Here is a 43323-nt window from a genome sequence, read left to right on the forward strand (position 1 = left end):
TCCCGCCCGCCGCGGTCGCGTGGGCACTGCTCGAACGGAGCCGCTGGAGCACGGTCATCATGGGGATCGGAGCGCTCGCGGTGGCGGTCATGGTGTGGCGCATGCAGGCGATCTGGACGATCCAGGTCGCCTGAGCCAGCACGTAAGCTTGACCCGCCATGTCGCCCTCAGCCCGCCCCCGCATGTCCGGAATCGGACGCGTCCTGGTGATCGTCTACGCGATCATGGCGCTCGCCGCGACCGGCCGCTCGTTCGTCCAGATCGCTCAGCGCTTCGAGGAGGCCCCGCTGGCCTACAGCCTCTCCGCTGCGTCCGCGGTCGTGTACATCATCGCCACGCTCGCCCTCGTGTTCGCCGGCTCCCGGGGCTGGTACCTCACGGCGTGGGTGGCGATCTGCTTCGAGCTGGCCGGAGTTCTCGTGATCGGAACGCTGAGCCTGCTGCTGCCGGACCTGTTCGCCCACCCGACCGTGTGGTCGTGGTTCGGGATGGGGTACCTGTTCGTGCCGCTCGTGCTGCCGTTCTTCGGGATCTGGTGGCTCGTCACGCATCGGCCGCGCAGTGCGTCGCCGACGGATGCCGATCCCGCGGCGGTCCGCGCGTGATCGTGTTCCACGACCCTGCCGAGGTCCCCGACGGCTTCGGCCCCTCGGTCGTGGCGATCGGCAAGTTCGACGGCGTCCACTCCGGTCACCGCGCCGTGATCGATCGGGCGCGGGTCGACGCCGCCACCACGGATGCCCGCGTGGTCGCGGTCACTTTCGACCGGAACCCGCTCGCGCTGCTGCGACCCGATCTGTGCCCGGACGATCTGATCGGCGTGCACCAGAAGGTGCAGCTGCTCGCCGAGACGGGCGTCGACGCGGTGCTCGTCCTGCGCTTCGACAGGGAGCTCGCCGACCTCTCGCCGCGCGATTTCGTCGAGCGCGTGCTCGTGACCGCGCTCGGCGCCTGCACCGTGCTCGTCGGCGGGGACTTCCGCTTCGGGCGCGGGGGAGCGGGCGACCCGGAGATGCTACGCACGCTCGGTCGCGAGTTCGGTTTCGACGTCGACGTGGTCGACGACGTGCGGGCGGTCGGAGCGGGTCGTCGGGTGTCCTCGACGTGGATCCGCGAAGTGCTCGCCGAGGGGGACGTCGAGTCGGCGGCGAAGCTGCTCGGCCGGCCGGCATCCGTGTGGGGCGAAGTGGTCCACGGACTCAAGCGCGGTCGCGAGCTCGGTTTCCCGACGGCGAACCTCTCGCCGGACTCCGAGGGCTTCATCCCCGCGGACGGCGTCTACGCCGGTTGGCTCATCGACGAGGGATCCGCGAACGGACTGCGTTCGGGAGTGCGGTACCCCGCCGCGATCTCGATCGGCGTCAACCCGCACTTCGACGACGTCGAGCGACGCCAGGTCGAGGCCTATGTGCTGGATGAATCGGACCTCGATCTGTACGGTCACCGCGTCGAAGTCCAGTTCGTCCGGCGCATCCGCGGGATGGCGGCGTTCGAGGGGCTCGAGGCGCTGGTCGCGCAGATGAACGACGACGTCGGGCGCGTGCGGGCCGCGCTGTCCTAGCCGGCGCCAGGGCGGTGGCCCGTAGACCGGGAGTGCCGCGGGTCCTACGATCGGAGCCGTGGACGCCGTGAGTCTGTTGAGCGCCGTGGCCGCGCCGGCGAACACCGTCAACCTCTGGGGGGCGCTGGGTTGCGCGGTGGCGTACTCCGCCGCGCTCCTCGCGACGCTCGACGGATTCGCCGACCTGATCCTCGCGAGAGACGACGCACCGGCGGGGCGGCTCACACCCGGGGTAGGCTTGAAGTTCGGATCGAAGCTCGCCGCCGCGGCGATCGCCGTCATCTCCGCAGGGATCGTCCTGGCATTGGACGAGAACTGGTTCGCCTTCACATGCTTGACGATCGCCTTCGTGGTCGTCGTGGCGATCGGCGTCGTGGTGATGCTGCGGCACACGCGGGCCACGACCGGCAGCGGACCGCGCGCGAGCGGGTGAGAAGAGCTCGCCCTCGCCGTCCGAGATCCCGGGGAATCCCGCGAAGCGTGAAGAGGAACGAGAGACCGATGAGCAGAACAGACCTGCAGACGCTGCCCGAGCGCGCCGTGGCGCTCCTGGGTGGCGAGCCCGACGACACCACCCTCCGGCGCTATCTGCACGGTCTTCCCGGCGTCGATGCGGTCGGGCTGGAGCAGCGCGCCGCCGCGCTCGGCACGCGGTCGATCAAGACGACCTCGAAGGCATGGGCGCTCGACAAGATCATCGAGCTCATCGATCTGACGACCCTCGAGGGTGCCGACACCCCCGGCAAGGTGCGCTCGCTCGTCGCGAAGGCGCTGACCCCGGACGCGTCCGACCCGACGTGTCCGCGCGTCGCTGCGGTGTGCGTGTACGGCGACATGGTGCCCTACGCCGTGCAGGCGCTCGGCGCCGCCCACGGCGATCCGGACGACGGACTCGTCTCGGTCGCGGCCGTCGCCACCGCCTTCCCGAGCGGCAGGGCGTCGCTCGAGATCAAGCTCGCCGACACAGCGGATGCCGTCGCGGCGGGCGCCGACGAGATCGACATGGTGATCGACCGTGGGGCGTTCCTCGCCGGGCGCTACGGGCAGGTCTTCGACCAGATCGTCCGGGTGAAGCAGGCATGCCGTCGGGCGGACGGCACGTACGCCTCGCTCAAAGTGATCCTCGAGACCGGCGAGCTCACCACATACGACAACATCAAGCGCGCCTCCTGGCTCGCGATCCTCGCCGGCGGGGACTTCATCAAGACCTCGACGGGAAAGGTGCAGCCGGCGGCCACGCTGCCGACGACGCTGCTCATGCTCGAAGTGGTGCGCGACTGGCACCGCGCGACCGGCGAGAAGATCGGCGTGAAGCCGGCGGGCGGCATCCGCACCTCGAAGGACGCGATCAAGTACCTTGTCACGGTCGCCGAGACCGTCGGCGAGGAGTGGCTGCAGCCGCACCTGTTCCGCTACGGCGCGTCGAGCCTGCTGAACGACGTGCTGCTGCAGCGGCAGAAGCTGCGCACCGGGGCGTACTCCGCCGCCGACTACGTGACGATCGATTGAGGACCCCATGAGCTTCCTGGAATACGCCCCCGCGCCCGAGTCGCGCAGCATCCTCCGCCTGCGCGACAGCTACGGACTGTTCATCGACGGCGAGTTCGTCGACGGCACCGGCGAGTCGTTCGCGACGATCTCGCCGGCCGACGAGTCCCACATCGCGACGGTGTCCGCCGCGTCCGAAGCGGACGTCGACCTCGCCGTCCGTGCCGCGCGCCGCGCCTACGACAAGACCTGGTCGAAGATGAGTGGCCGCGACCGCGGCAAGTACCTCTTCCGGATCGCGCGGCTCGTGCAGGAGCGGGCCCGTGAGCTCGCCGTCGCGGAGAGCCTGGACAACGGCAAGCCGATCAAGGAGAGCCGCGACGTGGACGTGCCCCTCGTCGCCGCATGGTTCTTCCACTACGCGGGCTGGGCCGACAAGCTCGACTACGCCGGGCTCGGCGCCGGGCCGCGCGCGCTGGGAGTCGCGGGGCAGGTCATCCCATGGAACTTCCCGCTCCTCATGCTCGCGTGGAAGATCGCCCCGGCGCTCGCGGCGGGCAACACCGTCGTGATCAAGCCCGCTGAGACCACGCCGCTGTCGGCCCTGATCTTCGCTGAGATCCTGCAGCAGGCGGAGCTGCCCGCGGGTGTGGTCAACATCGTCACCGGCGCGGGTGCGACCGGCGCCGCGCTGGTCTCGCACCCCGGCATCGACAAGGTCGCCTTCACCGGATCCACGGGAGTCGGCCGCGCGATCGCGAAGGAGATCGCCGGATCGGGCAAGAAGCTCACCCTCGAGCTCGGTGGCAAGGCGGCCAACATCGTCTTCGACGACGCGCCGATCGATCAGGCCATCGAAGGGATCGTCAACGGCATCTTCTTCAATCAGGGCCACGTGTGCTGCGCCGGCAGCCGCCTTCTCGTCCAGGAGAACATTCACGACGAGGTCGTGGACCGGCTCAAGGAACGACTGTCGACGCTGCGCATGGGCGATCCGCTGGACAAGAACACCGACATCGGGGCCATCAACTCGCGTGCCCAGCTGGAGCGCGTCCGGGCGCTGTCGCAGGTCGGCGAGGAGGAGGGCGCGGAGCGCTGGAGCGCGGACTGCGTCATCCCCGAGAACGGCTTCTGGTTCGCGCCCACGATCTTCACGAACGTCCAGGCGAGCCACCGGATCGCCCGCGAGGAGATCTTCGGTCCGGTGCTGTCCGTCCTGACCTTCCGCACGCCCGCCGAGGCGATCGCGAAGGCGAACAACACCCCGTACGGCCTGTCGGCGGGGATCTGGAGCGACAAGGGATCCCGCATCCTCGCCGTCGCCGACAAGCTGCGCGCCGGCGTGGTCTGGGCGAACACGTTCAACCGATTCGACCCCGCCTCCCCGTTCGGCGGCTACAAGGAGTCCGGCTACGGCCGGGAGGGCGGCCGGCACGGCCTCGCCGCCTACCTCGCTCCGGCATCCGCACGCCCCACGACCGCCCGCCTCGCCGCGCCTCGCAAGGAGAAGAAGGCATGACCCGCCTCGCCGTCCCGAAGACCTACAAGCTCTACATCGGGGGCAAGTTCCCGCGCAGCGAGTCCGGGCGCACGTACGAGGTTCGCAGCGCCAAGGGTGACTTCCTCGCCAACGCCTCGCTCGCCTCGCGCAAGGACGCCCGCGACGCGGTCGTCGCGGCGCGCTCGGCGCTGTCGGGCTGGGCGGGAGCAACCGCCTACAACCGCGGTCAGGTGCTGTACCGCATCGCCGAGCTGCTCGAGGGTCGTCGCGCCCAGTTCGTCGAGGAGATCGTCCTGCTCGAAGGCGTCAGTGCCGCCGCCGCGCAGGCGCAGGTCGACGAGGCGATCGACCGCTGGGTCTGGTACGCGGGGTGGACGGACAAGCACGCGCAGGTCGCCGGCAACGCCAACCCCGTCGCAGGCCCGTACTTCAACATCTCCGTCCCCGAGCCGACGGGCGTCGTCGCGGTGATCGCTCCGCAGGACTCGTCGCTGCTCGGCTTCGTCTCCGCGGTCGCACCGCCGCTCGTGGCCGGCAACACGGTCGTGGTGGTCGCCAGTGAGAAGCTGCCGCTCTCGGCGATCTCGCTCGCGGAAGTGCTGGCGACCTCGGACGTCCCCGGGGGTGTGGTCAACGTCCTCACCGGCTCGCCCGCCGAGATCGCCCCGTGGCTCGCGGCACACGCCGACGTGAACGCGCTGGATCTCGTCGGCGCGGGCGCCCTCGACTGGATCGACCTCGAGATCGTCGCCGCCGACACCCTCACGCGCGTTCTGCCGCCGGAAGAGGGGCCCGGCGCTGCGGCGCCGACGCTGGATCGCATCACGGCGTTCACCGAGACCAAGACCGTCTGGCACACCAAGAGCACGATCTGAAACCTCCTGCCGAAGAGGTAACGAAACGGTAACGGGGCATGTAGGGTGGGGGCACACGTCGACGGCGACGTGCGTCACCTCCAAGGACATGCCCGATGCCCGAAGAAGCACCGACGGACGACCGGATCCGGCCGCTCGCGATCGTGTGCGTGCTTGCCACGCTGAGCCTGATCATCGCGTTCCTGGGGGCGACCCCCGCACGGGTGAGCGCGACCGAGATGCTCGGTCAGGCCCGCGCGGCGGGTGACTCGGCGTTCATCGCGAGTCACCGCGGCGGCGGTGCGACCGCTCCCGAGAACACGCTGCCCGCGATCTCCGCCGCGCTCGCCGGCGGGTTCGACTACGTGGAGATCGACGTCGCCCTCACCGCCGATCGCGTCCCCGTGCTCATGCACGATGCCACGGTGGACCGCACGACCGACGGGCACGGGCCGCTGTCCGCGCTCACGCTCGCAGAGGTCAAGACGCTGGATGCCGGGTCGTGGTTCGCGCCCGAATACGCCGGCACGAGCGTACCCACCTTCACCGAAGTGCTCGACCTCCTCGACGAATCCGGGCACCGCGCGATCGTCGAATTGAAGGGCGAGTGGGATGCCGATGCCGTGGCGGGCGCCGTCGACGAGATCACCGCGCGCGGACTCGAGCGTCGTGTCGCCGTCTCGAGCTTCGACGCGCGCACCCTCGCGATGACGGGTGCCGCGTCCGGCGTCGTGGCGCGCCTGTTCATCCTGCGGCACCTTCCCGATGACGTCGTGGCCGCGGCGCAGGAGGCGGGGGTGCGAGGTCTCGTCGTGGCCCGCCGCGCCGTCATCGATCGGCCGGAGATCGTCGAGGAGCTCCACGCCGCCGGCATCCGTGTCGTGGTCTACACCCTGAACGACGACACGCAGTGGGATGAGGTCACCGCGCTGGGGGTGGACGGTATCGTGACCGACGATCCCGCCACGCTGTCGCTGTGGCAGCAGGGCGTCGCGGGTCAGAGATAACCCGCGGTCGCACGGGCGGGACAGTGCACCCCGGAGGTCCCATGTCGTCCGCTCGTTCCCGCCGCGCCACCGCCGTGGTGATCGCCGCGCTCGCGCTCGGCCTCTCGCTCGCCGGCTGCAAGCCCGAGCCCGCCACGACATCCGCGCCCGCGCCGAGCGCATCCGCGTCGCCGTCCGCCTCGGCGAATCCGACGGGGTCGCCGTCGCCCACGGCCCAGGCGGATGCCGGCATCGAACTGCCCGCCTCGTGCGAGCAGCTGTATTCGCCCGAGATGCTCGCGGCCCTGCAGGGTCGCGGTCCGCTGAACGATCCGGGCGTCACCATGACCTCGACTCAGAACGTCGCCGCGCTCGAGCTGCTCTCGTCCGGTGTCGCGACGATCCGCTGCTCGTGGGGCGTGCCCAGTGACTCCGGCATGGCCACGAACGTCACGATCCTGAGTGCCGAGCAGTCCTCGGCGCTGACCGCCGCGCTCGCCGAGGCCGGTTTCGGCTGCGGCGACGAACTCGGCGGGACCGTGTGCCGCTCCGCGCAGAGCATGATCAGTCAGGACGACCAGATCGCCGAGCTCACCGAGACCCACGTCTTCCGCGGCGACGTGTGGATCAGCAGCTACACGATCAACTTCGACGTGCCCGGCTACACCGAGGACGTCGTGGCGACGCTGTGGGGCTGATTCCCGCGGCATTCCGCTAGAGTGGATGCCGAGGATCTCGTCACCGACATGGTCGCAGCTCGCAGAAGCGAGTGCCCGTGACCCGGAGGGGTCGACATCCCGTCCCGTGTTCGTGACGGCTCGCGCCGCCCGCGGGAGCACGCCGACCTCACCGGTCCCGACCGGTCAACGCCGGACCTTTCCGGCACTCACGCTCAGGAGGAGCATGCCGACCACGGCATCTGCCGCTCAGAAGACGACGGGCTCGAGCTCGTCGCAGCGGCGCAGGAAGCCTTCATCGTCGCGCCGTGACGATGAAGCACCCATCATCCCGATCCTCGCCCGCAAAGTGCGCGAGATCGAGGCGAAGGCGCAGCGCGGAAAGCTCGGGCCGACCAATCGCGTCAAATTCCAGGTGATCGCCTTCCTCGTGCGCGAGGAGCGCGCGCGGGTCAAGGCCGACACCACGCTGGCCGACGCGGCTCGCGCCGAGCTGCTCAAGAGGCTCGACGGTGTCGCGACGATCCTCGCCAAGACCGCCGCCCGCGACACCTCGCTCATCCAGCTGCTCGAGGTCGACCAGGCCGCGAGCCCGGTCGCGCGACGGATGCGACGCGACTGGCTGCTGGAATCCGGCGCCGAGCTCGCCCCCGACGAGCTCATCATCACCGACACTGCCCCGGCCACGGCGCCCGTCGTCTCGCCCGCCCTCGCGCAGCGTCAGGTGGTGCCGCCGGCGATCGAGTCCCGCCAGATGGCGAACCCTTTCCTCGCGCCCGATCTCACCGCCCGGGCGCCGCGCGCCACGCCGCGCCGTCGTCTGGACGGCTGGGAGCTCATGGGCCCGCTGTACAAGGCGTTCGAGACGGGCGCCGGCGGAGGCCAGGCGTCCATGGAACTCCCGCCGGTACCGGAGTTCGACCGGCTCTCGCCCAAGGGCCTGGAGATCATGGTCCACCAGTCCCGCTTCCTCGAGGCCGTCCGCGAAGGGCACCGCACGTTCCTCCTCGCCGATGAGCCGGGTCTCGGCAAGACGGCGGAGTCCGTGCTCGCGGCATCCGTCGCCGATGCGTACCCGCTGCTGGTCGTCGTCCCCAACGTCGTGAAGATGAACTGGGCGCGCGAAGTGCACCGGTGGACGCCGCAGCGGCGGGCGACCGTGATCTCGGGTGACGGGGAGAGCATCGACGCATTCGCCGACGTGTTCATCGTCAACTACGAGATCCTCGACCGGCACTTGTCCTGGCTCAGCTCGATCGGCCTGAAGGGCCTCGTCGTGGATGAGGCGCACTTCATCAAGAACCTGACCTCCCAGCGCTCGCAGAACGTCCTCGCGCTCGCGGCCCGCATCCGCGAGAGCGTGCGCAACCCGCTGCTGCTGGCCCTCACCGGAACCCCGCTGATCAACGACGTCGAGGACTTCGACGCCATCTGGCGCTTCCTCGGGTGGACCGACGGTGAGAAGCCGGGCCCGGCGCTGATGGAGAAGCTCGACGAGAGCGGCCTGACCCCGGCCGACAAGGCGTTCTACCCCGAGGCGCGCGACGCGGTCATCTCGATGGGCATCGTCCGTCGCAAGAAGAAGGACGTCGCTGCCGACCTGCCCGACAAGCTGATCGCCGATCTGCCGGTCGAGCTGGACGACGAGTACGGGCGTTCGATCCGTCAGGCCGAGCGCGAGCTCGGTACACGTCTGGCCGACCGCTACCGTCGCATCATCGATGCGCGCGGCGACCGCGGGCTCGCTCCCGGCGACGTCGACGCGGACATCATCCGACTGGTCGCGCAGAACGAGCTCGACGAGTCCAAGGCCGCCGGCACCGGCTCGGAGAACGTCTTCACGATGGTCCGGCGCATCGGTCAGGCCAAGGCCCTCCTCGCGGCGGACTACGCCGTACAGCTACAGCGCTCGGTGGGCAAGGTCGTCTTCTTCGCCAAGCACATCGACGTGATGGACGCCGCGGAGGCGCATTTCGCCGCGGCGGGACTGCGCACGGTGTCGCTGCGTGGAGACCAGTCCAGCACCGCGCGCCAGCAGGCGATCGACGACTTCAACAACGACCCCGACGTGGGCATCGCGGTCTGCTCGCTCACTGCGGCCGGCGTCGGCGTCAACATGCAGGCCGCCTCGAACGTCGTGCTCGCCGAGCTGTCGTGGACCGCCGCCGAGCAGACGCAGGCGATCGACCGGGTGCACCGCATCGGTCAGGACGAGCCGGTCACGGCGTGGCGGATCATCGCCGCGCACACGATCGACACGAAGATCGCCGAGCTGATCGACTCGAAGCAAGGACTCGCGCAGCGCGCGCTCGACGGCGACGCCGTCGACCCGCAGTCCAGCGACTCCGTGCAGCTGTCCGCGCTCATGCACCTGACCAGGCAGGCGCTCGGCGCGGAGTGAGGCGAACGGATGCCGGACCCCGCCGTGTGGCAGGGTCCGGCATCCGCCGCTAATGTCGGGTGAGGCAGCGTCGCCGATTCGTCCCACGACAGCCCGTAGCACCCGAAGCAAGGACCCCCCCATGAAGATCGGCATCCTGACCAGCGGCGGAGACTGCCCCGGACTGAACGCGGTCATCCGCGGCGTGGTCCTGAAGGGCACCACCGCCTACGATCTCGAATTCGTCGGCATCCGTGACGGCTGGCGCGGCGTGGTGGACGGCGACTTCTTCCCCCTGACCCGCCACGAGGTGAAGGGCCTGTCGAAAGTCGGCGGCACGATCCTCGGGACGAGTCGAACGAACCCCTACGAGGGCACCCGTGGAGGCGCGGAGAACATCGCGAAGACTTTGTACGGGCACCGCCTCGACGGCATCATCGCGATCGGCGGCGAGGGAACCCTGGCGGCGGCCGACCGGCTGTCCAAGGACGGCATCAACGTGATCGGCGTGCCGAAGACGATCGACAACGACCTGCGGGCCACCGACTACTCGTTCGGATTCGACACGGCCGTCAACATCGCCTCCGAGGCGATGGACCGTCTGCGCACGACCGGAGATTCGCACCAGCGCTGCATGGTCGCCGAGGTCATGGGCCGCCATGTCGGCTGGATCGCGCTGCACGCCGGCATCGCCGCGGGCGCGCACGCGATCCTCATCCCCGAGGTGCCCCTCACGATCGACGACGTCTGCGAGCTCGTCACGAAGGCGCACGACCGTGGTCGTGCCCCACTCGTGGTGGTCTCGGAGGGCTTCAAGCTCGCCGGAATGGATGAGGCCTTCAGCGACAAGGGGCTGGACGCGTTCAACCGACCTCGACTGGGCGGCATCAGCGAGGTGCTGGCGCCCGAGATCGAGCGGATCACGGGTATCGAGACCCGCGCGACCGTCCTCGGCCACATCCAGCGCGGCGGTTCGCCGTCCGGCTTCGACCGGGTGCTGGCCACACGCCTCGGGCTCGCCGCCGCGGACGCGGTGGTCGCCGGTGCGTGGGGGCAGATGGTCTCGCTCAAGGGCACGGACATCGTGCGCGTGCCCTTCGCCGACGCCCTCGGCGAGCTCAACACCGTGCCGCTGTACCGCTACGAAGAGGCTGCCGCGCTGTTCGGCTGAGCCGACCCGGGCGCCGACCGCGCGGCATCCGCTTCTCGAAAACAGGTGTTTCGGCGGAGCCAGGTGGATCGGGGACTGGTTCTACCTGTCCTGGTCGCTTCACCTGTTCTGAAGCCCCCGCTGGCGGTGAAGACCCTGCGCCACAGCCATGAGCACCGTGTCCCGTACCGCGCTCCACTGGAAGAGGATCTGGTGGTAGTCGAAGCGCAGCACGACGTAGCCGCGGGCCACGAGTCGGGCGTCCGCCTCGATGTCGCGTCGGCGGTCTGCCGGCGAACTGTGGTGGGCGAACCCGTCGATCTGGAGGACGAGCGACTCGCCGATCAGTCCGTCGACCGGGTGACCGTCGATCCACACCTGCTGGACCATCGACACGCCGGCGGCAGCGAGGCCATGCAGGGCGATGGTCTCCAGCCCTGAGTCGGAGAGCGATGACGCCACCGCGGCCAGTTCCGAAGCGTCTTGACGGCGCCACGCGACGCGCCGAAGGAGTGCGGCGTCGGTGACCTTCTTGCGAATCGCAGACTCCCATACGGCGATCGCGTCGCGCCGGGGGAGGCACTGAGCCACATGGAAGAGCACATTCAGGATGCCGTCCTCGTTCGCATTGCGGCCCACCGGTGCCGGGCCCGCTCCCCAGTGCAGGTGCAGCCCGTGGGGGCTGAGGCGCGACGCCGTGCCGTGCACCGCGACGTGTGTCGGGGTCTCCGGGGTTCTCGACGAATCAGGAACCCACAGGCCGCGCAACGCCGCAGCGCTCACGCACGTCAGCCGACCGCCGACGGACGCGGCATCCACCCGCCGACGATCGCAGTCCTTCGTCACGATCCAGGACCTGCGGATCCGCCGTGCCTCCCCACTCGCCACGGCCTGCGCGATCACGGCCGCTCGCCAGCCGGATGCCTTCAGATCCGATGAGTGCGCGACGCCGTCGCGTTGCCGCAGCCACGTGAGCATCCGTTCGAGGTCCGCGGAAACGTGGGGGGTCGGCATCCGCTCATCATGCCGACCAGGACGAGGGCCGACACGGCGGCGAAAGGATCTGTGGGGGACTCGCAGCGCAGGCCCGCTGGGGAGGAGCGGACGGGTCGCGCGGTCGCGGGGCGGCTCGCGCGGTCGCGGGGGGGGGTGCCCCTATGTCTTTCGTCAAGTGACGGAGCATCGCCCGGGGCTTCCGTCACGCGCGCCGGTCTGCGCGCTTCGCTGTCTCCAGGCCGTAGTTCTCGTTCCAAACCTGTGGGTGAGTTGACCGATCGACCCATCGCAGAGAGTAGATGTTGTCGCGGATTTGGAATGAACCGGCCAGAAGCGCGTCGAACGCGGAGGGGTCTCCGATTTCGATGCCATCTTCGTAGGGAGCATCGCCTGCGCTGATGCGCCTGTCCTCGACTTCGGGATCAAAGATCATCAACCAGTCGACGCACCAGACTGGGTTGGTCCATCTGGGCCGCCACCACGGGCCCGAGATCGTGAAGTACGGCTCGAGTTTGACGGAGAGGAAGCCCGCCCGCTCGTCCGCGAGGAAGGCCTCGGCCACTGCCTCGCGGAAAGGTTCGAAGCGGGGATCCAACGGCGGGATCGGGTCCTTTGCAGGTCGGAACAGCATCACAGGATCAGTTTGCCCTGCGTCGTGGTGTCGAACCGCGTACGAATTCAGCGCCACGGATCGGCGCCTTCTTTGACCCAACTGATGAAGCTCAGGCAGCCGGTTGGTAGAGGGTGCCGTCGCGGAGCATGGCGTAGAGGACGTCGGAGCGTCTCCGGGCGAGGGCGAGGAGTGCTTGATTGTGACGTTTGCCTTGGGTGATCTTGCGGTCGTAGTAGGCGCGGGATTTGGGATCGCGGAGTGCAGCGAATGCGGAGAGGAACATCGCGTTCTTGAGGATCTTGTTCCCGCGCCGTGATGAGTACTCGCCGCGGATGGATGACCCGGATCGTCGGGTGACCGGTGCGAGGCCGGCGTAGGCGGCGAGGTGCCCCGGGGTCGGGAAGTGTTTGCCTGCGACTTCGGTGAGGAGTCTGGCTGCGGTCCTGACGCCGACTCCGGGCATGCTCGTCAGGACGGGTTGAAGAGGGTGCGCATCGACCAGCTTCTCGACCTCCGCCGCGACCTCGTCGCGCTGCTTCCGCAGGGTCGCGAGCTGTGCGGCGAGCCGTGGGACCACGAGCGCGGCCGCGTTCGTGCCGGTGACGACGACTGTCTGTTCGCCGAGCGCCACGACGATCTCGTGCGCCCATTCCCGACCCTTTCGGGGCGCGAGTTTCAGCATCCGCGCCGCGATCCGCTTCTCCCCGGCCGAGCGCAAATCGTGCGGCGACGGCCAGCGTTGCAGCAGATCGAGAATGGCGGGGTGATCGAGCCGTGGCCCGATGGCGCGTTCCAGCGCGGGGTGGATCTGGGTCAGGAGTCCTCGGACGCGGTTGCCGACTTGGGTGATCTGGGCGGCGAGGTCGTCGTCGAATCCGCAGAGCATGGCGAGCTCGGCGACCTGCTCGTCGGTGACATGGATCGACCGCAAGGTGTGCGGCATGGTCCGCGCGGTCTCCGCGATGATCGCCGCGTCTCGCGCGTCGGTCTTCGCTTCGCCTGGGTGGAGGTCGGCGATGCGCCGCATCGCGAGCCCCGGGAGATATCCGACTAGCGCTCCGGCCGCCTGCGCGACCGCGATCGGCAATGCACCGATCGTCGCGGGTTGATCCACGATCAACAGCACGACGCCGTGCTTCTGCAGGTCGGCGAGCACCGCGCGGAGACGCTGCTCGTCGTTAGGTAGCGCACGGTCGTAGAGCTTCCTTCCGGTGCGGTTGAGGGCGACTGCGTGGTGCTCGCCTTTGCCGACGTCGAGTCCGACGAACACGTCGACCTGGTCGTAGTTCTCGATCTGTGTGACCACCGCTCCTCCGCTCGTTCGGGTTGACAGCTGCGACGGTGCGTCTCGGCATCCACGTTACGAACGACCTCGAGCGTGCTCGGGCCTGGCCCCTATCAGCGATCACCCACCGCCAACCAGGCCCGGTGACAACACCCCCCGGATCATCGAGGACAGGGGGGACCAATCATGCCGAGCCCGGCAGGCTGTCACCGTCCAGCATGCTCACCGAACGGCTACGAAGAAGGTAACGGGGGGGCTCGCACGCTCGCGGGGTCGGCTCGCACGGTCCCAGAACAGGCGTTTCGGCGAACGCATGCTGATCAGCGGAGCAACATCCTGCGTAGGCCGAAACACCTGATCTGGGTGTGGGCGCGCACGGGCGAAACCGTGGGTGGATGCCGCGGGTCAGGCGTCGGCGGCGCCCACGACGTCCAGCAGCCACGCGAGCTCGAACGCGCGCTCGCGCCACGCGTTGTAGCGCCCGCTGACGCCGCCGTGTCCGGCGACCATCTCGCACTTCAGCAGCGCATCCGCGCCGACCTCCCGGAGCCGGGCGACCCACTTCGCAGGCTCGACGTACATCACGCGGGTGTCGTTGAGGGAGGTGACCGCGAGGATGCGGGGATAGGTGACGTCGCGGACGTTCTCGTAGGGCGTGTACGACTTCATGTACGCGTAGACGTCGGCGTTGTGCAGGGGGTCGCCCCACTCGTCCCACTCGATCACCGTGAGCGGCAGCGAGGGGTCGAGGATCGTCGTGAGGGCGTCCACGAACGGCACATCGGCCAGGATGCCGGCGAACAGGTCGGGGGCGAGATTCGCGATCGCGCCCATGAGGAGCCCACCCGCCGATCCGCCCTCGGCGACCAGCTGCTCGGGAGTGGTGTAGCCCTCGGCCACCAAGTGACGCGCGCAGTCGACGAAGTCGGTGAACGTGTTGCGCTTGTGCAGGAGTTTGCCGTCCTCGTACCACTGGCGGCCCATCTCGCCGCCGCCGCGGACGTGCGCGACCGCGAAGATGACACCGCGGTCGAGCTCGGAGAGTCGGGGGACGGAGAAGCCCGGCTCGATCGAGTGCTCGTACGACCCGTACCCGTACAGGTGCACCGGACGCGCGGCCGTGCCGGCCTCGCCGAATGAGCGCTTCCACACGAGGGAGACCGGGATCTGCGTGCCGTCCTGCGCGGTCGCCCACACGCGCGCCTGTGCATAGTCGGCACTGTCGTAGCCGCCGAGCACCGGCTGACGCTTGCGCAGGAGCAGCTCGCCGGTCGCGACGTCGTAGTCGAACACCGTCCCCGGCGTGATGAACGAGCCGTATCCGATGCGGATGAGCGGCGGAGCCCACTCCGGGTTGCCTCCCGAGCCCACCGAGTACAGCGGCTCGTCGAATTCCAGCTCGGAGATCGAGCCGTCGCGGTAGGACAGCATCCCGAGGCGTGCCAGACCCTCGCGGCGATAGCCGAGCACGGCCCAGTCCCGGAACGTGGACACACCGAGCAGTCGGTGGCCCGGCTGATGGGGCACGACGACGTCGCGCGGGCCGGTGGGGTCGGATGCCGACACCTTCACGAGTTCGAAATCGAGGGCGCCGTCGTTGTGCAGGATGAAGAGCACGTCTTCGCCGTCGATGACGGCGTGCGACGAGTCGTATTCGACCCCCTCCGTGCGCGGCCACACCAGGCGTGGCGCGGAGCGCAGGTCGTCGGCATCCACGAGCCATTCCTCGGAGGTGATCGATGACCCCATGCCGATCACGAGGTAGCGGTCGCTGCGGGTGAACCCGGCGCCGAGCCAGAACCGTTCGTCCGGTTCGTGGAAGAGCTTCACATCGTCTTCGACGGGCGTGCCGAGCTCGTGCAGCCACACGGTGTCGGGGCGCCACGCGTCATCGACGGTGGTGTACACGATGAACCGGCCGTCGGGGGAGAAGGTCGCACCGGCGAACGTGTCCGGAATCACGTCGGGCAGCTGCTCGCCGGTCACGAGATCGCGTACCCGCACGGTGTAGCGCTCATCCCCGGCGACGTCGACCCCGTACAGCATCCGGTCGCCGGCGGTGGTCACCTCGAAGCTCCCGAGCGAGAAGAACTCCTCGCCCTCGGCTTCGACGTTGCCGTCGAGGAGGACCTGCTCGCCCGGAACCGGGGTATCGGGGGAGAGGACGGGCGGGGTCCAGTCGTCGGGCGAGGTCAGCGGTGCCCGGCACTGGATGCCGTACTGGCTGCCCTCGACCGTGCGGCCGTAGTACCACCAGTCGCCGCGGCGCGTCGGCACCGAGAGGTCGGTCTCGAGCGTGCGTCCCTTGATCTCGCCGAAGATGCGCTCCTGGAGCGGGGCGAGGTGCGCCGTGCGGTCCCGCGTGTACGCGTTCTCCGCTTCCAGATGCGCGATGACCTCCGGGTCCTCCTTCGCGCGGAGCCATTCGTATGCGTCTTCCACGTCGTCGCCGTGGTGCCGGCGGACGATGGGCTTGCGGGGGGCGACGGGCGGAAGGGCGGAAACGGCGTCGGTGGTCACCGCTCCACGCTAGCCGAGGGCGCCGCTCACGCCTTCTTCGCAGCCGTTTCGCGGGAAGCTCTGACCGGCGCCTCGTTCGGGATGCCGCGCGAGAGCAGCAGCGAGAGCACGGCGAACAGGATGAGACCGAACAGCGCGACCCGCAGCGCGGACAGCTGGGCGTCTGTGTAGATCTGCTGCAGCTGGCTCGCCTCGTCGCTCGTGAGTCCCGCGTCGGTGCCGATCTGCTCGACGCTCGCCGCCGGCACGATCTCCACGCCGCCGGAGGTCTTCTGACTGATCGTGGTCTTGACCGCATCAGGCAGCGAACTCTGGGCGACTCCGCCCGCGAACGACGTCGCGAGCGCACCGATCAGGATCGATCCGATCAGCGCGGTTCCGAGCGACGAGCCGAGGTTCTGGAAGACGCCCTGCAGGCCGCCGACCTCGCTCGTGTCCTTGATCGTGACCGCCGACATGTTCACGTTGCCCAGCTGCGAAGCGAGGAGGCCGAGGCCGCCCCCGGCGAAGAACATCCCGGCCGCGAACGCGATGCTCGCGAGCTCCGGGTCGACGGCGGTCAGCAGCAGCAGGGCGCTCGCGACCAGGATCCACTGCCCGACCCGCACGATCCGCCGCGGGGACCAGCGGGCGGACAGGCGCGTCCCGAGGATCGAGAACACGATGAGGGCGATCGACAGCGGGAAGATCCGGATGCCGGTCTCCAGCGCATCGAGTCCGAGGGTCATCTGCAGGTAGACCGGGACCATGAAGAAGAGCCCGGCGGTGATCGCGTACTGGGCTCCCAAGACGCTCAGCCCGCTGCGCAGCTGCCGGAGGTTCAGCAGCTCGACGTGCAGGAGCGGTTCGCGGCCCTTCGCGACCAGGTGGCGCTGGCGGGAGAAGAACAGCACGAGCAGCACGGCGCCGACCACCATGAACCACGCCGACAGGGAGATGCCCAGGGGTTCGATGGCCACGCCTCCGATCACGGGGGAGTTGAGGGGGATGATCCATCCCCACGTCTTGCTCTGCAGCATGCCGAAGACGATGCCGACGAGACCCGCTGCCGACAACAGGACGCTCAGCACATCGATGCGCACGGCCTTGCGCGGCGAGGTCTCGGCGATCTTCCGCGCGAACAGCACGACGAAGAACATGATGACGACCTCGGCGGCGAACACGTAGCGCCAGCTGAAGTACGTCGTCACGAAGCCGCCGATGAGGGGACCGGCGGCGACCGCGGCGCCGGAGACCGCACCGATCGTCGCGAAGGCCGTGATGCGGTCCTTGCCCGAGTAGTTGTCGGCGATCAGGGCCGCGACCGCGGGGATCACGAGCACCGCTCCGAGGCCTTCGATCACGGACCAGCCGAGGAAGAGCACCGCCATGGACGGGCTCAGCGCCGTCGTGAGGGATCCGATCGCATAGACGATCGAGCCGACGATCAGGGCGCGCTTGCGGCCCCAGATGTCACCGAGCTTGGCGCCCAGCAGCATCGTCGCCGCCATCGTGAGCGTGTAGAACGTGATCGCGCTCTGCATCGCCGTCACGCTGCTGTCGAGATCCTTCACCACGGTCGAGATCGACACGTTCATCACGGTGCCGTCCAGCACCATCACGAACTGCGCCGCGCCCAGCACGAGCACCACGAACCACTTCTTCATCGCCGGCATCCGCTCCCGACCCCGCCGAGGCACGGGATCGTGCCCATTCAACACCCTGCGCGAGCGCCGCTTCGTCACCCCTCGCGAGTGAGAGGAGCCCTGTCGAGTTGACCGGGCGCGGGGGTGGTGTAAGGATTCTTCGTGGCCGGTTGCCGGTTCCTTAATTCGCCGTGAACTCTTCGTTCGCAACGCCGATCCCGTCGGCACCCCTTTCTTTCACTCTCTCGGAAAGCGAACGGTGGAGACCGCAACCCTGATCGTCGTGCTGGTCATCGTGCTGGCCCTCTTCTTCGATTTCACCAACGGCTTCCACGACACGGCCAACGCGATGGCGACGCCGATCGCGACCGGAGCCCTCAAGCCCAAGATCGCCGTGCTGCTCGCGGCGATCCTGAACCTCGTCGGGGCATTCCTGTCGACCGAGGTGTCCCAGACGATCTCGCACGGCATCATCCGCGAAGACCAGATAAATCCGAACGCGTTCCTGCCGCTCATCTTCGCGGGCCTGATCGGCGCGATCACCTGGAACATGTTCACGTGGCTGCTGGGGCTTCCGTCCAGTTCGTCGCACGCCCTCTTCGGCGGCCTGATCGGGGCGACGATCGTCGGCGCGGGCTGGATGGCGATCGATTACAGCGTCGTGCTCAGCAAAGTGATCCTCCCTGCGGTCCTCGCGCCGCTCACGGCGGGGCTCATCGCCTTCACCGCGACCCGTATCGCCTACGCCGTCACGCGTCGATACGACACCAAGCCCGATGGTCGCGACGGATTCCGCTGGGGCCAGATCTTCACGTCGTCCCTTGTCGCGCTCGCGCACGGCACGAACGACGCGCAGAAGACGATGGGCGTCATCACGCTCACGCTCATCATCGCGGGCTGGCAGAGCGGTGCTCAGACCGAGCCGCAGCTGTGGGTCATCCTCGCGTGCGGCATCACGATCGCGCTGGGCACCTACATGGGCGGCTGGCGCATCATCCGCACGCTCGGCAAGGGGCTCACCGACGTCAAGCCGGCGCAGGGCTTCTCGGCCGAGACGTCGACGGCATCGACCATCCTGGCCTCGAGCGCACTCGGCTTCGCCCTGTCGACCACACAGGTCGCCTCCGGTTCCGTGATCGGCTCGGGTCTCGGGCGGCGCGGCTCCACCGTCCGCTGGCGGACCGCGGGGCGCATCATGGTCGGCTGGCTGTTCACCCTCCCGGCGGCGGGTGCCGTCGGCGGTGTCATGGCGTTCATGGCGGCATGGCTCGGCGGGGTCGGCATCCTGATCGACGCGATCTTCGCGGTCGTCGTGATCCTCGGCATCTACCTGCTCTCGCGCCGCAACGCCGTCACGGCGGCGAACGCGATGAGCGAGGTCGCCGAGTCCGGAACCGCGGTCAACGTCACCCACAACCCTCCGCCCACACGTCGCCAGCGCGCCGCGCAGAGGGCCGCGGAGCGTCGTCAGAAGGAGGAGGCGAAGTGAGCATCTCCATCGACTGGTTCGCCTTCGTGCAGGTCTTCCTCGCGGCGCTTCTCGCGACCGTGCTCGTCGTCGGCTTCTACTCGCTCGGTCTGAGGCTCCTGGTGCGCGCAGGTCGCGTCCCCGTCGTCGCGCCCGCGGAGTTCACCGACGCCATCACGGTCGTGACCGAGAAGGAGCAGAAGCGGGCGGCGAAGGCGGCGGCGAAGGCGGCGAAGAAGAACCCGCTGACACCGGCGGAGCGGCAGATCGCGGCGATCGGCGCCTACTTGTCCTTCGGGCTGTGCGGTCTCGCGGTCCTCGGCGGACTTCTGCTCATCGTCTTCAACCACTGAGCGGCGTCGGGCACCGCGCGTAGGCTGACGCCATGACGGATGCCGCAGCCGCGCAGTTCGGCCAGTACCCGCCCGCGCGACGGACGATCCTGCACCTGAGCGATACGCATCTGCTCGGCGGCGATGTGCGGCTCGGCGGACGATTCGACACGGCGGCCAATCTCCGCCGCACTCTGGATGCGGTGGAGGCGCTCGGCGCCCGTCCCGACGCGATCGTCTTCACGGGCGACCTGACCGATCTCGGCGAGCCCGAGGCGTACCGGGCGTTGCGCGCGAGCGTCGAACCCGTCGCCGCCCGCATCGGCGCGCCGATCGTGTGGGTCGCCGGCAATCACGATGAGCGGCCCGCGCTGCGCGCAGAGCTTCTCGGCCTCGCGGCGAGCGAAGAGCCCGTCACGGCCGTCCACGACCTGGACGGGCTTCGCCTGATCGTCCTCGACACGACGGTTCCGGGTTGGCACCACGGCGACCTCGACGACGCACAGCTGACGTGGTTGCAGGGTGTGCTCGCCGCCCCGGCGCCGCTCGGCACGATTCTGGCGATGCACCACCCTCCGCTCCCGTCGCACGTCCCGCTGTTCGACATCCTCGAGCTGCGCGACCAGCCGCGACTGGCTCGGGCGATCGCCGGCACCGACGTGCGGGCGATCCTGGCCGGACACCTCCATTACTCGACCAGCGGCACATTCGCCGGCATCCCGGTGAGCGTCTCCGCGGCCACGTGCTACACGATGGATCTCGCACGGCCCGCCGAGGAGGTCAACGGGATGGATGCCGGGCAGTCGTTCCATCTCGTGCACGTGTACGACGACACGATCACCCATTCCGTCGTCCCCGTCGTCGATGCGGCGACAGGCGACTTCTTCTCGGCGGAATGGGTGCGGACGATGGCCGCGCTCACCCCGGCCGAGCGGCTCGAGGCGTTCTCCCGCAAGCCCGGCCGCTGACTTCGCCGCGTCGTACAGTCACTCCGAGGTTGTTGTCCGTGGCGTACGGATGCCGGAAGAGGGCGTCCGAGTACCCTCGAAGCATCCCTTCACATCGCCGTGACCGACCCACGAGGACCCCACACATGGCTCTGGACGCAATGACGCGCACGCGCATCGAAACCGACTCCCTCGGATCCATGGAGATCCCCGCTGACGCGTATTGGGGGATCCACACCGCTCGGGCGCTGGAGAACTTCCCGATCTCCAAGCGGCCGATCTCCGTCTACAAGGACCTCGTCCGCGGGCTCGCGATGGTCAAGCAGGCCTCTGCGCGCGCCAACCGCGACATCGGGACGCTCGACCCGTTCAAGGCCGACCTGATCGACCGCGCCGCGCAGCTCGTGATCGACGGGCAGTATCACGACGAGTTCATCGTCGGAGTGATCCAGGGCGGCGCCGGCACTTCGACGAACATGAACGCGAACGAGGTCATCACCAACATCGCGCTCGAACTCGCGGGCAGGGAGAAGGGCGACTACGCCTTCCTGTCGCCGATCGACGACACGAACCGCAGCCAGTCGACGAACGACGTGTACCCCACCGCGATCAAGGTCGGGCTGGGGCTCGACTTGCGGAGCCTCCTAGACGAGCTCGATCTCCTCCGCCGCGCGTTCCTCGCGAAGGCGGTCGAGTTCCACGACATCCTCAAGGTCGGGCGCACCCAGCTGCAGGATGCCGTGCCGATGACCCTCGGGCAGGAGTTCAACGGGTTCGCCACGACGCTGGGCGAGGACCACAGCCGGTTGAAGGAGAACGCTTACCTGCTCTGCGAGATCAACATGGGGGCCACCGCGATCGGGACGGGGATCACCACCCACCCCGACTACGGGCGGTCCGTGCTGCACCACCTGCGGGAGATCACCGGCCTGGATCTGGACACCGCGACCGACCTCGTCGAATCCACGAGCGACACCGGCGCGTTCATGTCCTTCTCCTCCACGCTCAAGCGCAACGCGATCAAGCTCTCGAAGATCTGCAACGACTTGCGGCTGCTCTCCTCCGGCCCGCAGGCGGGCTTCGGCGAGATCAACCTGCCGCCCCGCCAGGCGGGCTCGAGCATCATGCCCGGCAAGGTCAACCCGGTGATCCCCGAGGTCGTGAACCAGGTCGCGTTCGCCGTCGCGGGCGCGGACCTCACCGTGACGATGGCGGTGGAGGCGGGCCAGCTCCAGCTGAATGCGTTCGAGCCCGTGATCGCCCACTCGCTGTTCCAGTCGATCACCTGGATGCGCCGCGGGATGCACACCCTGCGCGTGAACTGCGTCGACGGCATCACCGCCAACACCGAGCGCCTCGGCGCGATGGTGGGCGCCTCCGTCGGAGTGATCACCGCACTGACCCCCTTCATCGGTTACGCCGCCGCCGCAGCGCTCGCCAAGACGGCGCTGCTGACGGGCCGCAACGTCGCCGATCTCGTCGTCGAAGCGGGCCTGATGTCGCGCGAAGAGGTGATCAAGCAGCTCTCCCCGGCACGTCTGTCGGGGCTGGAGACGATCACGGCCGCGATCCCGATCGTGCGCGCCGGTGCGGCGGAGACGGGATCGATCCCGCTCGAGCACTGACGTCCGGGGCGTGTCGATCGGTGGCAGTGCGCCGGATGTCGCGCTAGCGTTCGAATCACAGCCGTCGCCTGAAAGGACCGCTTCACCATGACAGACCCGCAGAACCCCGACGTCCCGCCCGCCTACAACCCGCCGCCTGCAGCCCCGGCGTACTCCTCAGCGCCTCCCGCCCCGGCGGGGGCGCCGGCGCCCGGGGCGCCCGTCCCGGGCCGAACGCTCGGCATCGTCGCGCTCGTCGTGGCGATCTTCTTCAACATCATCGGGCTGATCCTGGGCATCGTCGCTCTGGTGCAGAGCCGCAAGGCGGGTCAGAAGAACGGCTTCGCGGTGGCGGCGATCATCGTCGGGGCTGTCCTGACCGTCATCGGCATCATCGTTGCGATCTTCCTCATCGTCGCCTTCACCGCCGCAGCCGGGTTCGGCACGGACGCCATCCAGGCGTGCGAGGCGGTCGGGTACTCCGGTACCGTCACCGTGCAAGGCGTGACCGTGGACTGCAACACGCTGAACCCCTGACCGCGACCCGACGAAACCCCGCCGCTGAACCTGCGGTGGGGTTTCGCGCGTTTCAGTCCAGAATGCGGCAGTGCGTGGTCAGGGCGCCGATCCCGTCGATCCCGACCGTCACGGTCGAGCGGTCGCGGAGGAAGACCTGCGGGTCCCGCGAGTAGCCGGCGCCTCCCGGACTGCCGGTGGAGATCAACGTCCCCGGCAGCAGGGTCGCCGAGCGCGAGAGGTGCGAGATGAGCGTCGACACCGGACGCACCATCTGCCCGGTCGAAGCGTCCTGCAGCAGGACGCCGTCGAGCTCCGTCCAGATGTGCAGGTCCTGCGGATCGGGGATCTCGTCGGCGGTGACGACGAACGGTCCGGTGGGGGTGAACCCGTCGAAGGACTTGCACCGCGACCACTGCGCCTCGGAGTATTGGATGTCCCGGGCGGTGATGTCGTTGACGACGGTGTACCCCCACACGTGGGACAGCGCGTCCTCGGGGGCGACGTCCTTCGCCGGCGAGCCGATGATGACACCGAGTTCGGCCTCGTAGTCCACCGACTCGCTCAGCACCCGCGGCCACGTCGTCGTGGCATCGTGCGCGGACAGGGAGTTCGGCCACAGCACGAACACCGTCGGGGTCGAATCGGTCTTGAGTCCGAGTTCGCTGGAGTGCGCGGCGTAGTTGAGCCCGATCGCGAGGATCACGGGGGGAGCGAGCACCGCTGAGGCGTACGACAGAGCGTCGAGCGGATGCCGCACGGCGGCGTCCGGCGCGGCAGAGCGCACCCGCTCGAGGAGTTCGTCGCCGCCCGCGATCAGTTCTTCGAGGAAGCGCGGAGCGCCGGGCCACATGTCCTGGACGAGGATCGCCACCTCGTCCTGAACCAGCGCGAGCCGCGCATCCTCGGACCCGGGCGGGATGACGTGGGCGAAGCGCATCCTTCCACGCTACCGGCCCGCCGGCGCCTGCGCTCTCGCCCCACGTCGCCCCTAGGCTGTCCGCATGACGTTTGACCCGGCGCGCCCGGACGGGCCCGATCCGTCTCCGCGCCCGACTCTGACCCCGCCCGTGTTCGCCTCGGCGCTCGCGCAGCCGCGCGTGTCGGACGGGGCTCAGATCGCCGCCGCCCCCGTCTCGCCTGCCGCCGTCCCGGTCACCCCCCGGGCGGGACGGACCGCTCCGATCTGGATCGTCGGGATCCTCGTGCTCTTCTTGGTCGCGCTCGTGGGGTACTTCCTCACCGCGATCGGTCCGGCCGCGTCGCTGATCGGCATGGTGCTCGCGCTCATCCCGCTTGCCGGTGTCCTCGTGGCCGTTCGGCTCGTCGACCGATGGGAGCCCGAGCCGCGTGGTCTCCTCGTCCTCGCTGTCGCATGGGGCGCCGTCGCAGCCGTCGGCATCACCCTCGGCGTCGACCTCGCCCTGAGTCTCGTGCTCGGGGTGGAGGACTCCCCGATGGCGGATGCCTTCTCGGCGGTCGTGCAGGCGCCCATCGTGGAGGAGTTCGCGAAGGGCCTCGGCGTCTACCTCATCTTCGTCACAGCCCGTCGCGCGTTCGACGGACCGGTGGACGGGATCGTCTACGGGGCTCTCGTGGGGGCGGGGTTCGCCTTCACCGAGAACATCCAGTACTTCGCGGTGAGTTTCATCGAAGGCGGCGTCGCCGATGCGTCCGCGACGTTCTTCGTCCGCGGCATCCTGTCGCCGTTCGCCCACGTGATGTTCACGAGCATCACCGGGTTCGCCCTGGGGTTGGCCGCGCGCCGCGGAGCACGTGCCGGCCGCGCCGTCGGCCCCTGGGTCCTCGGCATGATGGGCGCGATGATGTTGCACGCGCTCTGGAACGGCTCCGCCGTCTTCGGCGACTTCTTCGGGCTCTACCTGACCTTGCAGGTTCCGCTGTTCGTGGGCTTCATCCTCGGGATCGTCGCGTTGCGTCGCGAAGAGGCCCGACTCACGCGATCGCGGCTCGGAGATTACGCCGCCGCCGGATGGTTCACCCCGCAGGAGGTGGACATGCTGGCGACCGGTTCCGGCCGGAAGGCGGCGCTCGCATGGGCGCGGACGTTGCGGGGTGACCGCACGCCCCTGATGAAGCAGTTCATCGCGGACGCCACGGCGCTCGCCGCGGCGCGCCAGCGCGCCATCACCGGGCGGGATCCGAACGCGCGGGAGGACGAGCACGTCCTGCTCACCCGGACGGCGTCCACTCGCGCGCAGATGTTCGCGCTCTGAGGACGCCGGTGACAAGACTCAGCGCCCGGGTCCGCGGCAAGGCCTGCGTGACATCCGGGCGCTGAGTTGGCCTGCGTCCAGACTGGCGCGCCCGGGGGTCCGGTGTCAAGGATCAGCCCGGCGATCGCCCTGGTTCGAGGCTGCGCTTTGACCGCAGGAGAGCACTCGGGTTGGATGGTCTCATGACTGATGACCGCACCAAGCCCGAGATCGACGCCCCGCAGGGCCCCGCCCCCGACGAACTCGTCATCCGCGACCTCATCGTCGGCGACGGCGCTGAGGCCAAGGCCGGCGACACCGTCACCGTCCACTACGCCGGTGTCGAGTACGAGTCCGGCGAGGAGTTCGACTCCTCCTGGAACCGCGGGGAGAGCATCCAGTTCCCGCTCCGCGGCCTCATCCAGGGCTGGCAGGACGGCATCCCCGGAATGAAGGTCGGCGGACGCCGTGAACTCGTGATCCCGCCGCACCTCGCCTACGGTCCGGCCGGCGGACACTTCCTGGGTGGGAAGACGCTCATCTTCGTGATCGACCTCATCGCCGTCGGCTGAGTCCGACACCCCAGAAGACCCGGATGCATCGGCATCCGGGTCTTTTTCCATTCATGGGAATGGATTTGGCGAGCCCTCGGTTGGAGGAGGAGACGCGCCGCGCAGCCGGCACCACTCGAGCTCGGGACATCCCGGCCCGCACAACACAGGAGAGTCATGACCGACACCACCACCACCGCCCTCGAAATCCCCGGTTACCGCGCCGGCACCTGGATCCTGGACCCCAGCCACAGCGAGGTCGGGTTCACCGTCCGGCACATGATGATCTCGAAGGTGCGCGGCCACTTCGCGGTGAAGAGTGCCACGCTCATCGCCCCGGAGAACCCGCTCGAGGCCAAGGTGGAGGCGCACGTGGACGCCGCGTCGCTCGACACGAAGGACGAGGGCCGCGACCAGCACCTGCGCTCGGCCGACTTCTTCGACGTCGAGACCTACCCGTCAATCGACTTCGTCTCCACCGGCGTGCGCATCGAGGACGGCGAGATGCTCGTGGACGGCGACCTCACGATCAAGGGCGTGACCAAGCCCGTCACGTTCGAGTTCGACTTCGGCGGCTTCGGTAGCGACCCCTGGGGCAACTACAAGGCCGGTGCGACGGCCAAGACCGTCATCAACCGCGAGGACTTCGGGCTGACCTGGAACGCCGCTCTGGAGACCGGTGGGGTGCTCGTCGGCAAGGACGTCACGATCACGCTCGACCTGCAGGGCGCCTATCAGGCCTGAGCCGTTCGCACACGATGGGGGGATGCTGCGGCATCCCCCCATCGTCGTCTCAGTGCGCGGCCGCGCGGCGTCGACGCAGCCGGTCCTGGGCGAGCAGGATCCCGAGGAACACGACGACCGCACCGACGGGTTCGTTCCATGTGATCGCCTCGCCGAGGACGACGATGCCCAACGCCACACCCACGATCGGGGTGATGTAGGTGACGGTCGACGCGCGGGTCGGTCCCCACGCCCGCAGCGTGTTCTGATTCCAGATGTAGGCCACCCCGGTGCCGAGGCATCCGAGCAGAAGGACGCTCCCGATGATCCACGGATCCAGCGCGACCGGCGTCAGCGCGATCGCCGGGGTCAGGACCGCCATGATCGCTGCGGCGATGCCGATGTTCAGGAACGAGAACATCAGGGCGCTCATCCCGGTGTTCGAGACGAACCGCCGCATGTAGGCCAGGCTGAAGCCGTAGCACGCCGTGGCGCCGAGGATCGCCAGCTGCGCGACGAGGCTCTGGTCCAGATCGAGGCCCTGCCACGGCGCGATGATCACCATGACCCCGAGGATGCCGACCACGATGCCGAGGATCTGCACCGGCTTGAGCTTCTCGACCCGGAAAAGGAGCCCGGCCATCACAGCGGTCATGATCGGCGTGGTCGCGTTGTAGATGCTCGCGAGTCCCGAGGTGACGTGCTGCTGCGCCCAGGAGAACAGCAGGAACGGCACGACGCAGAACGACACCGCGAGCACGGTCATGTGACCCCACACGCGAAGACGACGCGGAAGACGCTCTCGACTCAGGGCGACGAACAGCCCGAGGGTCAGCCCGCCCAGGATCAGGCGGGACCACGCGACCTGCGCGGGCGACAGGCCGCCCAGCGCGACCTTCATGAACAGGAAGCTCGAACCCCAGATGACACCGGTGAGGATGAACTGCACAACGATCCAGCCCTGCCCGCGCACAGGGCGCTCGATGAATGCGGGCGGGGCGATCGCGCGGGGAGTGGACACGCGGCGACTCTAACCCCGCCCCCGGACGCACGACATGGGCCACGGATGCGACGTCCGAAATCCTCCGATGGACGGCCGTCCCACGCGGTCAGGGCACCGGGTGGAGGGCGTCGTACGCGCGGAAGCGGGGACTCAGTCGCACCAGGAGCGCGACGAGCCCGATGATCACGAAGCCGCCGAGCAGCGGCGGCACCCACAGTGCGGTGGCGGTCGCGAGCACCCCCGCGTACAGCGCGCCCACGCGCGGGCCGCCGGCCACCACGACGATGAAGATGCCCTGGAGGCGCCCGCGCACGGCATCGGGCACGGCGGACTGCATCATCGTCGACCGGAAGATCGCACTCACGTTGTCCGCCGCGCCGGCGACGGCGAGGGCGAGGATCGCGGCGACGAGCAGGGGGACGTTCACCGCATCCGCGTCGGCACCGCCCGGCGGCGCGAACCATCCGGCGGCGGCGGCGAGCAGCACCGCGCCGAAGAGACCGATCGCGGCACCGTAGACGAGGATGGCCCGCTCGATGCCGACGCCGTGCCGGCGGACACGGCCCACGGGTCCGGAGAACAGGCTCGACAGGAACGCGCCGAGCGCGATCGCCGCAGTGAGCACGCCCGTCGTGACCGGGCCACCGCCGAGGACCAGCACCCCGATCGCCGGGAACAGGGCGATCGGCTGGCCGAAGGTCATCGCGATGATGTCGAGCACGTACTGCAGGCGGATGTTGGAGGCACTCTTCAGGAAGCGCATCCCGTCGCGCAGGGACTCCAGTCCCGGTCGCACCGTGACACCTTCCGGTCGGAGCGCAGGCAGAGTCCACAGCCCCAGGAAGAGCGAAAGCATGAGGACGACGTCGATCGTGTAGGTCCACGCGTAACCGGTGAACGCCACGAGGATGCCGGCCAGGGCGGGACCTGCCATGACCATGATCCCGACGGTGATGCCCTGGAGCGCGGCCGCCGCGGGCAGCAGGTCGCGGGGGAGCAGGCGCGGGGTGATCGCCGACTTCGTCGCCAGCACGACGGAGTTCGCCGCCGCGTTGACCACGCTGAGCACGTAGAGCCAGGCGACGGATTCCAGGCCGCCCCACGCGAGCACGGCGAGCAGCAGGGTGGAGACGAACGTCACGGTCGCGGCGATCAGGGCGACGATCCTCCGGTCGAACGCGTCTGCCAGCATCCCGCCGTACAAGCCCGCCGCGATCATCGGGAGCAGGCCCGCGACCGCGATCATCGAGACGGCGAACGTGTCCCCGGTCAGGGCGTACACGTGCAGCATGACGGCGACGATCGTCAGCTGACCGCCCAGACCGGACAGGGTCGACCCGATCCAGAGACGGGCGAACGCGGGGCTCGCCCGAAAGGGACTGAGGTCGATGAAGTGATGACGCTTCAGTCCGGGCATCCTTCGAGGTTATCCCGGTCGAACGCACCCGGTCCGCTGCGCGGACGGGCTGCTGGTAGACTCTTCAGGTTGCCGTTCGATCGGCCGCGGATGAAGAGAGCTCGCGCAACAGGCGACGGGCACCGCGCAATGAGAAGGAAGGGGATCCCATCTATGGCACTCGAAGCAGACGTCAAGAAGGCGATCATCGAAGAGTACGCGACGCACCCCGGTGACACCGGATCCCCCGAGGTGCAGGTCGCGATGCTGACGCAGCGCATCAAGGACCTCACCGAGCACCTCAAGGAGCACAAGCACGACCACCACTCGCGTCGTGGGCTGTTCCTGCTCGTCGGCCAGCGCCGCCGTCTGCTCGGCTACCTCCAGGACATCGACATCGCGCGTTACCGCTCGCTGATCGAGCGCCTGGGGCTTCGCCGCTGATCGCGCGCCCCGCGTATATCGCACTTCTTCGAAAGGCCGTCCCGGTGTCGGGGCGGCCTTTCGCTTCGCCCGGATCTCACAGCAGCCCGAGGTCGGTCGCCCGCGTGACCGCTGCGCTGCGGTTGGGGGCGTCGAGCTTGCGGTAGATGTGCGCCATGTGCGTCTTGATCGTGTTGACCGAGACGAAGAAATGCGCCGCCAGTTCGGCGTTCGTCAGACGCGTGGGCAGGTACGTCAGCAGCTCGCGCTCGCGATCCGTGAGCGGTTCGGGGAGCTCTTGAGCCGTGCTCGAGCGCAGCTTCGCCCGCATGGCGCGGATGACTTCGGTTCGAAACGGCGTCGGAGTCCCCGGCAGCGACTCCACGAGGCGCATCACTTCGGGCCCCGCCCACACGAACACGGAGACGATGCGCAGCTCCGCGGCGCGTTCCAGGGCGCGAGTGATCCGTTGCCGCGATTCGGCGCCGCGGCCTTCGACGTGCGCCAACCAGGCCGCGAGCACATCACGCTGGATCCGATCGATCGGCTCGTCCTGTGCGAAGGAATCCGCCGTCAGGAGCGCCCGCGCAGCCGGGGCGTCCTTCTTGGACAGGGCGCAGGCGATGACTTCGAACAGCAACGGCCCGGGAAGCGGGAGATCCGGGGTCGCCCGCGGCGTCGCGTCGGCGACGCCCTCGCTCAAGCGCTTGTCGCGCAGCGCGGCCGCCTCCAGGCCGGCGCGCACGATCGGGGGCGCCGCGACGGCAGGGGGTGGAACGGACTCCTGCAGGTCGGCAGCGCCGATGAGCACCGCGCCCAGGTGTGCGACCCACATGAGCTGCGTGCGTTGATTGGATGCCGCGCGCATCGCCCCCTCGTGCAGAGCGAGGGACCCGCGGTCGGGAGTGCCGCGGAGCACCGCGATGAGAGCGAGCGCCAGGTAGGCGTCGGCCGGCGCGGGATGCACGAGAAGTTCGCGGTCGCGCGCCAGTTCGAGCGCTTCGTCGGCGAGCTCCTGGGCGCGATCCAGCCGTCCACTCAGCGCCTCCAGCAACGCGAGGGAGCCGAGCGTGTGCACGCGGTACACGGAGTACTGCCCACCCGGCGACTCGAGCCCGCGGGTCAGCCAGTTTCGGCTGTCCGGCCACTGACCCGCCAGCAGATGGGCACGTCCGCGGGCGACCAGGACCATCGTGTGCAGCAGACCGCGGCTGGTCAGTCCGAGGAGGTCGGGGATCGTCGTGTCCCGGTGCTCGTCCAGGAGTCGCAGCGCGACGCGGGCGTCTTCGAGCGAGACGGAGACCTGGGGTCTGAACTGCACGCGGGCAGCCAGGTACGCGTGGACGATGACGGCCAGGCCGGGGTCGAGGTCCGGGGCGATCGACAGCGTCCGCAGGACGTCCTCGGCGTGAGCGGAGTCTCCGCTCATTCCCAGCACGATCCCGTACAGCACTTCCGCTTCGGCCCTCCGGTGACGGACGGACTCGGGAATCGCGGCCAGCCATCGTGCGACCGGGGCGGTGCGCACCCGCTCGTAGGCCTCGCGCCCGGTCTTCAGCAGGAGGTCCAGCGCAGCATCCCACGAGTGGGCCCGAAGGTAGGTCTCGATCGCGTTCGGGATGTCGCCGTTCGCGACGTACCACTCGGCGGCGGAGGCGAGGATCCGCTGCTCCTCGCCGGGGAGCGCCGCGCGAAGTCGATAGCGCAGCAGATCCCGGAAGAGATGGTGGAAGCGGAACAGGTCATCGTCGTCGTCGAGCGGAACGAGGAACATCGAGTCGTCCTGCAGTTCGGCGAACAGCTCGGCCGCTCCGGTGACACCGAGCGCGGACTCCACCAGCGGCGCCGAGATCGTCTCCAGGGCCGACATGCGCAGGAGCGTCATCCTCCGCTCGTCGGACTGCGCCTCCAGCACCTCTTCGCTGAGGTACTCGGCGATCAGGCGATCGGTCCCGGCCAGGCGCTGCGCGAACTGCTCTCCGTCGACGTGGTCGCGCAAGCCGATCGCCGACAGCTGGACCCCCGCGGGCCAACCCTCGGTGCGCTCCATGATGGATTCGACGGTCGCTGCCGACACGGCGTCGCCCGTGATGCGACGGAGGACTTCGGCGGCGACGTCCGCGTCGAAAGCGAGCTCGGCCTGGCGGAGTTCCAGCAGCGCGTAGCGCAGGCGGTGCCGGCTCCAGGCCAGGCGCAGGTCGACGCGGGATGAGAACACCAGGTGCGTCCCCGTCGGAACATGATCGGCGAGCCACCAGAGATCCGCGAGGAGTGCCCGATTGGTCAGCAGCTGCAGATCGTCGAAGATGAGCACGTTGCCGGGACGCTCGGCGAGCAGCTCGACCAGGGCCGCCAGCAGCGGCGCGCCGAGTCCGCCGCCGCCGATCGTCAGCAGCGGAGCGAGCTCGGCCGCGGCCGGGTCGATCGTGCCGAGTCCCCGCAGCAGCCGGCGCAGGAATCTGGCCGGGTCATCGTCGGCGCGACCTGCTTCCAGCCACAGGAAGCGCAGGTCCGGCCTCGAGAGCGCCCACTGCGACAGCAGCACCGTCTTGCCGGCGCCGGCAGGCGCGACCAGGAGCGTCAACGGGGTACCCAGCGCATCGTCCAGCCGCGCGCGAAGGGCGGGGCGGTCGACGGCGTGCGGCGGCGGGGGAGGTGGGCTGATCATCCTCTGCTCGGCTCATCCGGTCGGGGGGGAATCACCCCGGGGGGATGACGGAAGGGCTGCCCCCGGCCACCAGTATGACAGGGGGCGCCGCTCGGCCCCAGCAGAGGAGACGCCGCATGACGCCGCAGATGTTCGAGGTGGTCGTCCGAGGTGTCATGGGTCCCGAACTGAGCTCGGCGCTGGAGGGCTTCGTCGTCGAGTCGACCGGCGACGGTCTGACCAGGGTCGTCGGCGACATCCGCGATCAGCCGCAGCTGCTCGGGTTGTTGGGCGCCTTCGACGATCTGCACATCGAAGTCGTCTCCGTGAACCCTCTGGATGCCGGGAGAGATGAATGACAGAACTGACGCCGACGGAGATCCACGCGCTCGCCGAGGACGCGTACTCGTACTTCTACCCGCTCGTGACCATGGACGTGAGTCGGATGCAGCTCACTCACATCGAGGAGGGTGCGCTCGGGCGGAGCCTGCCGAACACGTTCGCCCACGTCCGCGCGTTCCCGCCCGCGGACTTCCACAGCGTGGTGGCGCCGAACTTCGACACGCTGTACTCGTCGCTCTGGCTCGACCTGTCGGGCGGCCCGGCGCGGCTGACGGTCCCCGATGCCGGTGACCGCTACTACCTGCTGCCCTTCCTGGACATGTGGACGGATGCGTTCGCGGTGCCGGGCACGCGGACCACCGGCAACGGCGCCGGTGTGTTCGTGATCGTGCCACCGGGGTGGGAGGGCGAGGTGCCTGGCGATGCCACGGTGATCCAGGCCCCGACATCGGTGCTCTGGCTGATCGGGCGCACGCAGACGAACGGGCCGGCGGATTACGAGGCCGTCCACGCCTTCCAGGACGCGCTGCAGCTGACGGCGTTGGACGGCTCCGCGCTGTCGACGGCCGTCCGACCGCCCGTGGCACCGGCATCCGTCGACCTGTCGATCGCTCCGTTGGACACCGTCAACAGGATGCCGGCGGTGGAGTACTTCGCCTACGCCGCACGACTTCTCGCGCAGTACCCGCCGCATCCGACGGACTTCTCGATCATCGCGCGACTCGCGCGGCTCGGGATCGTGCCCGGAGAGCCCTTCGACCCATCGGTTTGGGACGATCGGGCGCGCGAGGCGCTGGAGGCCGGCGCGAAGGACGCCCTCGCGCTGCAGGTGCGGCGTCTGAACGAGCTGGCCCGCATCGAGAACGGATGGAGCATCAACACCGACACGATGGGCGTCTACGGCAACTACTACCTCAAGCGCGCGATCGTGACGATGGTGGGACTGGGCGCGAATCCCGCAGAGGATGCCGTCTACCCGATCGTCGTGGCGGATGCCGAGGGACAGGCGATCGTCGGCGGCAAGGACTACGTGCAGCACTTCGCGAAGGATCAGCTGCCGCCCGTCCGGGCGTTCTGGTCCACGACCGTCTACGACGCCAGCGGATTCCCGTTCCCGAATCCGCTGGACCGTTTCGCGCTCGGCGACCGTGACCCCCTGACGTACAACGAGGACGGTTCGCTGGACATCTTCTACGGACCGACCGACCCCGGGGGAGCGGCGCAGACGAACTGGCTCCCCACGCCGGACGGCCCGGTGCGCATCTTCATGCGGCTGTACTCACCGCGATCCGTCGTCCTCGAGGGCGGATGGGCGCCGCCGCCCGTCACGCCGCGCTGACCACCCCAAAACCACCGACCGCCGCCGTGAGCGGCCAGAGAGAAGGAGAAGGAAATGCCCCTACGTCGAATGGGACGCCCCGGTCTGATCGGGATGGCCGCGCGCACCGCCGTGGTCGCCGGCACCGCGACCGCCGTGAGCGGCAGCGTCGCACGCCACCAGCAGCAGAAGGCCCAGGGCCAGTACGAGCAGCAGCAGTACGAGGCCGCGCAGCAGCAGGCGCAGATCGACGCGGCCGCTCAGGCGGCGGCGGCGCAGTACGCAGCCCAGGCCGCGCCCGCGCCCGCCGCGGCGCCGGCCGGCGGCACCGACCTGGTTGCCGAGCTGCAGAAGCTCGCATCGCTGAAGGATGCCGGCATCCTCAGCGACGAGGAGTTCGCGGCGGCGAAGGCCAAGCTGATCGGCTGACGCCGGCCGGTCGCGCCTCGTCGCGGCCGGTGCTCGAGCTCCCGGCCCGTGTCGCGACGCGGGCCGGGAGCCGTTCCGCGTGCCGCGAGTTCGCGCCGAGCGGGATGCGCCTCAGGCGCCGGCTCGAGCCACGAGGTCCGCGTGGTGGATCGCCGCCACGTCGGGGTGCGCGCGCAGGCGCGACTTGAGCGCGTTCTCGCCGTACAGGGCATGGATGGGGTTCGTGGGATCCTGGGTGACGCCGCGCGCTTCGGCGGCGAGCTCGGCCGGCAGCTCGATGATCGGCAAGCGCGCATCCAGTGCCGGGTTGAAGAAGAACGGCACCGAGATGCGGTCCTCGGGGTAGGTGGGGGAGATCACCCGGTGATTCGTCGCGATCAGGTATCCCTGGGTCGCGTACTCCAGCAGTTCTCCGATGTTCACCACGAACGCGCCCGGTACGGCGGGCGCGTCCACCCACTCGCCGTCGCGCTGGACCTGCAGGCCGCCCTTGCCGGGCTCGACCCACAGCAGCGTGAGGACCCCGGAGTCCTTGTGGGCGCCGACGCCCTGCTGCGGAGTGGGGTCGTCCTTCCCGGGGTAGCGGACGATCTTGATCAGCGTCGACGGTTCGCCGAAGTGCTCGTCGAAGTACGACTCTTCGGCCCCGAGCGCGAGGGCCCAGGCGCGCAGCAGCTTGCGGGCGACGCCCGAGAGGTGATCGTGCCACTCGGAGACGACCTCGCGCAGCTCCGGCTGAGCTTGCGGCCACAGGTTCGGCCCGATCAGGCGCGCGTAGTCCGGCGAGGTCTCGGGGTCCAGGGCCGCGCGCTCGGGACCGATGTCGATCTGCTCGCGCCAGTCCACGCGGCCCTGCGTGCGTTCCCCGCCGATGCGTGTGTACCCGCGGAAGTGCGGGCTGTTGACGTTCTCGATCGCGAGCTTGTCCGCCTCGGGGAGCGCGAAGAAGTCGCGGGCGGCGCGGTGCAGCCGCGCCTCGAGCTCAGGCGGAACGCCGGTGCCGGTGAGGTAGAAGAAGCCGACGTCGTGCGTCGCCGCGCGCAGGTCCGCGCGGAACCCGGCCGCGGCCTCGGGGCCGGCATCCAATCGGGAGAGATCCAGGACCGGGAGCGTCGCATCAGCCATGGACCGACGATAAGCACGCTCCCCGCGCGGAGGGCGGAATGTTGCTCCGCATTACCTTCGCCGCCGCTTTGACCGGCGCCGCGGTGGCGAGTACCGTTGTGCAAGTGAGGGTTGCCTAACCTCACACGAACCCTCCCACCGATTCGAGAACGACGTGCTCGCGACATTCCTGATCGGCCTCCGCGAAGGCCTGGAGGCCGCCCTCGTGATCGGCATCCTCGTGGCCTACGTCACCCGGATCGGCCGCCGTGACATCCTGCCCCGCATGTGGGGCGGCGTCGGTCTGGCGGTGGCCCTCGCGCTCGCGATCGGGGCGGTGCTCACGTTCGGCGCCTACTCCCTGACGTTCGAGGCGCAGGAGATCATCGGCGGCACCCTGTCCCTGGTCGCCGTGGCGATGGTGACGTGGATGATCTTCTGGATGCAGAAGACCGCCCGCACGCTCAAGGCGACTCTGGAAGGCGGCATCGACCGCGCGCTCATGATCGGGAGCGTCTGGGCCCTCGTCGCGATCGGTTTCGTGTCGGTCGCCCGGGAAGGCATCGAGACGACGCTCCTGCTGTGGTCGATGGTGCAGTCTTTCGGAGACGCCCCCGCCGCGCTCCTGGGTGCCCTGCTCGGCCTCCTCACCGCTGTCGTCCTCGGCTGGCTGCTCGCCCGCGGCATGCTCCGGCTCGACCTGCGGCGTTTCTTCCTGTGGACCGGCGCCTTCCTGATCATCGTCGCCGCAGGCGTCCTGGCCTACGCGGTGCATGACCTCCAGGAGGGCGGCGTGCTTCCCGGGCCATTCGGCGCGCTCGCACCGACCGACCCCACGACGGGCATCGTCGCGGTCGGCCCCGCCGGCTTCCCGTTCGGCTGGGCTTTCGACGTCACCGCGCAGATCGCCCCGGGATCGCCCCTCGCCGCGGTCCTGCAGGCCGCCGTCGGCTTCATGCCGCAGATGACCTGGCTGCAGGTGATCGCCTGGGTCCTGTACGTCGCGATCGTCGGGACGTTCTTCGTCCGCGGCGCTCGACCCCGCCGCACCCCGGTGCAGGCCGGCCAGACTCCCGAAGCCGCGACGCCGGCATCCGTTCCGACCTCCTCCCTACCGCTTGGAGCCGCATGACCCCCTCCCGCATCCTCGGCGTCGTCGGCGTCGCGGGGCTGACGATCGGCGTGCTCGCCGGATGCGTCGCCAAGACCCCGGCCGCGGCATCCGACACGTTCGCCGTGTCCGCCTCGGACACCGCGTGCGACGTCTCGGCCGCGACCGCGACGAGCGGAACCGTCGCGTTCGAGGTGACGAACTCGGGCTCCGATGTCACCGAGTTCTACCTGCTCGCCTCCGACGGGCTGCGCATCGTCGGCGAGGCGGAGAACATCGCCCCCGGCGCTTCGCGCACCCTGACCGTCGTCGCGCAGCCCGGGGAATACGTCACGGTGTGCAAGCCCGGCATGGTGGGCGACGGCGTCGGTCGGGCGGCGTTCACGGTGTCGGGCGAGAAAGTGCAGATCGACGGGCCGGATGCCGAGCAGAAGCAGCAGGCCGTCGACCTCTACGCCGCCTTCGTGAAGGACCAGGTCTCCCAGCTCGTGCCGCAGGTCGACGCGTTCGTCACCGCGTACGAGAGCGGCGACGACGAGACCGCCCGTGCCGCCTACCCGCAGGTGCGGGCGTATTACGAGCGCATCGAACCCATCGCCGAGGCGCTGGGCGACCTCGACCCGCGCATCGACTACCGAGAAGTGGATGCCGTCGCCGAGGGCCTCGAGTGGACCGGGTTCCACCGCATCGAGAAGGACCTCTGGGTGCCGGCGCAGGATGCCCTCAACGCCGACGGCGAGACCCCGGCGTGGCAGGACTGGGCGCCGTCGACGACGCAGGAGCGCGCCGCATACGGTGACCAGCTCATCGCGGACGTGGCCGAGCTCTACGACTACGTGCACTCCGGTCAGTTCGAGGAGGTGCTGGACGCGCAGGGCGTCGCGGGCCTCAGCAACGGCGCGATCGCGCTGCTGGACGAGGTCGCGACCGGCAAGATCTCCGGCGAGGAGGACTGGTGGTCGGGGACCGACCTCTGGGATTTCGCGGCGAACGTGGAGGGGTCGAAGATGGCCTTCTCGCTCGTGGAGGAGTTCGCGGCGGGCAAGGGCGAGGACGGTGCCGCACTGGTCGCCGAGATCGACGCGGGGTATGCGGCACTGGAGGCGTCGCTCGCCGCCCACGGTTCGCTCGCGAGCGGATTCGTCGGCTATTCCGCGCTGACGGATGCCGACAAGCGCGAGTTCACCGATCTGATCAACGCGCTCGCCGAGCCGCTGTCCCAGCTCACCGTCACCGTCCTGGACTGACGTGTCGGAGGAGGACGAGGGTCTGAGCCGGCGGGGTCTCCTGGGGCTGGTGGGCGCCGGCGCCGCCGGGCTCGCGGTCGGCGCGAGTGCCGGGATCGCCGGAGGGATGGCGATCGCGCGCGCGGAGGACGCCGAGGACGCCGGGTCCGACGACGACTTCTTCGGCGCACATCAGGCGGGGATCACCACGCCGGTGCAGGACCACATGCATTTCGCGGCGTTCGACATGATGGCGCGCACCGATCGCGCCGACCTCATCTCCCTTCTGCAGGACTGGTCGTATGCCGCGTCGCGCATGACCCGCGGCCTCGAGGTGAGTGCCACCGGCGCCGTGGGCGGATCGCCCGAGGCGCCGCCGGACGACACGGGCGAAGCCCTGGGCCTCGGCGCGAGCGGCCTCACGATCACGTTCGGCTTCGGGCCCACCCTTTTCGACAGCGACGGTGTCGACCGGTACGGCATCGGGGCGCAGCGACCGGCGTCCCTCACGAAGCTGCCGGCCTTCCTCGGCGACGACCTGGACCCCGAGTCCTCCGGCGGCGAACTGTGCATCCAGGCGTGCGCCGACGATCCGCAGGTCGCGGTGCACGCGATCCGCAATCTGAGCCGCATCGCTTTCGGCCGGGCGAAGATCCGCTGGTCGCAGATGGGCTTCGGGCGGACGTCCCGCACGACCTCAGCACAGCAGACGCCGCGCAACCTCTTCGGATACAAGGACGGCACGGCGAACATCCTGGCCGACGATCGCGAGGCGCTCGCCGAGCACGTGTGGGTGGCGGCATCCGATTCGCCCGCGTGGATGGCGGGCGGCTCGTACCTCGTCGCCCGCAAGATCGCGATGCTGATCGAGACGTGGGATCGCGTGCGCCTGTCCGAGCAGGACGCGATCGTCGGGCGTGACAAGGGTGCGGGTGCTCCGCTCTCCGGCGGCGACGAGTTCACCGAGCCCGATCTGCAGGCCGTCGACGCCGCCGGCGCGCCGGTGATCCCGGCGCGCAGTCACGTCCGCCTCGCGCATCCCGACATGAACGGCGGCGTGCGCCTGCTGCGTCGTGGCTACAACTTCGTGGACGGCAACAACGATCTCGGCCGACTGGATGCCGGGTTGTTCTTCCTGTCGTACCAGCGCTCGCCCGAGCAGTTCGTCACGATCCAGCGCGCCCTGTCGACCGACGCGATGAACGAGTACGTGCGCCACGTCGGCTCGGGGCTGTGGGCGGTCCCTCCCGGGGCCGCGCCCGGTTCGTACGTCGGCGCGGGTCTGTTCGGCTGACTCAGCCGTTCTGCCGCGGATCGGCCGGGCGCCGCGGCGCGCGCGGCACTTCGCGCGGGCGCCGTGATCCGGTCGGGTCCGAGCGACGGCCCTCGCGCCGCGCGAGCGTCGCGTCGGCGAACAGCCAGCCCGGCCGCGGCTCGACGAGCGGGCGGAAGACCGTCCGCACAGGCTTGGTGGCGAGCCCCAGGGCGATGAGCACCGAGGCGATGATCACGACGGGGAGCCAGAACCAGGTGGGGTCGAGATCGCGTAGCACGCCGGACTCCCGGAACGGATACAGCACGAACGAGTGCAGCAGGTAGACGTACATCGTGTACTGGCCGAAGTGCGTCCACCAGTGCGTGCGGCGCGGCAGCAGGGCGAAGAACGCCGCCGACAGCACGAGGGCGATCGCCATGAGCGCCAGTCGGACGCCGCCGGCCCACCACTCGGTCCCGCCGATCGAGGAGTAGTTCTGGTCGTAGAACAGCCACTGCCGCAGATCGATCTCGCGCCACACGTCTGCGAACAGCCACGCGATCACGCCGGCGCCGCCGAGCACCGCCGCTGCGGCGGCGAACACCCACCACGGCCGATCGCGCAGCAGGCGCAGGCGCTCGACGATCTCGCGGTCGCGCAGCCACCACCCCAGCGCGAAGAACGGCAACAGTCCGAGCGTGCGCGACAGCGACAGCGTGGAGTCGATGTTCGGCAGGTAGCCGGCGCCGATCGAGATCAGCACGGTCCACAGCAGCGGCCAGCGCAGCAGAGCCAGGTACGGCAGGATCAGCCGGAAGATCCCGAGCGCGAGCAGGAACCACAGCGTCCATGACGGCTGCGTCAGGTTCGGGTTCGCCTGGCCTTCGACGAGCCACTTCGTGAGCGTCCAGAGGGCCTCGAAGATCACGTAGGGCACGAGGATGTCGGTGATCACCCGGGCCATTTGACGCGATCCCGGCGCGTCCGACTTCGAGAAGTAGCCCGAGATGATCGCGAACGCCGGCATGTGGAAGGCGTAGATCAGCAGATACAGACCGAGGGCCGTGTCGGAGTCGTAGATCAGGCGCTGCGAGGCGTGGCCCAGGACGACGAGCACGATGCACGCGAAGCGCGCGTTGTCCCAGAACGGCACGCGGCGCTTGGGGCGGGGTACGCCGATCTTGCCGGTCGCGGCCGGCGGGGCGGATGCCGCGCTCTGCGGGGCGGGGGCGTTCGTGGAATCAGTCATGACGGCGCTCGCCACACTATCCCGGGAATAGATTCGACGTGACGGTGTTCTACCGAATACATTCATCTGAATAGAAACGGATGCCACCGGCATCCTGAACCGGAGAGCGATCGTGAACGACACCACACCCCAGATGCAGTTCGGCATCTTCACCGTGAGCGACATCACGGAAGACCCGACGACCGGCCGGACGCCGAGTGAGGCGGAGAAGATCCGCAACACGATCACGGTCGCCAAGCACGCGGAGGAGGTCGGACTCGACGTCTTCGCCCTGGGTGAGCACCACAACCCCCCGTTCTGGTCGTCCTCGCCCACGACGACCCTCGCCTACATCGCGGCCCAGACCGAGCGCCTGATCCTCTCGACCTCGACGACGCTGATCACCACGAACGACCCGGTGAAGATCGCCGAGGACTACGCGATGCTCCAGCACGTGTCCGGCGGTCGCAACGATCTGATCCTGGGGCGCGGCAACACCGGTCCGGTGTACCCGTGGTTCGGACAGGACATTCGTCAGGGGCTCCCGCTCGCGGTCGAGAACTACGCGCTGCTGCACAAGCTGTGGCGCGAGGACGTCGTGGACTGGGAGGGCAAGTTCCGCACGCCGCTGCAGGGATTCACCTCCACCCCGCGGCCGCTCGATGACGTCCCGCCTTTCGTGTGGCACGGCTCGATCCGCACGCCCGAGATCGCGGAGCAGGCCGCCTATTACGGCGACGGCTTCTTCGCGAACAACATCTTCTGGCCGTCGGAGCACTACCAGCGGCTCATCACGCTGTACCGCCAGCGCTTCGCGCACTACGGCCACGGCACGCCCGAGCAGGCGATCGTGGGCCTGGGTGGACAGGTGTTCATGCGGTCCAACAGCCAGGACGCCGTCCGCGAGTTCCGTCCCTACTTCGACAACGCGCCCGTCTACGGCCACGGTCCCTCGATGGAGGACTTCACCGAGATGACGCCGCTCACGGTGGGCTCGCCGCAGCAGGTGATCGACCGGTACGCCGGCATGCGCGACATCTTCGGCGACTACCAGCGCCAGCTCTTCCTGATGGACCACGCCGGGCTTCCGGTCAAGACCGTCCTCGAGCAGCTCGACATCCTGGGCGGGGAGGTCGTGCCGGTCCTGCGCAAGGAGCTCGCGAAGAACCGTCCGGCCGAGGTTCCCGACGCGCCCACTCACGCCGCCCTCGTCGCGGCGAAGTACGGCGAGCGGGGGCCGGTGGAGAAGGTCCCGAACGCGAACCGCGGCGACAACCTCACCGGTGGCTCGCCGTACCGTGAGACCGTCTCTGCCGCGGGCTCGTCCTTCGGTGCCGCCGCGATGCGGAAGGGTGCCTGAGATGACCACGCGACGCATCGCCGTCATCTCGGCGGGGCTGTCCAATCCTTCGTCGACGCGATTGCTCGCCGATCGCCTGGCGAACGCGACCCTGCGGGCGCTGAGTGAGATCGGCGACGGCATCGAGGCGGAGGTCGACGTGTTCGAGCTGCGTGATTACGCGCACGACATCACGAACAACCTGCTCACCGGCTTCGCCCCGGCGGCGCTGGAGAGCATGATCAACACCGTCGTGTCGGCGGATGCCGTGATCGCGGTGACCCCGATCTTCTCGACGAGCTACTCGGGGCTGTTCAAGTCCTTCATCGACGTGCTCGACCCGAACGCCCTGACCGGCAAGCCGGTGCTGATCGGCGCCAACGCGGGGACGGCGCGGCACTCGCTCGCGATCGACTACGCGATCCGCCCTCTGTTCACGTACCTGCACGCCGAGCCCGTGTCCACCGGAGTGTTCGCGGCCTCCAGCGATTGGGGCGCCTCCGGCGACCAGGTCGCCCCGCTCGGTGAGCGCGTCGACCGCGGCGCGCGCGAGCTCGCCGAGGCCATCGCGCGCCGGACGCCAACGACCGAGGCCGATCCGTTCGACCCGGCGAACTATCTCGGTGAGGGCCGCTCGTTCGGTCACCTGCTGGGCGGCCTCGCGGGGGAGTGACCGCGCTCGGGGCGGGGACGACGCACGTCGTCCCCGCCCTCGGCTCGTCCGCGTGCGGAACCACGGCGGGACAGGCACCCTGCTGATACCGTCGGGAGCACGGAGTCGGTTCGGCCCCCGCTGAGGGAAGAAGACGATCATGACCGCTTCTGCACCGCTGGTCCTGGGGGTCGTCGGCGTCTCGCGCAAACCCGACGAGCGACGGGTCCCGCTCCACCCCGGCCACCTCGACCGCATTCCCGACGATCTGCGACCGAGCGTGCTGCTGGAGACCGGGTACGGCCACCGTTTCGGCGTGACCGATGACGAGCTGCGTCCTCTGGTCGGCGGCATCCTGGATCGCACCGCCCTGATCGCGGCGTCCGACGTCCTGCTGCTCCCCAAGCCGCAGCACGAGGATCTGCGCGACATGCGGGACGGCCAGGTGCTGTGGGGGTGGCCCCATCTCGTGCAGGACGAGGTCATGACCCAGCTCGCCCTCGACAAGCGGCTGACCGCGATCGCGTTCGAGGCGATGAACCACTGGGGCAGCGACGGCACGTTCGGCCTGCACGTGTTCCACCTCAACAACGAGATCGCCGGATACTGCTCCGTGCTGCACGCGCTCCAGCTGTGCGGCTCGACCGGAGACTACGGGCGCCGGCTGACCGCGGTCGTCATCGGGTTCGGTGCGACCGCGCGGGGAGCCGTGACGGCGCTGCGCGCACACGGCGTGCACGACGTGCGCGTCCTCACCAACCGCCGCACGGCGTCCGTCGCCGCTCCGATCCACGCGGCGCAGATGATCCAGTTCGACCACGACGACGGCCCGTACCTGAGCGAGGTCATCACCGACGACGGGCGCGTGCCGCTGGCCCCGTTCCTCGCCGAGAGCGACATCGTCGTGAACTGCACGCTGCAGGATCCGAACCGCCCGCTGCTCTACCTGAAGACCGCGGACCTCGCGGCGTTCCGCCCGGGCAGCCTGATCGTGGACGTCTCGTGCGACGAGGGGATGGGCTTCGAGTGGGCGCGGCCCACGAGCTTCGCCGACCCGATGTTCACGGTGGGCCGGACCATCAACTACTACGCGGTCGACCACAGCCCCTCATACCTGTGGAACTCCGCGAGCTGGGAGATCAGCGAAGCGCTCCTGAGCTTCCTGCCGATCGTCATGGGAGGACCGGCGGCCTGGTCGGCCGATGAGACGATCACGCGGGCGATCGAAGTCAGCGACGGCGAGGTGCGCAACCCCGCGATCCTCGAGTTCCAGAATCGCAGCGCCGACAAGCCCTACCCCATCCGGAGCGCCTAGATGTACCCGGCTGAGACGTTGGTGACGTTTCGGGGGTTGCGCTGAGGAGAACCTCCGGGGCTTAGTGGAAGTGCTTACGTTCCCTAATCTCCCCGGAGGTTCCCATGGCCCACGGTAGTGCTCGGTTGAATGTGTACGGACGGACCCTGTTGATAACTCGGGTCGTGCGCGATGGGCGCCCGGTCGCGCACGTTGCTCGAGAGCTGGGGATCTCACGTCAGTGCGCGCATCGTTGGGTGTCCAGGTTCCGTCTGGAGGGAGCGGCCGGGTTGGTGGATCGGTCGTCCCGACCGCGGACCATGCCGCGACGCACGCCGTTCGAGGTCGAGCAACGGGTCCTTCAGCTACGGGTCCAGCTGCGACAGGGTCAGGACCGGATCGGGTCCGTCGCCGGGGTCCCCGCTCGGACGGTCGGGGCGATCCTGCGTCGACACGGTGTTCCCCGGTTATCGGAATGCGATCCGTTGACCGGCCGGGTCATCCGCGCCTCGAAACAGACCGCCGTCCGATACGAACGCGCCCGGCCGGGTGAGCTGGTCCAT

At 69.2% G+C, this 43323-nt stretch carries 41 protein-coding genes (1 of these 41 only partly in view); 30 read left to right on the top strand and 11 right to left on the bottom strand.

The window, feature by feature from the left end; genetic code table 11:
- The 11 genes from AB0P18_RS08575 to AB0P18_RS08625 form a co-directional block, all read left to right on the top strand.
- Positions 1-134 carry the final stretch of a hypothetical protein gene (locus AB0P18_RS08575; protein WP_344052786.1) on the top strand. Its footprint begins 235 nt before the window's first position, so the window shows 134 of its 369 coding nt (coding positions 236-369); its start codon lies beyond the left edge, outside the window; its stop codon occupies positions 132-134.
- Positions 135-158: 24 nt separating this feature from the next.
- Entirely contained in the window at positions 159-605 is a 447-nt protein-coding gene (locus tag AB0P18_RS08580; protein WP_344052788.1) for a hypothetical protein, read from the top strand.
- Entirely contained in the window at positions 602-1561 is a 960-nt protein-coding gene (locus AB0P18_RS08585) for a bifunctional riboflavin kinase/FAD synthetase (RefSeq protein ID WP_363359691.1), read from the top strand. Before AB0P18_RS08580 ends, AB0P18_RS08585 begins: the two co-directional genes overlap by 4 nt.
- A 58-nt stretch (positions 1562-1619) precedes the next feature.
- The gene (locus AB0P18_RS08590) at positions 1620-1994 is read left to right on the top strand and encodes a hypothetical protein (RefSeq protein ID WP_344052792.1); all 375 of its coding nucleotides are present in this window, start codon (positions 1620-1622) and stop codon (positions 1992-1994) included.
- A 68-nt stretch (positions 1995-2062) separates the two neighbouring features.
- Complete coding sequence (gene deoC, locus AB0P18_RS08595; protein WP_344052794.1) at positions 2063-3070, top strand: deoxyribose-phosphate aldolase; 1008 nt, start codon at positions 2063-2065, stop codon at positions 3068-3070.
- 7 nt (positions 3071-3077) lie between these two features.
- The gene (locus AB0P18_RS08600) at positions 3078-4568 is read left to right on the top strand and encodes an aldehyde dehydrogenase family protein (protein ID WP_363359692.1); all 1491 of its coding nucleotides are present in this window, start codon (positions 3078-3080) and stop codon (positions 4566-4568) included.
- Positions 4565-5425, top strand: a complete 861-nt coding sequence (locus AB0P18_RS08605) for an aldehyde dehydrogenase family protein (RefSeq protein WP_363359693.1) — start codon at positions 4565-4567, stop codon at positions 5423-5425. Before AB0P18_RS08600 ends, AB0P18_RS08605 begins: the two co-directional genes overlap by 4 nt.
- Before the next feature lie 95 nt (positions 5426-5520).
- Complete coding sequence (locus tag AB0P18_RS08610) at positions 5521-6411, top strand: glycerophosphodiester phosphodiesterase family protein (protein ID WP_363359694.1); 891 nt, start codon at positions 5521-5523, stop codon at positions 6409-6411.
- A gap of 41 nt (positions 6412-6452) precedes the next feature.
- Complete coding sequence (locus AB0P18_RS08615) at positions 6453-7088, top strand: hypothetical protein (protein WP_363359695.1); 636 nt, start codon at positions 6453-6455, stop codon at positions 7086-7088.
- A gap of 205 nt (positions 7089-7293) precedes the next feature.
- Positions 7294-9468, top strand: a complete 2175-nt coding sequence (locus tag AB0P18_RS08620; protein WP_344052804.1) for a DEAD/DEAH box helicase — start codon at positions 7294-7296, stop codon at positions 9466-9468.
- A gap of 121 nt (positions 9469-9589) precedes the next feature.
- Positions 9590-10618 carry an ATP-dependent 6-phosphofructokinase gene (locus AB0P18_RS08625; protein ID WP_344052806.1) on the top strand — a complete coding sequence of 343 codons (1029 nt, stop codon included), beginning with the start codon at positions 9590-9592 and terminating at the stop codon, positions 10616-10618.
- Between the two features lie 99 nt (positions 10619-10717).
- Here AB0P18_RS08625 and AB0P18_RS08630 read toward each other — a convergent pair whose 3' ends face one another.
- The 5 genes from AB0P18_RS08630 to AB0P18_RS08650 form a co-directional block, all read right to left on the bottom strand.
- Positions 10718-11611 carry a DUF559 domain-containing protein gene (locus AB0P18_RS08630; RefSeq protein WP_344052808.1) on the bottom strand — a complete coding sequence of 298 codons (894 nt, stop codon included), beginning with the start codon at positions 11609-11611 and terminating at the stop codon, positions 10718-10720.
- 184 nt (positions 11612-11795) lie between these two features.
- Positions 11796-12281, bottom strand: coding sequence for a hypothetical protein (locus AB0P18_RS08635; protein WP_363359696.1), 486 nt, complete (start codon positions 12279-12281; stop codon positions 11796-11798).
- A gap of 34 nt (positions 12282-12315) precedes the next feature.
- Positions 12316-13500: an IS110 family transposase gene (locus AB0P18_RS08640; RefSeq protein ID WP_363359723.1), complete on the bottom strand. Its 1185-nt coding sequence runs from the start codon at positions 13498-13500 to the stop codon at positions 12316-12318.
- A 396-nt stretch (positions 13501-13896) separates the two neighbouring features.
- Entirely contained in the window at positions 13897-16011 is a 2115-nt protein-coding gene (locus AB0P18_RS08645) for a S9 family peptidase (RefSeq protein ID WP_363359698.1), read from the bottom strand.
- A gap of 26 nt (positions 16012-16037) precedes the next feature.
- Positions 16038-17657 carry an MFS transporter gene (locus AB0P18_RS08650; RefSeq protein ID WP_363359699.1) on the bottom strand — a complete coding sequence of 540 codons (1620 nt, stop codon included), beginning with the start codon at positions 17655-17657 and terminating at the stop codon, positions 16038-16040.
- Between the two features lie 238 nt (positions 17658-17895).
- On the opposite strand from AB0P18_RS08650, the gene AB0P18_RS08655 reads away from it, so the two are divergent.
- From AB0P18_RS08655 to AB0P18_RS08675, 5 genes are all read left to right on the top strand, one after another.
- Complete coding sequence (locus AB0P18_RS08655; protein ID WP_344052816.1) at positions 17896-19125, top strand: inorganic phosphate transporter; 1230 nt, start codon at positions 17896-17898, stop codon at positions 19123-19125.
- The gene (locus tag AB0P18_RS08660) at positions 19122-19457 is read left to right on the top strand and encodes a peptidase (protein ID WP_344052818.1); all 336 of its coding nucleotides are present in this window, start codon (positions 19122-19124) and stop codon (positions 19455-19457) included. Before AB0P18_RS08655 ends, AB0P18_RS08660 begins: the two co-directional genes overlap by 4 nt.
- A 32-nt stretch (positions 19458-19489) precedes the next feature.
- The gene (locus tag AB0P18_RS08665; RefSeq protein WP_363359700.1) at positions 19490-20404 is read left to right on the top strand and encodes a phosphodiesterase; all 915 of its coding nucleotides are present in this window, start codon (positions 19490-19492) and stop codon (positions 20402-20404) included.
- 125 nt (positions 20405-20529) lie between these two features.
- A complete protein-coding gene (locus AB0P18_RS08670; RefSeq protein WP_363359701.1) occupies positions 20530-22008 on the top strand; it encodes an aspartate ammonia-lyase in 1479 nt (492 codons plus the stop codon).
- 87 nt (positions 22009-22095) lie between these two features.
- Entirely contained in the window at positions 22096-22524 is a 429-nt protein-coding gene (locus tag AB0P18_RS08675) for a DUF4190 domain-containing protein (protein WP_363359702.1), read from the top strand.
- 52 nt (positions 22525-22576) lie between these two features.
- Here the strand turns inward: AB0P18_RS08675 and AB0P18_RS08680 are convergent, their stop codons facing one another.
- On the bottom strand, positions 22577-23443 hold the full coding sequence (locus tag AB0P18_RS08680; RefSeq protein ID WP_363359703.1) for a fumarylacetoacetate hydrolase family protein: 867 nt from the start codon (positions 23441-23443) through the stop codon (positions 22577-22579).
- A 64-nt stretch (positions 23444-23507) separates the two neighbouring features.
- Between AB0P18_RS08680 and AB0P18_RS08685 the strand changes: the two genes are divergently transcribed.
- The 3 genes from AB0P18_RS08685 (at position 23508) to AB0P18_RS08695 (ending at position 26014) form a co-directional block, all read left to right on the top strand.
- Entirely contained in the window at positions 23508-24740 is a 1233-nt protein-coding gene (locus tag AB0P18_RS08685) for a PrsW family intramembrane metalloprotease (RefSeq protein ID WP_363359704.1), read from the top strand.
- Between the two features lie 182 nt (positions 24741-24922).
- Complete coding sequence (locus tag AB0P18_RS08690) at positions 24923-25291, top strand: FKBP-type peptidyl-prolyl cis-trans isomerase (RefSeq protein ID WP_344052831.1); 369 nt, start codon at positions 24923-24925, stop codon at positions 25289-25291.
- Positions 25292-25447: 156 nt separating this feature from the next.
- Complete coding sequence (locus tag AB0P18_RS08695; protein WP_344052833.1) at positions 25448-26014, top strand: YceI family protein; 567 nt, start codon at positions 25448-25450, stop codon at positions 26012-26014.
- A 49-nt stretch (positions 26015-26063) separates the two neighbouring features.
- Here AB0P18_RS08695 and AB0P18_RS08700 read toward each other — a convergent pair whose 3' ends face one another.
- Positions 26064-26966, bottom strand: a complete 903-nt coding sequence (locus AB0P18_RS08700; protein ID WP_363359724.1) for a DMT family transporter — start codon at positions 26964-26966, stop codon at positions 26064-26066.
- A 136-nt stretch (positions 26967-27102) separates the two neighbouring features.
- Positions 27103-28413, bottom strand: a complete 1311-nt coding sequence (locus AB0P18_RS08705) for an MFS transporter (RefSeq protein WP_363359705.1) — start codon at positions 28411-28413, stop codon at positions 27103-27105.
- Positions 28414-28566: 153 nt separating this feature from the next.
- Between AB0P18_RS08705 and rpsO the strand changes: the two genes are divergently transcribed.
- Positions 28567-28836 (top strand): 30S ribosomal protein S15, encoded by a 270-nt coding sequence (gene rpsO, locus AB0P18_RS08710; RefSeq protein WP_017830938.1) that lies wholly within the window; start codon positions 28567-28569, stop codon positions 28834-28836.
- Between the two features lie 76 nt (positions 28837-28912).
- Here the strand turns inward: rpsO and AB0P18_RS08715 are convergent, their stop codons facing one another.
- Positions 28913-31483: a LuxR C-terminal-related transcriptional regulator gene (locus tag AB0P18_RS08715; protein WP_363359706.1), complete on the bottom strand. Its 2571-nt coding sequence runs from the start codon at positions 31481-31483 to the stop codon at positions 28913-28915.
- 116 nt (positions 31484-31599) lie between these two features.
- Here AB0P18_RS08715 and AB0P18_RS08720 point away from each other — a divergent pair, with 116 nt between their 5' ends.
- From AB0P18_RS08720 to AB0P18_RS08730, 3 genes are read left to right on the top strand one after another with little or no spacing between them, the layout of a single operon-like run.
- Positions 31600-31821, top strand: a complete 222-nt coding sequence (locus AB0P18_RS08720; RefSeq protein WP_344052838.1) for a hypothetical protein — start codon at positions 31600-31602, stop codon at positions 31819-31821.
- Positions 31818-33143: a DUF1254 domain-containing protein gene (locus tag AB0P18_RS08725; protein ID WP_363359707.1), complete on the top strand. Its 1326-nt coding sequence runs from the start codon at positions 31818-31820 to the stop codon at positions 33141-33143. Before AB0P18_RS08720 ends, AB0P18_RS08725 begins: the two co-directional genes overlap by 4 nt.
- A gap of 54 nt (positions 33144-33197) precedes the next feature.
- Positions 33198-33551, top strand: a complete 354-nt coding sequence (locus AB0P18_RS08730; RefSeq protein WP_363359708.1) for an SHOCT domain-containing protein — start codon at positions 33198-33200, stop codon at positions 33549-33551.
- A 111-nt stretch (positions 33552-33662) separates the two neighbouring features.
- On the opposite strand, the gene AB0P18_RS08735 is transcribed toward AB0P18_RS08730, so the two are convergent.
- Positions 33663-34676, bottom strand: coding sequence for a 2-oxoglutarate and iron-dependent oxygenase domain-containing protein (locus AB0P18_RS08735; protein WP_363359709.1), 1014 nt, complete (start codon positions 34674-34676; stop codon positions 33663-33665).
- A gap of 154 nt (positions 34677-34830) precedes the next feature.
- On the opposite strand from AB0P18_RS08735, the gene efeU reads away from it, so the two are divergent.
- Genes efeU through efeB form a run of 3 tightly spaced genes read left to right on the top strand, consistent with a single transcriptional unit; the run spans position 34831 to position 38286 of the window.
- On the top strand, positions 34831-35787 hold the full coding sequence (efeU, locus tag AB0P18_RS08740; protein WP_363359710.1) for an iron uptake transporter permease EfeU: 957 nt from the start codon (positions 34831-34833) through the stop codon (positions 35785-35787).
- The gene (gene efeO / locus AB0P18_RS08745; RefSeq protein ID WP_363359711.1) at positions 35784-37013 is read left to right on the top strand and encodes an iron uptake system protein EfeO; all 1230 of its coding nucleotides are present in this window, start codon (positions 35784-35786) and stop codon (positions 37011-37013) included. The genes efeU and efeO overlap by 4 nt, the downstream gene beginning before the upstream one ends.
- A 1-nt stretch (position 37014) precedes the next feature.
- Complete coding sequence (gene efeB / locus AB0P18_RS08750) at positions 37015-38286, top strand: iron uptake transporter deferrochelatase/peroxidase subunit (protein ID WP_363359712.1); 1272 nt, start codon at positions 37015-37017, stop codon at positions 38284-38286.
- Between the two features lies 1 nt (position 38287).
- Here efeB and AB0P18_RS08755 read toward each other — a convergent pair whose 3' ends face one another.
- A complete protein-coding gene (locus AB0P18_RS08755; RefSeq protein ID WP_344052848.1) occupies positions 38288-39496 on the bottom strand; it encodes an acyltransferase family protein in 1209 nt (402 codons plus the stop codon).
- A gap of 133 nt (positions 39497-39629) precedes the next feature.
- Between AB0P18_RS08755 and AB0P18_RS08760 the strand changes: the two genes are divergently transcribed.
- The 4 genes from AB0P18_RS08760 to AB0P18_RS08775 form a co-directional block, all read left to right on the top strand.
- On the top strand, positions 39630-40835 hold the full coding sequence (locus AB0P18_RS08760) for an LLM class flavin-dependent oxidoreductase (RefSeq protein ID WP_344055809.1): 1206 nt from the start codon (positions 39630-39632) through the stop codon (positions 40833-40835).
- A gap of 1 nt (position 40836) precedes the next feature.
- Entirely contained in the window at positions 40837-41487 is a 651-nt protein-coding gene (locus tag AB0P18_RS08765) for an FMN reductase (RefSeq protein ID WP_344052850.1), read from the top strand.
- A gap of 139 nt (positions 41488-41626) precedes the next feature.
- Positions 41627-42781 (top strand): N(5)-(carboxyethyl)ornithine synthase, encoded by a 1155-nt coding sequence (locus tag AB0P18_RS08770; protein ID WP_363359714.1) that lies wholly within the window; start codon positions 41627-41629, stop codon positions 42779-42781.
- A 104-nt stretch (positions 42782-42885) separates the two neighbouring features.
- A partial coding sequence (locus tag AB0P18_RS08775) for a leucine zipper domain-containing protein (RefSeq protein ID WP_363359715.1) occupies positions 42886-43323 on the top strand: 438 nt, incomplete at its 3' end.

This window comes from Microbacterium sp. NPDC064584, assembly GCF_040687315.1.
Taxonomy (GTDB): domain Bacteria; phylum Actinomycetota; class Actinomycetes; order Actinomycetales; family Microbacteriaceae; genus Microbacterium; species Microbacterium lacus.

Coding starts and splice junctions, on each gene's coding strand:
- AB0P18_RS08580 (WP_344052788.1), top strand. CDS start 159: ATGTCGCCCTCAGCCCGCCCCCGCATGTCCGGAATCGGACGCGTCCTG.
- deoC (WP_344052794.1), top strand. CDS start 2,063: ATGAGCAGAACAGACCTGCAGACGCTGCCCGAGCGCGCCGTGGCGCTC.
- AB0P18_RS08600 (WP_363359692.1), top strand. CDS start 3,078: ATGAGCTTCCTGGAATACGCCCCCGCGCCCGAGTCGCGCAGCATCCTC.
- AB0P18_RS08605 (WP_363359693.1), top strand. CDS start 4,565: ATGACCCGCCTCGCCGTCCCGAAGACCTACAAGCTCTACATCGGGGGC.
- AB0P18_RS08610 (WP_363359694.1), top strand. CDS start 5,521: ATGCCCGAAGAAGCACCGACGGACGACCGGATCCGGCCGCTCGCGATC.
- AB0P18_RS08615 (WP_363359695.1), top strand. CDS start 6,453: ATGTCGTCCGCTCGTTCCCGCCGCGCCACCGCCGTGGTGATCGCCGCG.
- AB0P18_RS08620 (WP_344052804.1), top strand. CDS start 7,294: ATGCCGACCACGGCATCTGCCGCTCAGAAGACGACGGGCTCGAGCTCG.
- AB0P18_RS08625 (WP_344052806.1), top strand. CDS start 9,590: ATGAAGATCGGCATCCTGACCAGCGGCGGAGACTGCCCCGGACTGAAC.
- AB0P18_RS08630 (WP_344052808.1), bottom strand. CDS start 11,611: ATGCCGACCCCCCACGTTTCCGCGGACCTCGAACGGATGCTCACGTGG.
- AB0P18_RS08650 (WP_363359699.1), bottom strand. CDS start 17,657: ATGAAGAAGTGGTTCGTGGTGCTCGTGCTGGGCGCGGCGCAGTTCGTG.
- AB0P18_RS08665 (WP_363359700.1), top strand. CDS start 19,490: ATGACGGATGCCGCAGCCGCGCAGTTCGGCCAGTACCCGCCCGCGCGA.
- AB0P18_RS08670 (WP_363359701.1), top strand. CDS start 20,530: ATGGCTCTGGACGCAATGACGCGCACGCGCATCGAAACCGACTCCCTC.
- AB0P18_RS08675 (WP_363359702.1), top strand. CDS start 22,096: ATGACAGACCCGCAGAACCCCGACGTCCCGCCCGCCTACAACCCGCCG.
- AB0P18_RS08680 (WP_363359703.1), bottom strand. CDS start 23,443: ATGCGCTTCGCCCACGTCATCCCGCCCGGGTCCGAGGATGCGCGGCTC.
- AB0P18_RS08685 (WP_363359704.1), top strand. CDS start 23,508: ATGACGTTTGACCCGGCGCGCCCGGACGGGCCCGATCCGTCTCCGCGC.
- AB0P18_RS08690 (WP_344052831.1), top strand. CDS start 24,923: ATGACTGATGACCGCACCAAGCCCGAGATCGACGCCCCGCAGGGCCCC.
- AB0P18_RS08695 (WP_344052833.1), top strand. CDS start 25,448: ATGACCGACACCACCACCACCGCCCTCGAAATCCCCGGTTACCGCGCC.
- AB0P18_RS08705 (WP_363359705.1), bottom strand. CDS start 28,413: ATGCCCGGACTGAAGCGTCATCACTTCATCGACCTCAGTCCCTTTCGG.
- rpsO (WP_017830938.1), top strand. CDS start 28,567: ATGGCACTCGAAGCAGACGTCAAGAAGGCGATCATCGAAGAGTACGCG.
- AB0P18_RS08715 (WP_363359706.1), bottom strand. CDS start 31,483: ATGATCAGCCCACCTCCCCCGCCGCCGCACGCCGTCGACCGCCCCGCC.
- AB0P18_RS08720 (WP_344052838.1), top strand. CDS start 31,600: ATGACGCCGCAGATGTTCGAGGTGGTCGTCCGAGGTGTCATGGGTCCC.
- AB0P18_RS08725 (WP_363359707.1), top strand. CDS start 31,818: ATGACAGAACTGACGCCGACGGAGATCCACGCGCTCGCCGAGGACGCG.
- AB0P18_RS08730 (WP_363359708.1), top strand. CDS start 33,198: ATGCCCCTACGTCGAATGGGACGCCCCGGTCTGATCGGGATGGCCGCG.
- AB0P18_RS08735 (WP_363359709.1), bottom strand. CDS start 34,676: ATGGCTGATGCGACGCTCCCGGTCCTGGATCTCTCCCGATTGGATGCC.
- efeO (WP_363359711.1), top strand. CDS start 35,784: ATGACCCCCTCCCGCATCCTCGGCGTCGTCGGCGTCGCGGGGCTGACG.
- AB0P18_RS08755 (WP_344052848.1), bottom strand. CDS start 39,496: ATGACTGATTCCACGAACGCCCCCGCCCCGCAGAGCGCGGCATCCGCC.
- AB0P18_RS08760 (WP_344055809.1), top strand. CDS start 39,630: ATGCAGTTCGGCATCTTCACCGTGAGCGACATCACGGAAGACCCGACG.
- AB0P18_RS08765 (WP_344052850.1), top strand. CDS start 40,837: ATGACCACGCGACGCATCGCCGTCATCTCGGCGGGGCTGTCCAATCCT.
- AB0P18_RS08770 (WP_363359714.1), top strand. CDS start 41,627: ATGACCGCTTCTGCACCGCTGGTCCTGGGGGTCGTCGGCGTCTCGCGC.